45 protein-coding genes, 1 pseudogene and 1 riboswitch (1 of these 47 only partly in view) are annotated in these 57,671 nt (G+C 28.8%); of the genes and pseudogenes, 4 read left to right on the forward strand and 42 right to left on the reverse strand.

The features are described from left to right. The 13 genes and pseudogenes from csn2 to HMPREF9709_RS07930 form a co-directional block, all read right to left on the reverse strand. Positions 1 to 508 (reverse strand): type II-A CRISPR-associated protein Csn2 (csn2, locus tag HMPREF9709_RS07875; protein ID WP_005399081.1); only part of this gene is annotated, 508 nt, incomplete at its 3' end. Then, on the reverse strand, positions 505 to 825 hold the full coding sequence (gene cas2 / locus HMPREF9709_RS07880) for a CRISPR-associated endonuclease Cas2 (protein ID WP_245527505.1): 321 nt from the start codon (positions 823 to 825) through the stop codon (positions 505 to 507). The genes cas2 and csn2, both read right to left, overlap by 4 nt. Continuing rightward, positions 815 to 1,687, reverse strand: coding sequence for a type II CRISPR-associated endonuclease Cas1 (cas1, locus tag HMPREF9709_RS07885; RefSeq protein ID WP_005399083.1), 873 nt, complete (start codon positions 1,685 to 1,687; stop codon positions 815 to 817). Before cas1 ends, cas2 begins: the two co-directional genes overlap by 11 nt. After that, positions 1,687 to 5,703 (reverse strand): type II CRISPR RNA-guided endonuclease Cas9, encoded by a 4,017-nt coding sequence (gene cas9, locus HMPREF9709_RS07890; protein ID WP_005399084.1) that lies wholly within the window; start codon positions 5,701 to 5,703, stop codon positions 1,687 to 1,689. The genes cas1 and cas9 overlap by 1 nt, the downstream gene beginning before the upstream one ends. Positions 5,704 to 5,884: 181 nt before the next feature. After that, positions 5,885 to 6,079 (reverse strand): hypothetical protein, encoded by a 195-nt coding sequence (locus HMPREF9709_RS07895; protein ID WP_005399085.1) that lies wholly within the window; start codon positions 6,077 to 6,079, stop codon positions 5,885 to 5,887. Between the two features lie 380 nt (positions 6,080 to 6,459). Further along, complete coding sequence (locus HMPREF9709_RS10255) at positions 6,460 to 6,888, reverse strand: FMN-binding protein (protein WP_245527514.1); 429 nt, start codon at positions 6,886 to 6,888, stop codon at positions 6,460 to 6,462. A gap of 36 nt (positions 6,889 to 6,924) precedes the next feature. Next, a pseudogene (locus tag HMPREF9709_RS10260) lies at positions 6,925 to 8,313 on the reverse strand (FAD-dependent oxidoreductase); the annotation flags it as partial. A 262-nt stretch (positions 8,314 to 8,575) separates the two neighbouring features. After that, complete coding sequence (locus HMPREF9709_RS07905) at positions 8,576 to 11,158, reverse strand: glycoside hydrolase family 38 N-terminal domain-containing protein (protein ID WP_005399088.1); 2,583 nt, start codon at positions 11,156 to 11,158, stop codon at positions 8,576 to 8,578. Beyond that, the gene (locus tag HMPREF9709_RS07910) at positions 11,159 to 12,187 is read right to left on the reverse strand and encodes a PTS fructose transporter subunit IIC (RefSeq protein WP_005399089.1); all 1,029 of its coding nucleotides are present in this window, start codon (positions 12,185 to 12,187) and stop codon (positions 11,159 to 11,161) included. It lies immediately after the preceding gene. A gap of 8 nt (positions 12,188 to 12,195) precedes the next feature. Further along, positions 12,196 to 12,513 carry a PTS fructose transporter subunit IIB gene (locus tag HMPREF9709_RS07915; RefSeq protein ID WP_005399090.1) on the reverse strand — a complete coding sequence of 106 codons (318 nt, stop codon included), beginning with the start codon at positions 12,511 to 12,513 and terminating at the stop codon, positions 12,196 to 12,198. Positions 12,514 to 12,522: 9 nt separating this feature from the next. After that, entirely contained in the window at positions 12,523 to 12,966 is a 444-nt protein-coding gene (locus HMPREF9709_RS07920) for a PTS sugar transporter subunit IIA (RefSeq protein ID WP_005399091.1), read from the reverse strand. 1 nt (position 12,967) lies between these two features. After that, on the reverse strand, positions 12,968 to 13,858 hold the full coding sequence (locus HMPREF9709_RS07925) for an ROK family protein (protein WP_005399092.1): 891 nt from the start codon (positions 13,856 to 13,858) through the stop codon (positions 12,968 to 12,970). A 4-nt stretch (positions 13,859 to 13,862) separates the two neighbouring features. After that, positions 13,863 to 15,551, reverse strand: a complete 1,689-nt coding sequence (locus HMPREF9709_RS07930; protein WP_005399093.1) for a class I mannose-6-phosphate isomerase — start codon at positions 15,549 to 15,551, stop codon at positions 13,863 to 13,865. A gap of 182 nt (positions 15,552 to 15,733) precedes the next feature. Here HMPREF9709_RS07930 and HMPREF9709_RS07935 point away from each other — a divergent pair, with 182 nt between their 5' ends. After that, positions 15,734 to 16,456, forward strand: a complete 723-nt coding sequence (locus tag HMPREF9709_RS07935; RefSeq protein ID WP_005399094.1) for a GntR family transcriptional regulator — start codon at positions 15,734 to 15,736, stop codon at positions 16,454 to 16,456. 115 nt (positions 16,457 to 16,571) lie between these two features. After that, the gene (gene manA / locus HMPREF9709_RS07940; protein ID WP_005399095.1) at positions 16,572 to 17,528 is read left to right on the forward strand and encodes a mannose-6-phosphate isomerase, class I; all 957 of its coding nucleotides are present in this window, start codon (positions 16,572 to 16,574) and stop codon (positions 17,526 to 17,528) included. Positions 17,529 to 17,596: 68 nt separating this feature from the next. On the opposite strand, the gene HMPREF9709_RS07945 is transcribed toward manA, so the two are convergent. From HMPREF9709_RS07945 to HMPREF9709_RS07965, 5 genes are read right to left on the reverse strand one after another with little or no spacing between them, the layout of a single operon-like run. After that, positions 17,597 to 18,403, reverse strand: coding sequence for a ChbG/HpnK family deacetylase (locus tag HMPREF9709_RS07945; RefSeq protein ID WP_005399096.1), 807 nt, complete (start codon positions 18,401 to 18,403; stop codon positions 17,597 to 17,599). Positions 18,404 to 18,415: 12 nt separating this feature from the next. Then, complete coding sequence (locus HMPREF9709_RS07950; protein ID WP_005399097.1) at positions 18,416 to 19,240, reverse strand: PTS system mannose/fructose/sorbose family transporter subunit IID; 825 nt, start codon at positions 19,238 to 19,240, stop codon at positions 18,416 to 18,418. Continuing rightward, positions 19,233 to 20,051 (reverse strand): PTS mannose/fructose/sorbose/N-acetylgalactosamine transporter subunit IIC, encoded by an 819-nt coding sequence (locus tag HMPREF9709_RS07955; protein ID WP_005399098.1) that lies wholly within the window; start codon positions 20,049 to 20,051, stop codon positions 19,233 to 19,235. Before HMPREF9709_RS07955 ends, HMPREF9709_RS07950 begins: the two co-directional genes overlap by 8 nt. Further along, the gene (locus HMPREF9709_RS07960; protein WP_005399099.1) at positions 20,044 to 20,553 is read right to left on the reverse strand and encodes a PTS sugar transporter subunit IIB; all 510 of its coding nucleotides are present in this window, start codon (positions 20,551 to 20,553) and stop codon (positions 20,044 to 20,046) included. Before HMPREF9709_RS07960 ends, HMPREF9709_RS07955 begins: the two co-directional genes overlap by 8 nt. Positions 20,554 to 20,565: 12 nt before the next feature. Beyond that, on the reverse strand, positions 20,566 to 20,976 hold the full coding sequence (locus tag HMPREF9709_RS07965; RefSeq protein ID WP_005399100.1) for a PTS sugar transporter subunit IIA: 411 nt from the start codon (positions 20,974 to 20,976) through the stop codon (positions 20,566 to 20,568). A gap of 115 nt (positions 20,977 to 21,091) precedes the next feature. Here HMPREF9709_RS07965 and HMPREF9709_RS07970 point away from each other — a divergent pair, with 115 nt between their 5' ends. After that, a complete protein-coding gene (locus HMPREF9709_RS07970; RefSeq protein WP_005399101.1) occupies positions 21,092 to 22,975 on the forward strand; it encodes an HTH domain-containing protein in 1,884 nt (627 codons plus the stop codon). Positions 22,976 to 23,029: 54 nt separating this feature from the next. Here the strand turns inward: HMPREF9709_RS07970 and HMPREF9709_RS07975 are convergent, their stop codons facing one another. The 3 genes from HMPREF9709_RS07975 to HMPREF9709_RS07985 all read right to left on the reverse strand — a co-directional run bounded on the left by HMPREF9709_RS07975 (position 23,030) and on the right by HMPREF9709_RS07985 (position 26,274). Next, the gene (locus HMPREF9709_RS07975) at positions 23,030 to 24,490 is read right to left on the reverse strand and encodes a polyphosphate--AMP phosphotransferase (RefSeq protein ID WP_005399102.1); all 1,461 of its coding nucleotides are present in this window, start codon (positions 24,488 to 24,490) and stop codon (positions 23,030 to 23,032) included. An 89-nt stretch (positions 24,491 to 24,579) separates the two neighbouring features. Beyond that, complete coding sequence (locus HMPREF9709_RS07980) at positions 24,580 to 25,620, reverse strand: DUF4238 domain-containing protein (RefSeq protein WP_005399103.1); 1,041 nt, start codon at positions 25,618 to 25,620, stop codon at positions 24,580 to 24,582. Positions 25,621 to 25,665: 45 nt separating this feature from the next. Then, the gene (locus tag HMPREF9709_RS07985) at positions 25,666 to 26,274 is read right to left on the reverse strand and encodes an HAD family hydrolase (RefSeq protein ID WP_005399104.1); all 609 of its coding nucleotides are present in this window, start codon (positions 26,272 to 26,274) and stop codon (positions 25,666 to 25,668) included. Between the two features lie 210 nt (positions 26,275 to 26,484). Continuing rightward, a riboswitch (SAM riboswitch) is annotated at positions 26,485 to 26,582 on the forward strand. Positions 26,583 to 26,646: 64 nt separating this feature from the next. On the opposite strand from HMPREF9709_RS07985, the gene HMPREF9709_RS07990 reads away from it, so the two are divergent. Then, positions 26,647 to 27,021 carry a hypothetical protein gene (locus HMPREF9709_RS07990; RefSeq protein ID WP_005399105.1) on the forward strand — a complete coding sequence of 125 codons (375 nt, stop codon included), beginning with the start codon at positions 26,647 to 26,649 and terminating at the stop codon, positions 27,019 to 27,021. Between the two features lie 110 nt (positions 27,022 to 27,131). Here the strand turns inward: HMPREF9709_RS07990 and HMPREF9709_RS07995 are convergent, their stop codons facing one another. From HMPREF9709_RS07995 to HMPREF9709_RS08095, 21 genes are all read right to left on the reverse strand, one after another. Next, positions 27,132 to 28,088: a rhoptry family protein gene (locus HMPREF9709_RS07995; RefSeq protein WP_211204500.1), complete on the reverse strand. Its 957-nt coding sequence runs from the start codon at positions 28,086 to 28,088 to the stop codon at positions 27,132 to 27,134. Between the two features lie 388 nt (positions 28,089 to 28,476). Further along, entirely contained in the window at positions 28,477 to 29,679 is a 1,203-nt protein-coding gene (locus HMPREF9709_RS08000) for an ATP-binding protein (protein ID WP_005399107.1), read from the reverse strand. A gap of 128 nt (positions 29,680 to 29,807) precedes the next feature. After that, entirely contained in the window at positions 29,808 to 30,647 is an 840-nt protein-coding gene (locus HMPREF9709_RS08005; protein ID WP_005399108.1) for an ADP-ribosylglycohydrolase family protein, read from the reverse strand. 55 nt (positions 30,648 to 30,702) lie between these two features. Continuing rightward, the gene (locus tag HMPREF9709_RS08010; RefSeq protein ID WP_005399109.1) at positions 30,703 to 31,551 is read right to left on the reverse strand and encodes a nucleotidyl transferase AbiEii/AbiGii toxin family protein; all 849 of its coding nucleotides are present in this window, start codon (positions 31,549 to 31,551) and stop codon (positions 30,703 to 30,705) included. After that, positions 31,548 to 32,147, reverse strand: coding sequence for a type IV toxin-antitoxin system AbiEi family antitoxin domain-containing protein (locus HMPREF9709_RS08015; protein WP_005399110.1), 600 nt, complete (start codon positions 32,145 to 32,147; stop codon positions 31,548 to 31,550). Before HMPREF9709_RS08015 ends, HMPREF9709_RS08010 begins: the two co-directional genes overlap by 4 nt. 218 nt (positions 32,148 to 32,365) lie before the next feature. Continuing rightward, positions 32,366 to 32,650: a GNAT family N-acetyltransferase gene (locus HMPREF9709_RS08020; protein ID WP_005399111.1), complete on the reverse strand. Its 285-nt coding sequence runs from the start codon at positions 32,648 to 32,650 to the stop codon at positions 32,366 to 32,368. Further along, positions 32,643 to 32,873: a (4Fe-4S)-binding protein gene (locus tag HMPREF9709_RS08025; RefSeq protein WP_005399112.1), complete on the reverse strand. Its 231-nt coding sequence runs from the start codon at positions 32,871 to 32,873 to the stop codon at positions 32,643 to 32,645. Before HMPREF9709_RS08025 ends, HMPREF9709_RS08020 begins: the two co-directional genes overlap by 8 nt. A 760-nt stretch (positions 32,874 to 33,633) precedes the next feature. Then, positions 33,634 to 34,551 carry an RES family NAD+ phosphorylase gene (locus HMPREF9709_RS08030; protein ID WP_005399113.1) on the reverse strand — a complete coding sequence of 306 codons (918 nt, stop codon included), beginning with the start codon at positions 34,549 to 34,551 and terminating at the stop codon, positions 33,634 to 33,636. Positions 34,552 to 35,137: 586 nt separating this feature from the next. Continuing rightward, on the reverse strand, positions 35,138 to 36,766 hold the full coding sequence (locus HMPREF9709_RS08035; protein WP_005399114.1) for an ATP-dependent nuclease: 1,629 nt from the start codon (positions 36,764 to 36,766) through the stop codon (positions 35,138 to 35,140). Between the two features lie 623 nt (positions 36,767 to 37,389). Further along, the gene (locus HMPREF9709_RS08040; RefSeq protein WP_005399115.1) at positions 37,390 to 39,837 is read right to left on the reverse strand and encodes a DEAD/DEAH box helicase; all 2,448 of its coding nucleotides are present in this window, start codon (positions 39,835 to 39,837) and stop codon (positions 37,390 to 37,392) included. Between the two features lie 10 nt (positions 39,838 to 39,847). Then, positions 39,848 to 40,615 carry a Hachiman antiphage defense system protein HamA gene (locus HMPREF9709_RS08045; RefSeq protein ID WP_005399116.1) on the reverse strand — a complete coding sequence of 256 codons (768 nt, stop codon included), beginning with the start codon at positions 40,613 to 40,615 and terminating at the stop codon, positions 39,848 to 39,850. Positions 40,616 to 40,639: 24 nt separating this feature from the next. Continuing rightward, entirely contained in the window at positions 40,640 to 42,622 is a 1,983-nt protein-coding gene (locus HMPREF9709_RS08050) for an AlwI family type II restriction endonuclease (RefSeq protein WP_005399117.1), read from the reverse strand. Further along, positions 42,622 to 44,790, reverse strand: coding sequence for a Dam family site-specific DNA-(adenine-N6)-methyltransferase (locus HMPREF9709_RS08055; protein WP_005399118.1), 2,169 nt, complete (start codon positions 44,788 to 44,790; stop codon positions 42,622 to 42,624). Before HMPREF9709_RS08055 ends, HMPREF9709_RS08050 begins: the two co-directional genes overlap by 1 nt. Before the next feature lie 946 nt (positions 44,791 to 45,736). After that, entirely contained in the window at positions 45,737 to 46,720 is a 984-nt protein-coding gene (gene guaA / locus HMPREF9709_RS08060) for a glutamine-hydrolyzing GMP synthase (RefSeq protein ID WP_005399119.1), read from the reverse strand. Between the two features lie 10 nt (positions 46,721 to 46,730). Beyond that, positions 46,731 to 48,179, reverse strand: coding sequence for an IMP dehydrogenase (gene guaB, locus HMPREF9709_RS08065; RefSeq protein WP_005399120.1), 1,449 nt, complete (start codon positions 48,177 to 48,179; stop codon positions 46,731 to 46,733). A gap of 151 nt (positions 48,180 to 48,330) precedes the next feature. Continuing rightward, positions 48,331 to 51,618 (reverse strand): endo-beta-N-acetylglucosaminidase, encoded by a 3,288-nt coding sequence (locus tag HMPREF9709_RS08070; RefSeq protein WP_005399121.1) that lies wholly within the window; start codon positions 51,616 to 51,618, stop codon positions 48,331 to 48,333. A gap of 884 nt (positions 51,619 to 52,502) precedes the next feature. Beyond that, a complete protein-coding gene (locus HMPREF9709_RS08075) occupies positions 52,503 to 53,879 on the reverse strand; it encodes a serpin family protein (RefSeq protein WP_005399122.1) in 1,377 nt (458 codons plus the stop codon). A gap of 51 nt (positions 53,880 to 53,930) precedes the next feature. After that, positions 53,931 to 54,998, reverse strand: coding sequence for a DUF2871 family protein (locus tag HMPREF9709_RS08080; RefSeq protein WP_005399123.1), 1,068 nt, complete (start codon positions 54,996 to 54,998; stop codon positions 53,931 to 53,933). Continuing rightward, entirely contained in the window at positions 54,982 to 55,563 is a 582-nt protein-coding gene (locus HMPREF9709_RS08085) for a TetR/AcrR family transcriptional regulator (RefSeq protein ID WP_005399124.1), read from the reverse strand. The genes HMPREF9709_RS08080 and HMPREF9709_RS08085 overlap by 17 nt, the downstream gene beginning before the upstream one ends. 148 nt (positions 55,564 to 55,711) lie before the next feature. After that, positions 55,712 to 56,437, reverse strand: coding sequence for an amino acid ABC transporter ATP-binding protein (locus HMPREF9709_RS08090; RefSeq protein WP_040464207.1), 726 nt, complete (start codon positions 56,435 to 56,437; stop codon positions 55,712 to 55,714). Continuing rightward, positions 56,430 to 57,671, reverse strand: the 3' portion of a protein-coding gene (locus HMPREF9709_RS08095; RefSeq protein ID WP_005399126.1) for an ABC transporter substrate-binding protein/permease. Its footprint extends 189 nt past the window's final position; the window shows 1,242 of its 1,431 coding nt (coding positions 190-1,431); its start codon lies beyond the right edge, outside the window; the stop codon is at positions 56,430 to 56,432. Before HMPREF9709_RS08095 ends, HMPREF9709_RS08090 begins: the two co-directional genes overlap by 8 nt.

The raw sequence follows: 57,671 nt of genomic DNA on the forward strand, positions 1-57,671 counted from the left end.
CCAATATTTGTGTAATATTAAATGTAATAAAAATATCTGAATTTAATATCATCAAATAAAGATCAAGATATGAAATCAATTGTTCTATAAAACTATCATAATCTTCAATAATTTCTAATTTCAAACATTTAGCTAAATAATTAAAGTCAAATTCTTCGCTAATTTTTAAAGGATAGTCGGATTCAAAAATCAAATCATTCATATATTGTTGAATATTTTGATTAATAGACATTGTCTTAGCATAATTAAATTCATCTTTAGACATACTTGTAAGATCTTTAATAATTTTTGAAAGTAGTTTACTCTTATTTATTTCAGGATTTAAAGTATTTTTTATTATTTCAAAATTAGTAATTAATTTATCATCTTTTATTATTGTAAGATAATCATAATTTTCTAATCTATCAACAACTTGTCTATATTCATTAATGTTTTCGATTGTAATATTGTAAACCTCTCCGTATTCTAATAAGTACGGCTCATTTAATAAATCATACACTAAATTCATAAGAATAACACTTCCTTATCCGAATCTATAAGATCCGTTTTTTTACTACCACAAATAAATTCCATAGATTGATATTGTTTTTCTGTAATAACAATTAATTGTACCAATCCCGATTCTGGCTTATTCTTGACTATCTTATCTCTAATAGTTGATGCATTTGTTTGATTTAATGTTAATTTGCAATATACTGACTCTTGCATCATCATAAAACCTTCTTTCAATAGAAATTTCCTAAATCTTCTATACTCTTTTTTATCTTGTAATGTTTCTGTAGGTAAATCAAAAAATACTAATACTCTCATATATCTATAACTCATAATTTATCAACTTAATTAAATTTATGTTTCCTTTCTCTAAAGCCTCAAATATACTTCTACAATATACGCTAACCGCATTTAATAAAGTATACTTTCGTCCATCAACTTCATATTCTTTTTCAAATAATTTAAATAAATGATTTTTTTCCTCTCTACCAAATTCTGTTGGATTTATCTCTATTACAACATTATCAATCATTGGTCTTAAAGGTTCCATTAAATCACTTGCTAGATTAAAATAGTTAAACTGATTATCATGAAATATCCCAATTTGTGTAATATATCCTGACGAAGTTATTTCTCTAGTAAATATTGAAAGAAGAATTGAATAACCAAAATTAAGCATAGCATTTATTGGGTCATCAGCTCCTCTCGAGAAACTTTTACCAAATAAACTATAAAAATAAACCTTAGCAGCATGCCCTTCTCGATTAGTAGAATCTCCAAGTTTAATATCTTCCATGTATTGATTTAACATTTCTGAAGAATCAACACCAAGATAATATAGGATTTCAGATTGTCTTCTAATTTTTTCTTTTATGATTTCCGACCAAACTTTTTGTTTATTTATTTCTGTCCAATTTATTTGTTTTCTCACCATTTTAGCAGAGTTATGTTTATTATAGTAATTCACAACTTCACCCACTGGATTATGATCAGAACCACAAAAAATTATCTTTATTTTTTCTTCAATTAATTTTTCTATAAGAGCAGTTGTTATTGAAATATTTACCGAATCAATTATTAATATCGAAATCTCAGAAATATGTACTTTTGAAATCTCATCTTTTCTAATAACAAGATTATTTAATTTCAGATCGAGCTTTGCTCGACCTGAAATTATAACAGTTCTCCATCCCATCAGATTATCCTTCTCCTACTTTCATATATACCTGTTATTGATTTAGAAATAAATATTACTTCATTTAAATTACTTATTTTTTTCGGAATAAGTACTTTTCCCGCATACTTACTACCTGAAATAACTGTTAAATCTACTGGAGATACATATTTTGTAGTTAACGGAATTAAATTTACTAATAATTGTAATAATTTTTCAGTTTCATAATCTGCAAAATTTATTTCTATATTCGGTAAATTCCTTCTTTTTATAAATGGTTTTAATTTAAATTTTTCCAATATAATTTGAATATATTTAATTATATTTTCTCTCTCAGATTCAATATCACCGTTATATTTTTCTAACTCAATTTTTTCATTTATATTTAGAATTTTCTTAATATCCGTAGTTTGGGTATGATTCCAATACAAATATTCATTTGTCTCAAGACTTAATCTATTTTCTGTCTTTCCACTTATCAAATACTTGAATCCATCAACAATTATCTCACTCTTATAATTTAATTTTTTAACTATTATTTTCGGATCAACTAATTTCATTTCGTTAGTACAAAAATCCAATAGTCCATTTTCTTCCACATAAGATTTCATATATATTGGTAAACTTTCTATAGTTTTCACTCTCTTATTTTTCTCCGTATGTTCAACTATGAAGAAATAAGCCCCAGATATACCTCTATAACCTCCATATTTAGAAATATCTTGTAATCTTTCATCTCCTTTAATTGGAACGTATGAAGTTTTTTCTTTATAGTCTTGCTTACCAATTATATTTTGATCAAAAAGTTGTCCCGTTTGTTCAAAATTCTCTACACTAAATAATACTGAAGGTTTATTAAGTGTTTTTATTATTCTTTTCTTTCCTTCAGCACAATTCCAAATTTCGTTCCCTCTTAAATCTTTTTGATTTTTAGTAAAAATGTTATTCAATGTATATTTTTCTCTATTCTTCTTAACAAAATTATAGGGATTAGATGTAAATTTTTTACTCCAAACATCACCTACAATAATATTTAAAAAAGCATCATGAGCATGATTAAGATCGTTTATTTCTCTACATTTTAATACCTCAAAATCTCTTCTTAATTCACTTACTAATCCAGCCTTTACCGTAACAATTTTAGAATCTGTATAATAGTTTTCAAATAAATCTTTTACAACTTTTGTTGTTTGTCTCGTTTCAACAAGTTGTCTTTCAATAAATTCAGAAAGTTCTTTATCGCTCAGTGGATTAATTCTCGTTAACCTATTATATTTTTCTTCCGTAATTAATCCTTTTTTCTTTAATGCATACCATAAATGTCTTACATTTTCTCTAGATTTTATTACTTCTGGTACAGGATAATTATCCTTCTTTTCATATTGATTAGAATTTCTTGTAACAAGCACTAAATTTTTATGAATTGAATCATCTTTTTTCATTTTTCTCGGAATTATATGATCCAAATCATACAATTCTTTGTCATACAATCTTTCAATATCAATAATTTCACCAGTATACATACATCTTCCCATTTGTGTATAATAAAGGTATAATGCTCTATTTCTAAAATCAGCTTCTGTTTTATCTTCAATTCTATTTAGCCACTCTTTACCTTCTTTACCAAGATTTTTATAGAGTTCAATTAATTTATTCTTTCTAGAATCTTTTACTTCAGGTTTTTCTTCCTTACCCCTTGCCATTTCAATAAAAATTTTCTTTGGTTGTTTTCCTAAAACTTTTATTAATTCGTCATTTATATTTAATACTTGCCAGATCATTTTCTTAACGGCAGGGGATACATATAAATCATCAACTATTTGCTTACTCAATTTATTAGGAATGTATTTCTTCTTTATTTCAGATATTTCTTCAGAAAAAGTATATCTATTACTCATTAGTTCCATAAAGTTTTCGTTAGTTTCTCTCAAGAATCCAATAATAGTATTAATCTCTCCAGTTTCTTTTTCAGTACCTTCAATACCTACTAAAAGTTTTCTAGAAAATCTTGCCCAATCCTTAAATTTTAGATTTACTATTTTATTTATCTGTTTCTTTTCTAAATTAGGATATTTATTTGATATTTTTTCAGTCAGTAATTTAACATTACCCACATGAATTGTAATTTGCTCAATTAAATCTTCGACCATATTATTATCAAAATTATCATCTAATATTTCGGCAAAATCTATATAAGATGACATATTTGCCTTAATTCCATCAGATAATCCAGAAAATTCAACTTTAGAATCAACATAATTATTTATTATTAGGAAATTTCTAATCTTCTTTAATGTAACTTTTCTCTCTTTTTTATATATATTTTCAACTATCTCTTTCTTTATTTTTGGATTTAATTTATCTCCATTAACTCTTAAATTATTAAGCTCATTTAGTACCATATATTCTGAGTAAAGTAGAGATGATTTTGGTAAAACTTTTTCTCCAGGAATATATGAACATTCATTTATCATTCTTTTAATAAATTCTTCTTCGCAAGCATGTTCATCAACTATTTTAGAAAAATTCCATGGTCTAATATTTTCATTTTCAAAACCTTCATTTTTTACAATCCAAGTATTAGAATTTACTTTATCTTTATGATAATCATTTAATGGTCCAACATAATAAGGGATTCTAAAATTAAAAATCATTTTAATTTTATCTATCTTACTTACACCATCAGAAATTTCTTTGAAACTTGGATAATTTTTTTCAAGATTTTCTAATATTTTATCTAATTCTAATTCATGAACTTGATGAGGAATAACTGAATTAGTGGAAACAATTTGTTTTAATAAAAATCCTCCTTTTTCAATTTTATCGATTAATTCAATATATAGAGGATCCTCTTTATCACAAATTTTATCTAAAGTTGATTTTATATTTTTAGAAAATGTATCATAATCACATTTTTTTACCGGTACATTTTTTTTATTTTTTTTATAATACCCTAAATACGCTACATATCCTTTTTTGAAATTCTCATCTCTAAATATTTGATAATATATTTTTCCATTTTTATCATATTTTTTTATAAGTTGTTTTAATTTTCTCAGATCCTCTTTATGATTCTTATATCTTTCAACTTGAGCATAAGATAAGTATTTTTTTCCCTTTAAAACTTCCTGTAAAATTATATAGTCATAAATAGATTTTAAGCTAGAGATTAGCTCAAATCTATAATCCAATAATTGACTAAAATATTCTAAATTTTCTTCATATTTTTCACTTGTTAAATAGAAATCTTCTTTATTATCTTCTTTAATTTTTTCTAAAATTTCTTCATCATCAAAAATACCATTGACTTTTGATTTGCCGGAAATGAGAAGATTAAATATATTTATTATCTTTTTACTATCTTCTATAGAATCAGTTTCTTTTACTAAATCTTTAATTAAATTTTTCTTTTCAGTCTTTTTTAAGCTATAATCTGAAACAATTTTTATTGCTTTATCATAAAATTCTGTTTCAATTTCTGTATCTAGTTCTTCATTAATTAGATTTTGTATACATTCCTTAAAAGGAGTTATATCTTCAACATTAGATAGTTTTCCATCTATTAAAAAATGTCCTCTTCTTTTCATCATTTGGTTAATAGCTAAGAAATATAATCTAATATCTTCCTTGTCATCACTTTCTATTAAAGCTTTTCTTAAGTGAAAAATTGTAGGAAATTTTTCATAGTAATCTTTATCTGTAAAATTTTCATCATTAAATAACGAATATTTTCCTTCTATTTTTTTATCTTCTAACCAATATTTACTTTCATCTAGCCTCAAAAAAAAGTCCTTATCGATAGCATTTATTTCTTCTTCAAATAATTCCCTTAATAATTGTTTTCTTAAACTTTTTCTTATAGTCCTTCTTCTACTAGATCTATGACCACGCCTTTCAGTAGCAGGTTGAGCTTCCTTAAAAAGTCTTACTCCCCATAAATCTTTTCCTTTTTTTCTTAGTAAATTGTAGTTTTCATCCGTAACAGCCCATCCTACTGAATTAGTTCCTATATCTAATCCTAAATAATAGTCTTGCATAATGCCTCCAAAAAAAAATAATAATTTGACAATTTTATAAATTTGTGTAACAATATAAGTAATCTCAATTAATACCTATATGAGATTACATCATGAGTTCAAATAAAAATTTATTCAAATTGCCCTAAAGGGTTCACATTGGTGATAAAAAACAAATCTTCGGATTTGTTTTTTTTATTCCCTAATAATTTCTATCCAATTCACTCTCGTCATAAAATTCAGCATAGCCTTTATCTATAGGCTTAACTAAATACTCATCTATCTTTCTATCATATTCTTGTATCATGCCAACTTGTCCACGCCATCTAATCATTACCATTTCGCCAACATCAAATTTTGGCTTACCATCAATTTTTTCATAACTAAAAATTCCCATATTTACTTCCTTTCATTTTTGATTTACAAATCATTATAATATCTTTCAGTTATGAAAACGAAATTATAATGAGTCATTAATATATTTTTTATTATTATACAACAAATTTAGTATATTGTCTATATTACTATCGTTTAAACATATTTAAATTTGTAAAATCACTGTGATAATACATAGTCATAATTTATGAAATCAGTAACATTTTATATTCTTAAAAAAGTCTAAATAATATTTTTTTATTTTACATTAATGCTTGTAAGTATTTAATAACATAATAATAATAAAAAACTGTTACAAAATAACTTAAAAGTTAAATTGCAACAGTCCTTTTAATTTTTTTATTATACTAAATAAATAGTTAAATAAATTACGTCTAATATTTATTTTGCTTTTTCTAACGCTTCTTTTACGGCGGAAATTATTCCATTAGATGTAACAGTAGCACCTCCAATTGAATCTACTTCAGCACTATTAGATTCAACAATTATTTCAGGTATCTCCTTTATTGCTGGATTAGAAATACCTTCAGTTTCAGAATGATTAAGAATTTTTACATCATTTATTTTTCCTTCTTTTATAACAACCTCAACTTCAATGTCTCCTCCATGACCCTTAGAAGTTGTTTTATATTTACCATCCTTATATTTCTGATCAGAAACTTTAATATTTCTAGTATTTGATATTTCTAATAAATCGTTTCTTTGTTCTGTAAATATATTAGTTTCTACCTTAGATGCTAAATTATCTGCACTGTGATATCCCGCAATATTTCCATAAACAAAAGCTTGTAATAGTCCATTTCCAGCCATATATGCATTACTTCCATTGCTTGAGAAACCTTCAGTTACTCCTCCAGCAGCATATAAGTTTTCTATTACTTTTCCTCCTTTATCCAAAACTTGAGAGGTTTCCGGATTAATAACTAAGCCACCTTGTGTGTGTCTATAATCACCAGTAACTTTTACTGCATAAAATGGTGCTTCAAAAGACTTTGGAAGTTTAGTACGATTTAAATAATCTTCGCCTTTTTTAATACCTTCTAAATAATTTTCATACTCTTTCTTAAGATTGTTTACATCAACACTTAATTTATTCGCTAATTCTTCAATTGTATTCGCTTCTATAAGTTCACCTTCTTCCAAAGCTTTTAATGTTTTGATATTTAAATTTTGAATATTTTCATCCCATATCATAAACGCTGATGAATCCGTTTGATTAACAATTGCAGTTGCTAAAGGTGAGTAACCTGTATATTCTCCAATAAATCTATTACCTTCTTTATTAATCAAAATACCACCATTATCTAAAAAAGCAGATCCTAATGATTTGTGTGTTTTATAGCTAATAGGTGCATATCCTTGATATGCATTCATAGCTGCTGTATCTGCACCTAATTCTATTCCCCATAATATACCATCGCCTGTTGCACCTGGTGCAACATTTGGCACACCTTTTTCAATTGATGGTGTATATTTTTTTATCATTTCTTTATTAGCACCAAATCCTGATGTAGCAAGTATAATCTTATCAGCTTTAAAATTAATTGTTTTACCATCTTTCTCTACAAATACTCCAGTAACTTTACCATTTTCTTTTAATAATCCTGAAACATTCATATTCTTTAAAGCTATAATATTTTCATTGTTATTTATTTTCTTTTCTAATATATTCACTAATCCAGAACCAGACCCTTCAGCTACATGTATACGGTTTTCTGATTGTCCGTAATAGATGGATTCTGTTTCTAATTTTCACTTAATACCTTGTTCTTCTAGCCATTCTTTAACATTTGTTGCATTTTCACATGCCACTCTTAAAAGTTCTTGATTTTGAGTGTATTCTCCCGCTCTATTTATGTCTCTCATCATGGCTTCAACACTGTCATCAACGTTTGCTTCTTTCTGTTCTTTTGTCCCAACCGCTGGTATTTTTCCACTTGACATTGAAGTAGCCCCGCCAAATGCAGCCTGTTTCTCAAGCACAATTACTTTTGCATTCTTTTCGGCCGCACTTAAAGCAGAAACCAATCCAGCTCCGCCGCCACCGACTACAATAACATCTGATATGTACTCTGAATCATCACTTTCTTCTTTTTGTGATTCTTTTTTTGTTGACTTATTTTTAGTTTCAACATTTGATACTTTTATTGTTTCTTTATTATTTGAACAAGAAACTAAACTGAAAATCATCATTAAAGCTAAAAATATACTAAATATTTTTTTTGTTTTTTTCATTATTTTGCCCCTTTCAAAATATTCACAATTAACATATAATATTGTTAATAAAAAAACATATGTATTGTTCTATTATAATATCACATTTTGATAAGATATAAAAAGTTAATAAAACGTATATAAACCTTTACTAAAAAATATAAGCCATCTATCTACACTACTATATTTTGTAATGATTAATATAGCATAGGTTATAATAAATGGCTTATTCATTATTAATATATTTTGTTGTCATTTGTAGAAAATAATTTATATAACCCCTTTAGTTTTCATATACCTTTATAGATACAAAATCATAAGGTTTAATCGTCTCTTGGTCTTCCACAACTTCTTCTACAGCATTCACAAACTCATATTTATTGTTAAGTTTTAAATTTTTTAATGGTATTTCTTTTGAGGTTGGATTATTTAATCTTATAATAACAGCATCGTCATAATAAGAATTATATATTGCATTAACGTAAAATCCTTCTAAATTTAGTAATGAATTTTCTCTTTCATTAATGCTATCCACTCCTTTTATATGAAGTCTATTATCTAATCTATTTATGAAATAATTTATATCTTGTAATTGATAAAAAATAGATCTGCTGTAAATTTTTTTAGCTAAATTATAGACGTTATTTTCATTAAAACTATCAACAAACAATATATTAAATTCAAAATTATGATTACCTAATTCTTCAGCTTTAGGTGTACTTAACATTACATGACCTTTCACTGTAGTATTTCCAGATGCTCTCCCTAGTCTCCATTCTAGGTCAGGTTTTCCAAGTTCACTTGTTGTACTTAAACATGTTAAATATATATATTCATCGCTATTTTCATACTCATACATACTATCTGAAAATATAGTAATTGCACAATTTTTATCTTCTTTAGAAACTGATTTATGAAAATTAAATATATTCACCGGTTTTTCTTGGTATTTTTTCTCCCAATTTGTATCAATTTCAACATTTTCATTTTTATAAAATCCATTTTGTATTTGAGCTATAGATAAATTATTTAATATATCCGAATTTATTCTTATCCTTAGTCTATGAGATTTTATTGTATTATTTACTTTTAGTTTACATTTTATTAAATTACTATCTTTTTCAATACTAACTTTCATTTCGTATGAAAATTTTCTAGCCTCCGAAGTAATTTCCTTTCTATCGCTTAGTTCGTAAGGTAGTAAAGTTTCACCCTTAATTACTAAAGCCTCTTCAAATTTAGATGTCAGTTTGTAATGAGCGTTGAATGGTAATTCTATTTCGGAATCATTAGTAACTGGAGAATAATCATAAGTATCACCATCATTTCCAGAATCGACTAAACTAATAAAATTATCTATCTTTTTATCATCTTTCATATATATAAGTTTATTGTTTTCAAATATGATCTTAAAGTCATTATTTTCAATCGAATTACCAGCTATTTCCTTCAAACTTGGCATCTCCGTTTCCGATTCAATAACTTTAAGAATTTTATATCCAAAAGATGGTATTTTAACTTTAACCTTAAGTGTCAAAATGTAGTATGGATCGTCAGTAAAATATATCTTTTCAAATTCATTATAAGTATTTTCCTTAGGAGGAATATATTCTTCTTCTATTATAAAACTTTCTTCCACATTTAGAATTTCAATATTTTTTGACCTAGTTAATATTTCTATTTCTTTGTAACCATAAAAATCTGACAATTCTGTATTCATTAATAAAATTTTATCTTTACCTAGACTTAAACTTAAAGCAATTTTTCTTAATATAGTATTTGTTATTCCATCTGCAATTTCTAATGATTCTTTATATCTATGGATTATATCCTCAGCCGCATCGTCAGATACGCATCCGCCTATAGCATCGTGTGCTTGTGACTCTAATACTTTTTTCCATGCTTTTATTACTAATTTATCGCTTAATAAAATACCTAACTTTTTTGCCATCACCATAAGAGGTTCTGTTTCATAAATTAATTTATCCTCTATTACTTTATTTAAGTATTTTATAGTTTGTCTTACAGAACCAATAGTTCTGTGAACTCTTGCATATTTTGGAACACGAAAATCTCCATAATATTCTTTAAATACACCATCGTTTATTATTGTATTTGAAAAAGACTCGTAATCATCAAGATTAAATTTATATTCCGGAACTTTTTCATTTAAAATCTCAATTGTTTCTAAGATTTTAGAGTTAATTCCATGCTGATCATTGCCTGACGGTATTAGGATATTATTTAATTCATTGTTATAGTTAACTGATTCAATTATCTTAAGTAACTTATCATTAATATATTCATCAGAACTATTTAATCCAAAACCTGCAGCATAACTGCTAGTAATATTAATCGTCAGAATTTTCTTGTCACCAAGTCCCTTCCAATAAAAATATGGAGTTCCAGTTTTTTCTAAATCTATACCTCTCCAAAAAATAATCTTATCTAAACCCATATGCTTTATTATAGTTGGCATTTGGGCATTAAACCCAAAAGTATCTGGTAAATATGCTATTTTCATTTTTTTCCCATATTTTGAAGTTTCTATATCTCCTATCATCGCATTTCTAAACATTGATTCTTCATGAGGAATAATAGCATCAAATTGAGTAAACCAAGGTCCCAAAAATAATTGATTATTAGAAACTAACTCTCTAATTAAATCCATCTTTTCCGGATATAACTCTATATAGTCATCAACAATTGAAATTTGTCCATCTAAAACAAATTTTAAATCAGGATTATTTTTTAATTCTTCCAAAATTTCAGAAAATATCAAATCGCTTAATACTAATGAATCTTGTGTCGAAAAAAACCACTCCCTATCCCAATGAGTATGATGTACTATACTAATATTAATCATTTAGTCTTCCTTTCTTTTTCTCCTCATCTTTATAAAATTCACCATTATTGCTGTTACTATTGAACCAACAATGATTGCCACTATATATAAAATAGGACTATTAGTAAATGGAATTGCTAACATCGTTGATAATGAAGTTTTATGAACAACCCCAAATACCGCAGTTAACGCACATGTTGTTATTGTGCCTGTTATAATTGAAGGAATGACAGAAATTGGATCAGCTACAGCAAACGGAATTGCCCCCTCTGAAATTCCTGCTATACCCATAACTAAAGCTGTTCTTCCATTTTGTATCTCTTCATCGCTATATAATTTTTTTGCAAAAATAGTTGCTAATGCCATACCTAAAGGAGGTATTGAAATTGCAGCAAGCATATATGTGCTTATTGTATATATTCCTTCAGCAAAACAAGCCAATCCAAACGTTGCCGCTATTTTATTTATTGGCCCACCCATATCAATAGCCATCATGGCACCTAGGATAGCTGCTAAAATAATAGCATTACTATCTTGCATTCCATATAAGAAATCTGTTAAATACTTTTGCATGGATGCAATAGGCGTACCAATTAAATATATTAGACATAATCCTATGATTAATGTTGCAAAAACAGGAATTATGATAACAGTCTTTAAAGCTTGAAGGTTTAGCGGTAATTTAACTTTAACTTTTAAAAATTGTACAAAATAACCTGTTAATACCCCCATTAACATACCACCTAGAAAACCTGTCCCCATTTGATGAGCAACTGTTCCTACAATAAAAGCAGGAATAAGCCCCGGCTTATCAGCAATTGAATAACTTATATATGCTGCTATAACAGCTGTAATTAAAGACAGCCCTGAAGAACCAAGCATAGTAATCGCACCTGCAATAGTAGAAGAACCTTGCTCCCAAGCTTCTTGTCCACCTATAATTACTCCTATTGATGTTAATAATCCCGCAGCTGTAACTAGTGGCATCATGTAAGATACACCAGTCATAAAATGTCTTGCCAATGTTCTTGTGTTTTCCTTAAATTTCATAATATCACCTACTTTTTAACTAAATTAATCGCATCTTTTATTACTTTATCAGCGTTGGATACTACTTCAGAAGTTCCTACTACTAGCTTAGGTTTATTTTCAAATCTATCTTCACCTTCAATTTTAGTATCAATCGCCAAAATCACCACATCTGCTTCCTCTATTTCATTATCGGTCAATTTATTTTCAGTCCCCATGCTACTTTGTGTTTCTACTTTTATTGAATAACCTATTTTTTCTGCAGATTTTTTCAAATTTGCTGCGCTCATAAATGTATGAGCTATTCCTGTTATACATGCAGTAACTGCAACAATTTTTTTATTCATTGCTTCCTCCTATAATATTTTTAATATTTCTTCACTTGTATTTGATTTTAGTAAATCCGAGATAAATTCATCATCTACAAGTCTTTCTGCAATTTTTGACAACATTCTTAAATGATTTTGATTCGCATTTTTTTCAGGCACAGAAATCAAAAATATAATATTAACATCTCCGCTGTCGATTGACTCCCACTTAATAGCTTTATCAAGCTTTAAAATCGTTAAATTTGTTTCATTAACTACATTAGATTTTGCATGAGGTATTGCTACCCCTTTACCAAAACCTGTCGGACCAACCTCTTCCCTTCTATAAACTTCTTTAATAAATTCATCTATATCCGTAATTACTTTATTTGTATATAAATGATTCGCTAAAAAATATAGAGCATCCTTTTTATCAGTTATTTCATCTGAAAATATAATATCCTTTTTGTCTACCAATTCTTTAATACTCACTTTACCCCCTCTCTTTCATTCTATATAAACCATACATAATAGCCTTTGAGGTGTCGTTATTTATTTTTAATTTTTTCTTATATTTATCCATTAAAAGTAAATTCATTCCTTTTTCAAAGTACTTATAGCTTTTAACAATTTGTCCAGCCAAAACTATTTCATCAGGATTATAATCTTCTAAATATTTATTTAAAATCTCAGATAAAATTTTTCCAAATTCAAAAAAAGTTTTCAAAGCATTTTCATCATTCATTTCAGCAAGATTATACAATTCTTTTGAAGACCTTACACTTAAACCATTTTTTTTAGATAAATCTACTATACCTCTATTAGAAATTAAATCGTCAATAATTTTCCCTCGAAACACTTCATCATACAACATTCCATTTTTTGGTATATTATATTTTCCTTTAAATATTTCGCCTTTGGATATGAAAGTTGAACCAAAACCTGTTCCAATTGTAAAATAAGCACCTTTCTCTACTTTATTTTTAAAATAATTCCCATACGCAAATGCTACAGCATCATTTATTAGTTTTATTTTTGTATTAGTATATTTATATTTATTTTTTTCGGCTAGGGCACTTCTTAATATCTCTATAAAATTTAATCCATACAAAGACGCATATTTGTTAAGCCCTCTTATTTTACAAATTCCCTTTTTATAATCAAAAGGACCTGGGAAAGCCATAAGAATATAGTCAACTTTATTTATAGATTCATCTTCTGTTAAGCTTTCTATTATATTTCTAAAGTTATCTATAATAACACTTTTCGATTCTTCAGATTTTGATTCATATTCTTTGTAATTATCAAAATCAACACGATTATCTTTAATTAATTTTCCTTTTATATAGGTTCCACCTACATCTAAATATACTGATACATCCATATTCTCACCTTATAAATGCCTTTATTACTTTTACTTGTTCATTATTTTCTGCTTTTAATATATATTTTTTTATCTTTTCAGGAATAATAAAAGTTTCTCCATAAAATATTCTAAAATCATCAAAACTTTTATCTAGAGATTTAATAACAATTGAAGAACCTTCTACTAAATTAAGCATATTTACACTATCATGTGTGCTTTGAATTATTTCATTAGAAAAAGTTAGCCTTCTAGTTTCTATATCTTCTGAAGAATATAATCCTGTTTTTTCTTCAACATATTCATCATTTTTTTCTATAATCTCTATATTGTTAAAAAATTCTTTCTTTACAAAATCTTTATCATAATTAATGTTTATCACATTCTTACCATGATGAAGTGATATAGGCCTTGGCTTTCCGTTTAAGTCTAACCTATCCCAATCCCACAGCTTAAATGTAAATCTGTTAGGAGTAGAGCTTATTTCTAAAACAACTGTATCTTTTCCACTTGAGTGTATTGTCCCAGCTGGTATAGAAATATGATCATGTGTTTTAACTGGGAAATTATTTATAAATTTTGCATCATCAAATTTATTTGTTTTTTGAGATTCTTTCAGTTTATTTACTAATTCGCTCTTCTGAACTCCATTTTTTACACCTAAATACACACTTGAATTTTTATCTGCATGAAAAATATAATAACTTTCATTTTGAGTGTATTTTGCTCCAAATTTTCTATATGCATAGTCAATATCTGGATGAACTTGTAAACTTAAATTTTGTCCATTCATAGTGTCCAAGAAATCAAACCTTATTGGAAAATCACTGCCATATTTGCCAAAGACTTTAATTCCTAATAGTTCCTTTGGAAACATAAAAACTAAATTTTGAGCTGGTATTTCAATTTCAGCATTATTTAATTTCGCTATGATGCTATTTTCTTCTGGCACACCATCAAATCCCCATGCTAAATTAACTTCATGATAGTCCAAGTTAAATTGTTTTTTAATCCAATCTCCTCCCCAAACTCCAGGTGCAAAAAATGGAACTAATCTAAATGGAGATTTTGTAAATTCTAATAATATTTTTTTATAATCACTAATATCTACCATATTTGGTGTAAATTCGTCTGATGAATCAATATAGTAATCAAATTTTTCCAGCTTGTTCTTTTTAATATAATCTGCTGCTGGCCACTCAAAATAATACGATCTTTTTATTTTTTCATCAAAAGATAAATTTTTAGAACTTTTCCAATTGTTCATATCTTTCTTATATCTTTTCTGAATTTCCCATCTAGTGACATCAATATAAAAGTTTAATTCGCAATCTACAATTTCACTTGCTAGTATCCCTATAAATATTGTCTTATCATTAAATAAAGTATTACTTAGGTTTTCTCTATCTAACAATTCTTCAAATTCAATATGAGAAAATCTTCCGAAGACTTTATCATCTGTTAAATCTGGTTTAATTTTATTTTCTATAACTTCAGTTGAATAAAAAAATTCATCAGTATCTACTATTGTCCAGTCATTAAATTTTCTAGATAGTTCCCTTATCCATGTAGACTTCATTACTCCAGGATAAATTTCGAATGATATATATTTAATTGAATTACTCATATCATATATATATCTTATTACGTTTTCATATCCAGTAATTATTTTTATACTATCTTTTATTTTTAAATATGGTCTTTCTCTATACATATCAACTCCTTGTTATATTGTTATATTAATATTATAATATTAATAACCATTTTTCAATCAAGATATTGTATATATCAACACTTGTATTTCCAATACTTTGAAGCGATTGTATTATCATCTTTTATTGAATCAAATATGAAAATATAATACAATATTGTATTATTAATATGAAAGGAAAAAATATGTTTAATAATAAAGAACCATTATACATTCAAGTTGCTAACGATATCCGTATGAATATTATTACCCAAAAATGGCCAGCAGGATTCAAATTACCTACTGAAAAAACATTGTGTGAAATCTATCATGTAAGTAGAATTACGGTTCGAAGATCAATCGACGAATTAATAAGAGAAAATTTAATTGAAAGGAAAAAATCTAAAGGGGCTTATGTAAAAACATTTACTGAACCAAAATATGAATTTTACACATTAGTAAAAAGTTTTAACAGAGAGATGATTGAAATTGGAGAAAAACCAATCACTAAAGTTCTTGATTTAGATGTAGTTACAGCAGATCATGAAATTGCAAATTATTTAAAAATCAAACCTGGAGAGAAGGTAATTAGATTAAATAGATTAAGAGGGAAAAAAGATAAATATTTTGCTTACTTTGAAACTTATCTAAGTTATAATGCTAAATTATTTGAAAGTCTAATTAACTATGAAGATTCTTTATATGAAAAATTAAAAGAACATAATATAAATTTAGTAAACAATAGAGAAATAGTAGAAGCTTTACTTCCAGTAAAATCTCTCTGCACACTATTAAACATTAATAAATCAACACCAATACTTAAGAGAACAAGATTTTGTGAAGATCCAGTAAAAGACTTTAATGAGTATACTAAATGTTACTATATAGGCACTGAGTATAAGTACTATGTTGATTTTTATAAAAAATGATATTTAGATTTTTTTTATTCTTAAATCTAATTTAACAATTATTTTTTATAAAAAAGTTTCTAGATTAATTTTACAATCCAAGATATAATAATATTAACTACATATAGGAGGCGAAATGGAAATATTAAAATTAAAACCAGCTACTAAAGATTATCTTTGGGGCGGTACAAGATTAAAAGAAAAATATAACAAAACCAGTGATGAAGACATATTAGCCGAAACATGGGAACTTTCTGCACATAAAGATGGGGAATCTTTAATCACAAATGGAGAATTTGAGGGCAAAAAGTTCGGAGAATATTATAGAGAAAAAGGCAATTCAATTGTTGGAAAAAACTATGACAAAGATAGATTTCCAATTTTGATTAAATTTATTGACGCTTTGAAACCACTTTCTATTCAAGTGCATCCATCTGATGAATATGGTCTTAAGAATGAAAATGACTATGGGAAAACTGAAATGTGGTACGTGCTTGAAGCTGACGAAGGCGCTTCACTATATTATGGATTTAATAAGGAAGTTACTAAAGAAGAATATAAGCAAGCCATCGAAGACGGTACGCTTGAAGACATTTTGAATAAAGTGTTTGTTAAACCAGGAGATGTTTTATTTATTGAATCTGGTACTGTTCACGCGATTGGCGCAGGAATAGTTATCTGTGAAATCCAACAAAACAGCAATGTTACTTACAGAGTTTATGATTATAAGAGAAAAGACAAAGATGGAAACGAAAGAGATTTACACATTGATAAAGCGCTTGAAGTTTCAAATTTAGTTCCTAATAAAGAATATTCTTTCGAAAATGAGAATGACATAAATGCAAACTTAAAGAGACTTGCAAAATCTGAATATTTTGATGTCTTCTCTGGAGAATTAAACGGTAGCGAAGAACTAAAAATCACAGAAGAAAGTTTCCAATCAATAATCATTGTCGAAGGTGAAGGAAACATTCAAACCGACGAAGAAACAATAGAATTCAAAAAAGGCGACTCATTATTTTTACCTGCTCAAAACGGCAGCTATAAATTAAATGGTGAAGCAAGATTTGTACTTTCAACATTACCATTATAATATGCAAAATATTTAAAAAGACCTAAAATCTCAGTTGAGTTTTAGGTCTTTTTTACTATTTTGTTATTTTAATTTAAATCTCTATAAGTTATTAATTCTACGTTATTTTCATTTAACAAATTAATTAACTTTTCTGAGGTGGCCATCTCTAAATCTTTTGCTCTAATCAATGAATATGTAGATAATTTTAGCAACTTATCATCAATGTATCCACAATGACATATTAATACTGCTAAATCATTTGTTAACATATCTGGAACTTCTTTTATTACATTTTCTTCTACATCCGTAACTAATTGATCTTCTACTTTAAACAAAGGTTTAATATTCCAATCTCCAGGTACATGATAAAAATTATTTTTCTCCAAAATATCCATACTAAATTTTAAATCATATTCTTTTGCTATTTTTCTGAAAGATCTGATTGTTACTGGTGTAACTAATGAATGAGGATGAATATATTCAGGCTTTCTACCTACGAGTTTGATAAATTTCTCTACTTGATTTTTCATTTCAGTATATACTTCCTCAAACTTATAAGGTTCTTCTTCGAAATCTATTTGAGTTTTTTCATTATTACTATCTTTTATTATTCCCTTTTTAAATCTTTCTACTGAAGAAATAAATTTACCATTTTTATCAACCAAACTAGGAATATTCTTTGGATCACTAACTGGATATCCAGCTACTAAATTTATATCTAATCCAAAACAACATTCTGGATAATTTTTTATTTGTGAGGCCGCAAATTCTGAAGCTTCTGTATTTACGAATAATCCCGTGTTCCTCACCAAACCATTTCTTATAGCTTTCAAAATACCTAAAGTAACACCTTCTGTTATACCAAAATCATCTGACTGAAATAATAATTTCAAAATTACCTCCTATTAGAATAATCCTAATGCCGCTAACAATAATGAAAGAACAATAATACCTATTACTAAATATGTTGGTCGTATTCCTTTATAAATTAATTTTACTAATATATACATCAACACAACACTTAGTAAACCAGGAAATATTTGATCTAAAACTTCATTAACAGATACACTCGCTTCACCAACAGTCAAAGTCCAGTCTAATGGCACATTAACCATTTGAGCAGTCATTGCTCCAACCATAATAATAGCCAAAATTGAAGAAGCTTTTGTCAATGGTTTTATTAATCCAGATTCATAAATTTGTTCAATAAAGTTTCCACCTAGCTTATAACCAGCAAAAACTAAATATCTTTTTGCAACAGATTGCAATACACCATATAAAAGGATAAAAATCAATACTCCAATCCAATTTCCTTGAGAAGCCAACCCTATACCTATACCAGCAGCGACTATTCTAATCAAATTAAAGAATATTGAATCAAACATTCCCGCTGTCGGCCCCATCAACGCAGTTTTAACAGATTCTATTGTTTTTCCATCAATTTTCCCCGTTTCTGCCTTTTGTTTCTCCATTGCTGCAGATATACCAGCAATAAATGAAAATGGTACAGCATGTGTATTAAAGAAGTTTTGATGTCTCTTATATGCTTTTATTCTTTCTTCTGGATTATCTTTATATACTTTTTCAATAACCGGAGACATAGTTAGTGTAAAACCATTTGCTTCCATTTTCACCATATTAAATGAAACAAACACTAAATGAGATCTCCAAAACAATTTATTAAGCATTTGCCTTTCTTCCATAGTTAATTCTTTTACTTTATCAGTCATTGAAAAAATCCTCCTCATCATTTGCTAAAATACTATTAGTATTCATAGATTGTACATTTTGCTTCAATAAAGAATTTTTTAAATCTATTAATTTTTTATCTTGAATAAATATAGTTATTGCCACAACTATTCCAAACATTGCAATAGCTAATATATGTAATTCTAAATATTTAGCAAGTACATAACCAAAAATGAAAAAATATCCTATTTCTTTTTCCCAAATCATTGAAGTTAATATCGCAAAACCTACTCCAATAAGCATACTAGCGCTTGCATTTAATCCTTTCATTACCCACTCTGGCAATGTAGAAAGAAAATTATTAAGTCCTTGAACTCCAAATGCTACTGAAATAAAAATAATTATGGATGGTATTAACCCCATCAAAGCACTTACAATAATGTTCTCGATCATAAATCTTTTAGGATTACTTGCTGTTTTTTCCCAATGTGGAACCAATGATGCCCAAACTGGAGTAAATAACGCATTAAACGCGGCAATTGCTGTACCTATAGGTAAAGACAATGCAACACCTGCTTCAGTTGTAGAACCTGTAAGAATCGTATAAGCAACCGCAATAATTGATGCAGTAGTAGCATCTGCTGGTATCTGTCCACCAATCGCTGAAATTCCCATAAAAATGGATTCTAACGAAGCTCCCATGATTATTCCCAACTTAAAATCTCCTAAAACTGCCCCAACAATTGAAGAGATAACAATTGGTCTATTTAATGCCTGCCAAGAAAGTATACTTGGATCTAATATATATACAATAAGGTATACTACACTTAAAAGCACAGCTTCTTTAATCATTTTTTTCTCCAATCTTTAATAATTCTGACAATTTAACTGATGGATCATCAGGAATAGTTTGATAAAATACAGGAACATTTGTCTCAACAACCTCTTTTAACATAGCTTTTTCAGAATCATACAAATATAAATTTCTAGCATATGACTTTCTCTGTAAATCTGATTGTTTTTCAGCTATTCGTCCATAATTCCCTATATTTATTTTCTGTATTCCTTTAACTTCCCTTGTTATTCTTAACAAATCATTAATTTCACTCACAATAACTAATACATCTACACTATCAATCCTAGAATCATTAAGTAGTTTTATGGAAGATTCAATATCTTTTATCGCTACTTTAACATTTGGTGGAGAAGCCATAAGTAAAGATTTTTGAATTACAATATCTTTACTAGCTTCAGTATTTACTACAACTATCCTATTAATGCCCAACTGTCTAGACCACTTAATAGCAACTTGTCCATGAATCAATCTTTCATCTAGTCTAACAAGTTTAATCATATATTCTCCTTATCAAAAAAATTCTTCATCGATAATATCTATTTCATCTAAGTCAACTAATTTTATGGTTTCTCTAGATTCTCTAACGATATTCATCAATGTCTCCTTAGTAATATCTTTATCGTTCATTAATAAAATAGATATTACTAATGGTAAATTTATTCCAGCTATCAAAAAAATATCTCTATTATCTATATATTTTGAAATGAATTGATTTACACTACCTCCATAAATGTCTGTTAAAAAAATCGTCTTAACTTTCTTATCTCTTGAAGATAAATATTTTTCGACTTTATCTTCCAAATTAGTATCGTCAATAAAAGCATCATAAATGCTTATATTGTTTTTTTCTCCTAGTAAAATATTAATCGAGCTCTTTATTCCGCTAGCTAACTTCCCATGACTTGCTATAAAAATATTCATCCAACCTCCTCCTATGATATCTATTGCCTTAATTATATTAATAAAAGTATTCTTACTCAAACTTATAATTTCACTTATATTAGTGAAATGTTATAATACTTATATGGAGGATGACATGTACAGTAATACAAGACTTTATCAAATATTTAATATATTATCAAATTCAAATAGTTATATAACTTCTACAGAAATAGCAAATCGTTTGAATGTATCCGATAGAACAATAAAAACCGACATGAAATCTTTTGCGAATTATTTTTATAAACATGGTGCAAAACTATTATCAGTTAGAAGTAAAGGCTATAAAATAGAAATTTTTGACGAGTTAAAATATAATTCTTACAAGTTTTACAATGAAGTTAGCACATTTTTTTTATATAATAGTTCAAAATATTTATCCTCAAAACTTACACTATCTCTTTTACAATATTTGATAATTCAAGGTAATAAATACACAAATATATTAGAACTTTCCGAATTATTCTATGTTTCTGAATCTGTTATCAAATCTGAATTATCAACTGCGAGAGATTTTTTTGAAATCTTTGACATTTATAAACACACTTATAATAAAACTGGATCTAAATTTATCGGAGATGAAGTAAACATAAGGATATGTATGCTTAGACTATACGGATTATTTTATGATAAATTGTCTTATAATAGTGACATTTCGGAATTTTCAAAATATTTCCAAACAAATTTAAAAATCGTTAACAAGATAAGAAAAATCATAATAAAAAATATAAAAAAAAATAATTTGGTAATTTGGGATATAAATGTACAATATATAAGTAGATATATTGCTTTGGCGATAGAAAGAAATATAGATAATAAAATGGTATTATATAATTCTTTAAGAAACAAAAATTTAAATAATTTTCCTATTACTTTTAAAACTTCTACTAAAATAGCAAAAGACATATCTTATATACATGATTTTTCATCTAATGAAATTGAAATAATTCAAATACTATTAATACTTTTTTGCGAAAACAACTCTTCAGATTTCTTAAGTAAAGAGTTTAAAAATTATTATATAGAAGCCGAAGTAATAACAAATAGATTTACCCAATTGATATATAATCAATACGTACATGATAGTAATATTATAACTTTAATCAAACCTTCGATTATAAAAATGGTATTAATGTTATTATTAAAAAAACTATTTCTTTTTAAATTTTTAGAAACAGAGATGAATCTATTTCAAGTTCAAAATAAAAATATATCTCTTAATTTATATCCTATTTCTTATTTATTATGTGAAGACTTTATAAAAGTATTCACAGAAATTACACAAACAACTTTTAATCCCCAAGAAAAAAAATTTATTGTAAATAAATTTAGTAAATATATTTCAAATATAAATTTTGAATTTAATAAATTAGATATCGCTATTAGTTCATCAGATCTTACACAATCCAAAAATATTGAATCAAGAATATTAAAGATAATAAATTCTAATATTATTAACAGTATAGATACTATGCCTCTTTACGAAGGAAGAAATAAAGAAAATAAGGAATATGATATTTATATTATAGATAAAAATCTAGAAGTAGCATATAGATATAAATGGGAAATGATTGCAGCAGATATTTATTTTGATAAAGACTATAATCAGCAAATAATTAATAAATTAATAGAACTTTCTTATGATACCGACAAAAAAATACTAAAATATTGTCTTAAATTTAAAATTAATATATTAAACTATCTTCCCCAAGATAATGAAGACTATAATAAAATAAGTGATGATACATATATTAAATTAATTAACTCTTCAAATGATACTATCAATGTTTTTTCAACAAATAATCAATATTACATTGAAATATATACAAATATTAAAATATTAGAAGATATAAAAATAGTTAATATTGTCTTTTCATATATTATAAATAAAAAAATTAAAACCAAGAATCTAAATAACAAAAATAATTTTTTCAATGATATTATCAATTTTTATAATTCATTTTACTCAAATAAAAATTAAATACCTAAATAAGGAGCTATTGCTTAATCTTTTTCGCAACAACTCCTTTTCTTTTTACTCATCCTTCAAAAACTTCTCAACTCTTTCAATAAAATCCTTTAAAACTTCTATTCGTGCGAATTTTTTGTCCTCGCTGGAGATGACTTTCCATGGAGATTTTGTCGTTGAAGTGTAATGAATCATGTCATCCATTGCGATGATATATTCATCCCATTTGTCTCTATTTCTCCAATCCTCGTCGGTTATTTTGTATGGCTTTTCATCCTCTCTATCTTTAAATCTTCTTTCTTGCTCATCCTTTGAAATCACTAAATGATATTTTAGTAAAAACACTCCTTGGTCAATAAGCATCTCTTCCATTGTGTTTATCTCATCATATGCTCTGGACCAAGTCTTTTCATTCGCAAACTTTTCAACTCTTTCAACCAAAACTCTCCCATACCAAGAGCGATCAAATATGGCGATATGTCCTTTCTTTGGCATGTTATTGAAAAATCTCCACAAATAGTGATGATCTAGTTCAGCATCAGATGGAGCAGAAATCGGGTTAATGTTGTATACTCTTGGATCAATTTCGTTGACTAATCTCTCGATTGTGCCACCTTTACCCGCAGCATCTATTCCCTCAAAGAGAATAATCGTAGGGATTTCTCTTTTGTATAATTCGTACGTCAATTCACCCACTTTGTCTTGCAAATCACTTTTTATATTATCGTATTCCTTCTTAGAAATCTTTTGTTTAGTATCAATGGATTCGATTATTTTCTTATCATTTTTAGAATTAAACTTAAACTCTTCATCTTTTTTCTTATTCTCTTTGATAGCCTTCATTTGAGATTTAATCTCTTCAATGATTATTGAAAGCACCATTGTCGCCGCCATCTTCTTATCCTCAGCCGGAATGATATTCCATTTGGCAAAGTCAAAATCTGACATTTCAAGTATTTTTGAAATGTGTTTCTTATACTTATCAAAATGCTTTTGCTGATCTTTATCAGGCTTTGAAACCAAAAACTCCTTAAATCTGTCTTCCTCTAAATCTTTAATATTTTTCTTCTGAGTTTTCTCATCAATATCCATAAAGAACTTCAAAACTATGTGATTATCATCCGCAAGAAATCTCTCATGCTGTTCTAATTGTTGAATCTTATCTTTCAGATCATTATCGTCTATCTTCAAATCATTAAACAAATCAAAATACATAGATCTATAAAACACAGAAATATCCCCATACGCTGGAATAGCTCTCCAAAAGTTCACAGTATAGTTGTAATCCTTATTCTCGTCTTTGAATTTATCGAAAACATTCACCTTATAATGCTTAGTGTCAAGATTCTTCACAATCTCATTGATTATATATCCTCTATTCGATGACTCAAAACCGTCCACCATAATCAACACAGGTATATTCTCATTTATAATATCTCTTTGCAGTTTTGCTAAATCATCCCTCAATTTCTTCCTATCCAAATCCTTATAAGGCTCCAACACCTTATCTTTAACATAATCTAACATACTCTCCTCTTTTCATATAATAAATGTTACTGGTTATATACCCATATTAGAATGAAAAGTGATTTTATAATTAAATAATATACATTTTTCTAGACTAACATCTTATTAATTATTTCTTTATTCATTTCATTAAATCGTTGCTTCTTCTCCTCTTCATGTATAAATACCTCTCTATCAACTAATCTTTTCCTTTTCTTTGTTATATCTATATTTTTATCTTCGCAATAAATTTCTCTATCAGCATTATCACAAATTATTTTAAATATCGTATTCTGAAAAAAAGCCAAGTTTGCAGATTTATCTAAATTTAAATCGCTACCTTGTTTAGTTATTAAAATAGTCTTAGGTGATAGAGGCATCATTATGATAGAATTTTCTAAGCCCCAACCTCTAGTGAAATTTATCTCATTTATATTTTTCCTAAATGTTATTACAGGATTATCTGAAGTTGGAAATGAGAATCCAGGCAAAGCATTTATTAAATACCATTTTTGATTTTTTAAATTATTCTCATATACATAATTAATTAAAAAATTAATGCCGTTTAATGCACTTTCTCTAACAACTACCGAAGAAATTTCTATTGTGTTATCCTTAGAATTTAACTTTACTCTAGTTGGATTAAATGAACTTACAAATTCTATTTTTTCTAGGTCTTTTCTTATTTTCAGTTTACCTTTAATTTTATATTTTTCTTTTGCTTTATTAATAGATTTTTGGATAAGATTATCAACTTCATGTTCACTAAATTTTTTCATTGTTCTTTCAAAAAAATCAATAAGTAATTTTATGCCTCTTGGTGTTCTATATAATTGTATAGTTAAATATTTTACTAATTTTTCTAAATGATGCTTATTAACTTTATTAGTAATCAATATATCATCTATTATATTTTTTACATCTGATTCTATACCTCCAAAGGTTTTTTCAAAATAGTCACTTTCTTCTAATCCATCATAGAAGGTATATAAATCTCTCATAGTCGCTGTCTTTTTTATGGATTGAAGATTCCAAATTGGTACTCTTTTATCTGGAACAATAGTCTTATATACAAATATATTTTTATTATCTTTGCTCCAATTTTTCAAGTAAAATTGTGGTACATAATGATTATTTCTTGAAATAGTCATCTTAATCCTCTTTACCCTAATATTAATATTTAATTTTAACAAAAATTATTTTCCACCAAATATATATTCTTCCAACTCCTCAACATTCCCATTAAATAGAAACGTTGAAATGCCTAACTTTGCCGCTCCATCAAGGTTTCTTTGCATGTCATCAATAAATAATGTCTTTTCTGGAACTAAATTGTATTCATTAATTATATATTTAAAAATCTTTTCATCCGGTTTCATTAGTTTTAAGTTGGCAGAAACTACAATTCCATCAAAAAGTTCATTTCCCGGAACTCTATCCCAATATTTCGATTGTGCTCTGGATGCATTGGACAATAAATAAATTTTATATCCGCTATTTTTACATTTTTTCAGCAGATCATACATTCCCTCCATAGGAAGAATGGGATCATGCCATTTATGAATTAATCTTTTCGCCACTTCATGCAGATGTTTTGGTAATTTCTCTAAAGCAACCACTTCTAAATCCTCTTCATCCCATTCACCACTATCCAGTTTTATCCAATTTGGTGATCTGAAAATATTATTTAATAGAAGTTCTCTGTCTTCCGGATTTTCAATCTTTTCTCTTTCAATGAATGTTTCTGGCTCGTACCTTAACAGCACATTCCCCATGTCAAAAATCAAATTTTCAAAATCTTTCATTTTAGCATTTCTCCTTTTTACTTCACTATTTATGTAAATAGGCTATATCTACAAGTTACACATCATCTAAATTTGTTCGTCATTTGCTTTATCTATCTTTATTATATCAAAGATGAGTTTATTAAAGTTAGAATAAAACTTTAATATCTAGCATTACAATCTTTGAAATAAATGTAAATCTATGTTATTATCAAATTACAAATAAAACACAACTTATTAAGAGTATACTGAGGGAATTGGCCCAATGAAGTATCAGCAACCGACATTTTGAACGGTGCTAAATCCAACTCATATGAGAAAAATAAGTCTAACCATTCTGGCGCGACTTATTGTTGTGCTTTTTTATTTGAATAAAATAAAAGGAGTGGTAAAGTGGAAAATAAAAATAATTGGACAAAAAATTACAAGATCACAGAAAACAAGTATAACTTTGATAAATGGAGTATTGAGGAAAGAGTTGACTTTGTAGACATAGTATTGCATAAAAGAGCATATACTTTAATACCAAGGTTCCAGCCAGAAATTGTAGGATGCGTATTTAGAATGTTTTACAATATGAGAAAATTTGATGATATACTTGAAGAATTAGAAAATATCAAATCAACAAAATATTCTGAAGAAGAGAAAGAGAAAAGATTGAGTAAAATCGAAATGAATATTTTTGGTGAAATTGAAAATTTATTTACAACTCAAGCTTATCTTCGTGATCAAGAATTCTGGAAATATAGTGAAGAAGATGAAGATTAAATTAAGGCTGTTGCGAATTTGCGACAGCCTTTTATTAAATCAAAAAGACTGCTGAAAAATAACTTTTACGTCATTTTGCAACAGTCCCTTAATAAACTTTTTTATTCTATTTACATTCTTTCTTCGTTATTTGCTAATGCAAATTGTGAACCTTTAGCTCCTGTGAAGATTGTAAGTACCATTGCTACTGCCAATCCTATAAATGTCCATATAGAAGTTTTAGCAATAGTGTCGGATACTTCACCCGCTGTCTTTCTTGCATCTTCTACAGCTTGTTGAATGTCTTGTTTAGATTCTTCTACTTGATCTGCCGCTGCATTTAATTGTTTATTTGCTTCTTTTGAAGCTTCTTGCAATCCATTATAAATATTATCTACAGCTTTTTTAGATTCTGCTTCTGATAATTCAGTATTCTTTGATACCGCTTTAGAGATTGCATCCTTGTCGGCAGAATTTGCTATAGTTTCCGCTCTCTTCTTCAATGAATCAGTTAAATTGGTAATTATCTTATCTGCGTCTTCTGGTTTTAATAAAATGTCTTTACCAGCTTTTGTTATTTCATCTTGAGCTTCTTTTGTTTGATTTTGAATGTATTCTGGTTGTAATTCCTTAACGTCTGTATCTCTTAAAACATCATTGATATTCGCTTCTAATTCTTTTGTATCAATGTCTTTTAGATTTTCTCCAGCGGGATTGATACCATCACCTACTAAGTCTCCAAGACCAGAGCCTACTGTTGAAGCTCCATCTCCTAATAGTGAAAAGCTGTTACCAATTAAGCTAGAAACTCCTGAAACTGCTGACATTAGTCCACTTGTAAGCATAATGATAACTAAAACTAAACTTGTCGCCCATGTTAGGAATCCATGTAATACTCCTACTCTACGAGCTGCTAAACCTGCAACAAAACCTGCTGCTGCAAATGCTAAAATCATTTGAATAAGTGTCCAAATTATTACACCTGTACCAACCCCTTCAAATGGAGTGGATGATGTAGGATCTAATATACCAAATCCAATCGCATTACCAATTAAAGATAAAAGTGCCAATGTCGCGAAAAATGTCACTACACCCGCTATCACAGAAGACCAAGAAATATTATATCCCGCCTCTGCTGTTAAGTTACGTCTTAACCACGTTGTTCTTGTATTTCTATGTCATTTTTCATATTTCCCCCTAAAATTTAAATGAGAATTAATTTTCTCATATTAGTTTGATACCTGGCATCTTATATCTTTTTAAATACCCGGCATGAAAAATTATAAACAAATATACAAGATATTTTTGAAAAATTAATAAAAATTAAACGTAGCATTTTTGAAAAAAGCAAGTGAACCATTGCATTTATAATGGTTATTTAAAAATTATTAAACGAATAAAATTTAATATATTAATAAATATTAAAACTCAATGCAATACGAAGAACTATTTATGCATTATGTTACTACTCACTAATTATCTTTCCAATAAGAAATCTATGATATTTTTATGAATGATTCCATTCTGACTAAAGTCATTTTCATCCATTGATAAAACATATTTTGGATAGTTATCTGTAATATTTTTATATACACCAAATTCTCTATCACGAGTTTTCTCAGTTTCTAAAAGATAAGATATTTGAAAATATTTTACTTCCTTATCTTTTTCAGCAATAAAGTCAATTTCACATTCACCTATTCGCCCTACTTTAACCTTATAGTTTCTACTTATTAACTCATTATAGATAATATTTTCAAGCGTACGTTCTATATTTTTTGTATTAGAAAATCCTATAGCTTCTCTAAAACCATGATCATTAATAAAATATTTTTCTTCAATTTTCAAAACTTTTTTACCAATATAATCATAGCGAGAAACTTTATCTATTATAAATGCATCTCTACACATTTCTAAATAATTTAATACAGTATCTATAGAAACTCTTAACCCCTTATTTTTAAGATAATTTCTAATACTTGTTGCAGAAAAAGTCTGAGCAATATTTTCAATAGTATAATTTAGGATTCTGTTAAATAAATCTACATCTCTAATATTATTATAAGTTAACACATCTTTTACAATTACCGTATTATAAACATCTCTTAAATATTTGAAGCTAGGTTCTTTTTCAAAATTAAAATATTTTAATAATGGCATTCCACCTAATTCAATATATTTTCTGAATAAATCCGTATTGTTTAATCCACTATGACTATACAATTCCTTAAACTCAATAAACGTAAAGGGTTTTATCTGAAATTCAACAAATCGCCCAGCTAATAGAGAACTTAAATCTCCGGATAAAAGTGAAGAATTAGAACCAGTAATATAAATATCACAATTAAAATCTACTCTGAATGAATTAATTGCACGTTGCCAATTTTCTACTAATTGGATTTCATCAAAAAATAAATAAAATCTTTCTTTACTATTTTCAATCTTCTCATATATATATTCGTAAAGATTTTTCTCATTCTTAATATCCGAAAACTTAAAAGATTCAAAATTCATGTAAATCTTATTCTTCTCTTTAACTTTACTTAAAAGGTTATCTTTTATTTGCTCCATTAAAGTGGATTTACCAACTCTTCGCATTCCTACAAGAATTTTAATAACGGGAATATCAATAAATTTTTTTATTCTATCAAGATAAATTTCTCTTTCTATCGTTTTCATGGTAGCTCCTTTATTTCGATTATAATCGAAATAAATATAGTTTTCAAGACATATTTCGAGTATAATCGAAATTAATCTCACTTTTTGCAATTTTATCGACTATAGTCGAAATATTTAAATAAAAATTTTTATTTCTTTTCCATTACAAATTCTATAAATTTATCCAATTCTAATTTTACCTCTTTAGAAAGCTGGGCTACCCACCTCGTTGGAATGCTGTTAAATCCTAATCTCGCGCCAACCATTCCTCCTGCAATCGCTGCAATAGTATCAGCATCACCACCATGGTTGACCGCACCAGTTATGCATTCCTCAATTGACGGCTTATTAGCCCAATACAAGACGTTATTGTATGTATTATAAATGTATCCGGTCGGCTTCTTTAATTTCGTTTGTTTCAACTCAACTTCTTCGTTATTAAGGTATTTTCTAATAATAGTAGTGTACTCTTCAATGATTTCCCTACAGGCATCATTAAAATGAGTAATTTCACCCTGAATAACATTCATCTTCGCGTATTTATCCTCATCCATCAATGCACAAGGTAAAGCTCGCATAAGTGAACCATTCCCAAGAGCAGTGCCATCTTCGTAAATGTATTTGCCAGAATCAATATAATGAGAAATTGCTTTTCTGCACTGATTACCAATGTGGGGCGGATTGGTCTTGTACCATTTCGAAAACTCATTGGCAGTGTTTTTCTTGAAAATTTCGTCATCTTCCATCATTAGAGCATTCATCACGCAAATGCTCATTTCCGTATCATCAGTCACTTCTCCCTGATTTAATGAAAGCCAACCGCCACCGATTATGTCAGTGATGGTGCCATACGCGGCTTTTATTTCTTCTGAAGTCATAAACTCAGCAGCTACTCCCATGGCATCGCCTATAGCGAATGCATAAAGCGCACCTTTGATTTTGTCTAGAAGTATTGGGTTTGAAGGTTTGGTGTTTGTGTTGATTGTCATTGATTGCTCCTTTCTTTGGGGATGAGGGGATGGCTTAGTTGGATTCTAAATATATCTAACTACTTTCTTTTTTAATTTTATCAAAAATATCTTTTAAAACATCTAATGTATCTGTCAATTCGATATTCTTTACATATGAATTAGCTTTAAGATAATTTTTCCAATTCTGTTTAATATAGTTGTCTGTTTTTATATCTTTCAAAATTTCTTTATAGTTTTCTATAATTTTTATGGAGCCTCTTTTATTAGAGGTATTTTCTATTGCTTTCATTAAAGTATTAAAATTAATTCTACCTACATAAATTTTATATAGAATATATACATCATAGAAGTCTCTCATTCTTGTAGAAGTAATATTTCTTCTAATAATTGTTTCTATTTTTTCCGCAAGAATTGTCTCTAAAGGATAGGACATTACTTCTATATGACCATTGTCAAAAATCATAGGATACTTGTAAATAACTTCTCTTAGAGTAATTATATCTCCTGTTGTTATATCCATTTTCATAGAATTATTAATCCTACCATAACGTACCGAAAATCTAATTCTATAATTTTCATATTTATCACTTTCTCGTATTTCCTTTATCCCTTCAAAAATGAACTTAATACCATCTTTAACATCAATGGATAAAATTTCCTTAACTATCCTAGTGATATTTTCTTCCGTTAGAGCAATTCCTTTTACAGTCACATCCATATCCATTGTTGTACGATTATTAATTCCAATAAGAGATGAAATTAAAAGACCACCCTTAATAATAAATAAATGCTGATAAGATGATTTTTCTAATCTTTCTAATATCCTCTCAAAAAAATACATTTGAAAAACTTCTTGTGGTTTTAAATCTTTTTCCTTAGCTAAGTGTTTTACTTTGCCTTTTATTTTTTTACTAGATCTCATAACAACACATCCAAATAGTTACGAATCTCTTTTTCAATTTTTAGTTCTTGTGCATACTTAATTAATTTTCTATAATTTATGTTTTTATTTGAGAAATATCTTTTAATTGCTCCTATAAAAGCTTGAGGATCTATTTTTTCACGGCTTTTTACTATATCACACACAGTTCGCTCCACATCATAAATAATAATTTCTCCTCCTAAAGGGCTTTTGCGTTTTTCTATACCTAATTTAAAAGTGTCTTTGTTAACATAATGAATGTCCAAATTATCATGTCTTTGTTTTAATCTTGAAGCATTATATCCTTGTGGCACTGAAATATGAATATGAGAAGGTACTCTATCAGATAAATCATGAAAATATAAAGCGGTATCGTATGAAAAAATTATTCTTTTACTATTACTTTGAATCAATACATATTCATCAACTATTTCATCTTTTAACGAATAAACTCCATGTTTCAGCCTATCTATTTTATTTTCTTTTGCAAGATAAGAAAGTCTAAAACGGTCAATTCCATTCGCCTCAGCTTCTTTCACATAAATTAATCCATTGTCATTTGCTATTTCTTCTAGTAAATACTTTTCGTCCTTCATAAAACTTCTCTTTTCTACTTTCGTACTTTAATTATAATATTTTAACGTACATTTGTAAAGAGAGTCATATTTAAATGTAACTATATAGTTACATTTAAACCTAAAAAAATTGAGGCAGCATTCCACCACCTCAACTCTAATTTATTATTTTATCTTTTTTCTGACCAATAACCATTCCCACTAAATTAGAAAATTAATAATTGTATCGTTTAATTTTCTTATTGTTTATTGGATAAAACATCGCTATATTCAGATCTTTTATCAAATTCTGATTTAGCGAATGGACAAAGCGGCAAGATTTTTACATTTTTACTTCTTGCTTGTTCTACTAATTCAGCTACAAGCTTAGTACCTATCCCTTGTCCGCCGTATTCTGGATTTGTTTCAGTATGGTCGATAATCCAAAGATTTTCGGACTCTGAATAATTGCAAAATCCTATTTCCTTACCATCATCATAAGCGGCAGATCTATGTTTATCTGGTTCATATTTAATATTAATCATTGATTTTCTCCTTCCTTTTGTAAGACAACTCTCCTGAAGGGCATGTATCAATAACTGCCATGATTTTTTCCGCACTTGCATTGTTCAAATTAATCCAAGGTCTTTTTTTCACATCAAAAACTTCAGGCGCCCCTTTTACGCAATTACCAGAATGCTGACAAATCTTAGCATTCCAGTAAACTATCAGTTCATCAGTTTCATATACTCTAACATCATCATCCATTTCAATCTACCTCTTTGCCGTTTTCTCAATGATTATCAGTCTCATAAATTTATTATACCCAATAATCTGAGAAATATATTTTGGAGGGAATGGGTGCTAGATGTAGAATAAAGGAAAGATAGAATATCGTAGTTTTTCATTATAATCTTTAATAGATTGTAATGTGAGAACTGTTTTTATAATCTCCTTAAGTTATCGATGCAAAATGAAACGATAAATGCAACGATAGAATAATCGTTGCAAAACAAAAATTTATCCTAATTATCTCTTTAATACTAGTATTTTATATAAATTACTTTTTTTACCACAAATCCGCAATATATTTAGGGCTGATTTACCACAAATCCGCAATATAAATCATTTAATAATTCTAATTAGAAATATCTATAGAATAAATCTACCTAATTTGATTATTTGTTAAATATGTAAATGAATATAGAATATTAGTGCTTTTTATAACATTTTTCCTTTCACTTTCAATTATAAAAATTATAAGAGTAATAAAATATTAAGAAGAATAAATTTTATAAACAATTAGAACAGACAAAACTTTTATTTCAAAAAAATCATGAAAAATTTATTAAAAATGATAAACAATACTACATTTTAATAATATCAAAAATTCTGAAACGCACTGACTGCAATATGTTTCGGAGCTTTTTTTATTTCGAAGTGTCAAACACGAAATTATATATAAGTTATTTGAAAATAATAACAAATAAATTTTTTTATAAGTAATATCATCATTTATTGATATTTTTTACTCTAACATTATTTTATTTCTCAAATTTTTTTTCATAATATCTGAACTTTTTTTATCATATGATGCTCCTACTATAGTTTTTGCATGTATTACTTTATCATCATTAAAATCCAAAAAAGTTCTTCTTTCACTTTGTAATAACATAATTTTACTATCAATAAATTCTATTATATCTCGACTAGAATTAAATATTGTATAGTTAGATCCATTATATGAATAAAAACTTTTATATATTATTCCGTCTATTCTTGACTTTCTAATGTAATCCGTAATAAACTGAGTGTATTTATATTCATTTAGATGATTTATAGGCACATAATATGATGTCATAATTCTAGTAAATAAATAACTTAAATCTATTTTATCTGATTCATCTGTAACGCCATAAACGAATTCATTTTGAAGATTTGACAAATCAATTACTTTAATATCTTTAAGAAGTCTAAAACGAGCAACAGAAATTAACTGTCTAGCAAATGGTTTAACTTCTGAACATGCTGTTTCAACATTATTAGCTAAATATAAGTATGACATACCCTTTATATTATTTCTACCTTCATTACCTATTCCTAAAGGAGCCTCTCTTGAGTTAGACTCGTCATACCCCATCAACTTTTCATCATTAATACTTAAATAATGTTTATTAATATGGTTATGCTCTATAATTCTCGCCCTATACATTATAGTTCCTTTATCTATAATTTTAATAAATTCAGAATTATCTTTTAAAATATACTTATCAATTATTTTTAAAAGAGAATCTGTGCCATCATTTTTAACTTCATTATTTTCTAATCTCTTTGAAAAGTCTTCTAGCATAAAATCAGTATTTATTCTTTTGACATAGTTATTAAACTGTTCAATTAAAGTTTTATATTCCTCTGAATTAGTCTCTTCTCTATTATTTTTATACATAAATTATCTCCTGTTAATAAAATATAATTATGTGAATATAGATTTACATAATCTATTAATATCCATATAATGGTGCAAAATTATAAAAGTAAAAATGAGACATTGAATTTACCTTATATAATGCAAGTTAAATAACTAACAAAAAGAGTTAAATTATGACTCAATATTATTTTACACTATTAATAGGTAAAATAATAGAAATTTAATCATAAAACAACAATTTATACAATTTAAAATAACAATGGAGATAGATTTTACTCTAACTCCATTAAAATGTTATTCTAATTCTTTAGCAACACTATTTGACAAAAAAAAACATTATTTCTGTTTAGTTTTATTAGTAAGTATTATCTATATTATCAATACTATACTTAATTTTACTACCATTCAATGAATGTATCTTATCATATGCAATTTTGTGTGGCTTTTTGTTATATATCCTATCTTTATCGTCACTATTATCACTTATATTTCTATTTACAGGAAATTATAGGGTCAAAATGAGGTCAGTACTTTTTATCATGCAAACTAGGATTTATATCTTCCTATTTTATTCTTTTCAGAAAAAATTCTTTTATTAGTATTTTTAATCCAATGATTCAAGAGGTTTATAATCAACAATTACTTGTACAAATTTGCGTGCTTCTGCAAGCTTTGATTCAGTTGCTAAATCGTAGCTTTCTAGCACATAATAAACCCAATCCTTCTTTTCTTTATTAACCGTTTTGTCAAAACATTCCATTTCACCAACTGGAACAACAAATAGACCTGCAGATTTACATGATGCTTCAACTTTTTCATATGCTGCCGGTTCGTTGCCGGTAAAGCCCGCCTTACCTACTTTCTTTATCTGATCCCAAGCATTATTTACATCATTACTTTTGGCATTCATACTGTCGTATATAGTTTTCATATTCTTATATAGCGTAACTTCCCAATCTATTGCAAACGATGCTGTGATTGCTTTAAAATTACGGCTATCGTCTAGAAGATCAAAATCACAAATTGCAACTACCGGAACATTCACGGCCTTTAATGCTTTGACAACATCCTTAATTCGTGATTTTCCTCCACAATGAGTAAACAATATATCCGGAGCGATTTCATTTTTATGTTCATAAATCGAATCTATAATCGCCTGATAAAATAAACAGTCATAATCACTTTCGCAAACAACCACTTTTTCGTGAAACAATCCACTCAACATATTAGAATATCGCAAAATAGGATTACCCCATAGTTCCTTTATTTTATCATTTTGAAGCACACTCATCCTATTAATGTTACTATATCGATTAATTCTGATAACTGTGACATTCTCATTATCAGCATCTAGTAAACCTTGTAAAAAATCTTCACTGTGTGTAGATATTAGTAGCTGTCGACTATCTGGATTATTGCTTCCAAGCATCTTTCCTAATAATCTTGCTTGCGGTGGATGCAAAAAAGCTTCTGGCTCGTCAATTAAGGTGATAGAATACTCAGATGTAAATGTGTCAAGTAAGATGGTAGCAAAACTACGCATACCATCACCCTGCTCTTGGAGTATAGGCAATTTTGCAACTTGAATGTAATACTCATCTTGATTTGCAATTGTAAATGCTGTTTTGTCAGGAGCTTGTCCAATATGTAACGGAATTGTTTCCATTTCATTCCGGTTTAAAATTAAATCAACCCCAAAAGCTTGTCGAAAATAGTCCGATAATTTCTGTGAAAGTGATTCATTATAATTCAGTTTGTAAATTGGATTCCTTTCTGATTGGGAATTTCTTTGTAATGCATTTGAAGAAGTTAGTCTTCCCTCCGTAGTAAGTCTCTTTATGAATAACAAATGAAAACCGTTATAAAATGTACGATCTTGCCACCAAGTTTGTAATGATATTTTATCAAAAACATTTCCAGACTCTATTAGCTCGTATTGTCCATACTTATTAATTTTAAATCGTTCTTTAATAAATGTTTCTTCATCTATTGTCCCTAAAAAATCATATTCAAAATCTTTTATTACAATAGTTGGGAGTTGATGTGATTTGTCTAAGCTCGTCTCAACATCTCTCAAAGTTTGGCTCTTTCCACAATTATTAGCTCCAGTAAATACAATTACACTATTATTATTTAGTGGTAATTGTGTACCATCATTAAATTTAAGGCTTTTTAGAAATACTTGTGGCTTTTGTGTGTCTGTTATTCCACTGTGTTCGAGATTTTTGCTCATAGCATCCTCCTTGTACTGCTTAATATTTTCTATAATTGTTATAGCACGCAATCGATAAATTCTCGTTTGTATTAATTATATCAAAATATAATATGATTCTGTTAATTTCTATTAAAAGTAAATCTCCAAAAATATTTAACTTTTTTCGGGGCAAAATGGGTCAAAGTATAAATATAATACTATGAATACTTTTATTTAGTTTTATTAGTAAATAAAACTTTTCAAGTTTCGAGCGTCTAAGCAAAATCGAATTTTCGAGGGCTTGACCAAAAAATTATATTTGTATTCTTCAGTAAGTAAAAATAAAATTTACGCGTTACGAGGACTGCGCAGAAAAAGGATATCTTTCGATATCCTTTTTTGAGCCACGCAATAGAGTAATATACATTTTTCAATTTAATCAGCTGTAAAGATTTTCTAAATTTTGAGAGTCTCGCAGGAGCTTGCTCTGAGGACTAGCGAACAAATTTAGAAAATTCTATTCCCACTCGATATATCTATTGATTTAGTTTTGTATAAATAGCATAAAATCATGGGTTTTGTAATTGGATTTAGCCTTATTATCCAATTTATTTCTGTTTATCTGATTTTTTGCAAGCATATTGCAAGCATGAAACTACAACTTATTCTTTAGCATTCATTTTTACCTCTGAAATCAAAATACCATTTTCATTATTTTTTAGCATTTCAGAAACCAAATTTTCAGAAAAAATTACGGTACCATTATCTATATCAGCCTCAAACATATCAGCATATTTTTCTTGCAACAATTTTGATAGAATACTGCTAATACCACAATTCAATAACGCAATTTTAGCTTTATCATCTGTTCCGTATTTTATTTTTAAATAAAGAGATTCTTCAATAAGTTCTAAAGAATATAGAATTTCTATATATTTTACTAGTTCATTATCTATAAAATCATATTCTTCTTTCAATCTTACGATAGCTAAATTAACCTTTTCATATTCATCTTTTTCTGTAATGTCAGTCCAATACTCTTTATGTCCACCTCTGGTTTTATCCCCCCATTTACCAACATAAACAATTCTTGATTGCTCTTCTCTAAGCGTATTCCAATATCCAACCACCTCATCTATCATTACTTTCATGGTAAATCCCATTATTCTCCAGTTAATTAGCATTTTATAAAAACTTTGTGCTTCATGTTCTCTCAAACGCTTTAAATTATTGTATTCTCCTTTACTATCATTTATTTTAGAAAAAAATAAATAGTCTATTATATTGAAAACTGTGTCTATACTTTGAGCTATATTTACGTTTTCTAGCTCATTATCTATCTGCTTCTCTATTTCAAATATATCGAATATATTAATATTATTTTCAAAACATAACTGCCCAACTTTTGTTTTTGCCTTATTTGAGTTATTGTTTGTTATAACATCGCAATGAGAAATATTTTCTAAAATATCTTCTGCCTCTTTCTTTTTAGTTTCATTAGAATCAGAATTAACTAACAGTGGATTTTTTACATCATCAGTGATTTTATCATAATCTTCAACTAATATTTTTCGTCCTTTAACAAAATTTTCTACTTTAAAATCTTTTCTACAATATCTTCCTTTAACAATATGAATTTCTGGTAATAAGTATTTTAACTCTCCAGTACTACTATTAAAAATTTCTCCAAATCTGCATACCCTTCCAACTAAATTTTTAAAGGCCGATGGTGATAAATAGCCATTCCCCCTGTAAGGATCTAATATAAACATCCTCGTTGCAGGAATATTCACACCTTCAAGTAATGTAGAATTAGCAATAAGCATTTTTATTTCTGGTATATTAGCATACAAGTCCTCTATAAAGTATCTTATTGGCTCTGGTATTGAACCATGATGATAAATAACCCCTTTTTCAATATAATTAGCTAATTTATAATCTTCATGTACATATTCTCGCAAATCACTGGCAGCTTTATTAAGTCTAAGTATTTGCCTTTCTGGGAGTTTAGAGAATAGTTTATATGCAAAGTTTTCAAGTTTCTTCGGGCTGTTTAAATATATTATATTTTTTTCATCACAATTATCAATAACAACATCTGCATCGTCTCCTAATTCACCGACCTGAAATTCAATAAGCTTGTCTTTCATAGTAGAATATTGATCTAACAAAACTTTCTTATTGTTTTCTATGTCGTAAAAATAAAACATTTCTGACTTGACATTTTCTACAACACTATACCATTCAGCAACATTAGAAATATGTTTAATTTTTAAACTTTCTTTAGATTTTAAAAATGGGGTCAAATATTTACACACAAGATTATCATTTCTTTTTTTACAAATAATAATAACTGAAGCTAAAATCACACTACGTGTTCTCTCATTTGAAAATTCATCTAATATATTATGAGCTTCATCAACAACTAATAAATCAAATATTAAATCTGGATTACTCTGTAGTAGCCTTAATAATCTTTCTTGAGTTAAAACAGCAATTATTTCATCGTCTTTATTAGTATACATTTCCGGATATGTTATTATTTTCCTATATCCAAATTGATTTATAATTCTTTTCTTTGTTTGTGCCAAAAGAGATTTAGTAGGTGAAATAATACATATTTTTTTAAATTTAGTGTGATCAATAAATGATAATATCAATTCTGTTTTCCCATACGATGTTGGAGCCACAATAATCTGAGATTGCAATTTTGATTCTCCTGCTTTCCTAAATAACTCGAACTGTCCTATTGTTTTATCTGAATTGTTCCATCTAAATTCATCGTTCTCTATACTATTTATTTCAGTATAGAGATTTCCATACTTCTCTGAATAATTTAAGTTATTTTCTATAAATTGGGATATTGGGATAAGCCCTTTATTCAAGCTTAATTCATATAACGGTTTGTAATCGTCCGTTATTTTACTATATAATAAAAATAATCTGTATCCTAATCTTTGTAAATTTTTATTGTTCAATCTAGCCAAAAAAATCCCTATAGATAATATTTTTTCTAGTTCTATATCAGATAACTCTACACCTATCTGTAACTTTTTATATAGTTCTGGAAATTCAGTGTTATAAAGCTTTCTCAATGTTAATTTATCCACTTCAAACCTCCTATACTAATGTTACTAAAAAATCTATTATCGCTTGATATGTTTGTTTTTGTATTGCAATTAATTTCAATTTTGAAAATTTATTAGAGCTTAATATTGAATTGTACAGTTTTCTTAGTTCTATTGAATCTATTGTAGAATCAAATATGCAAAACACAGTACCACCTAAAATAACATTTTTGTCGTTGCTTAAACATGAGTTGCTTTTTTTATTAAGTATATTAACTATAGTATTTTTTTCACTAGTATCATCCAATGCACTCCTAACGCTATTCACTGCATTTAACCATAATTGTGAATTGTGTATATTCAGGCGTGTATATAAATCTCTTTTAGCAGTATTGATTCTTTCGCATACCTTTTCAGTAGAAGTTTTTAGTTTACCTAATTCTCCCGCTTTTGATTCTATAATCCATAAATCTTTATTAGGATCAACAGCAATAATATCAAAACCCTTTTTTACATTTCTTTCTTCTAAATTAAAAAATGGCGAAACTATTTTAATATCAGTAAATTCTCTAATCAACACATTTAGCAATAACTCACCTATCACTCCTACTTTTCTATTTATATCACTTGGAATTCTATGATTTACCAATTCTTTTACAGTTTCATCAAATGAATGATAATTGAATCCTGAAACAAGAGCATATTCTCCATGACAGATTTCAACCAATTGTTCTTTTATTTTATCCTTTAATTCATCACTTAGACTATGAATTTCTAATATAATACTTTCTCCAATTTTTCTTTCAACTACATCATTCATTATATTTTTCCTTTATTATTATAATTAAGCCTTATATTCCCCAGTAGCCTCATTTATCATTCCATCATGCCAATCTAAAGTCTCTAATGGCATTTCATGGTATTTGTCAAATATTTCATACAGGTACTTGTACTTGACCTTATTCTCAATTATCTTCTTGAGTGAACCTGTATCCATTGAAATAATTTTCATTCCTGTGATAGACACTTCATCTCTAGTATATGGAATTATCTTTCTATATCTAAAATCTGAGATTACATTTTTATCCAAGTATGTGCTTACAAATAAGCTATAATCAAACGGATTATTAAATCTAATCCTATAATCGCCTAAATGTCTTGAAACAGGCTCCATTTCCATTCTTCTTTGATTATTTCCATCTGCAAGGGTTGCTTCAAGCAATAATGAATGTTTCGGATAAGAGGTGCACGCTTCATATTCATATATAATGTCTGCGTAACCTCCAGCTGCGTGGGTCTTCGGCAATAAATTGGCTTCTAATGATAACTTCATGAAATCCAAAATATTTCCTTGCCTTTCGCTCACTTTGTACCATATAATTCCCAAAACATATTCAAAAATAGTTGGTATTGCAGCTTCATCTGTAACAATTTCTTCTATTCGCTTATCATCTCGTATTTCAAAACAATTTAGTAACTCTATAAGCACAGAATCGTTAAATTTCTTATCGATCAAAGTGTTAAATCTTCTGTATCGTTCATCATTTACATAAGTTGCAGCTTGTTCCGGACTCTTAATTGTAATTCCTAAATCTTTACTTAAAGCTGCGTATACTTTGCTAATATCTAACTTGAATGCTTCTGATATAGTTTCAAGTGGAACATCAGCTCTGAGATTATTATCTCTACTAAAAGTTTCTGTATACAGAACATCAATAATTTCTTTAAAATAATACTTTGGAATCATATCCAACTTAATCATACGATCCTCAAAAATTAGAGCATCTGTAATGTTAAAATACCTTCTATTTAAATCAAAATAATCAGATAAAGTCGCCATTGCTTTAAAAACATGTAAATATTTGAAAAACACTTCTTTTAGTTCTGTTTCATTTTTACAGTTTATAAATGGACATTGTTTGTGAATTGAAGACTTCCCATTTTTTCTTACAACACCAATATTGGTTGTTTTAAAGAGTAAACTTCTCCACAATGTTCCAGGTTTTTGATTTATATTCTTTGCAGAATTTAATAGTGATTCATAAATGTCTTCGCCATCAAGAAATATCTTCTTTAAATTTTCGTATAATTTATAGTACGGCTTGTCATAGCTTCTACTTTTACGATTCATTCCCACTAAACATAATAGATTTTCATCAACATCAGAGGATATGAATTTTTCTTGTGCAAGTTTGTAGTTTTCCATTTGCATAAGCCTCTTATAAATTATTTCTTCCGGCAAAATTTTACCTTCTCGATATAATTTAATATCCGATATGATTTGTTTTGCACTTTCGTCATCTCTAATTAGCGGAACAAAATAAGTAAACTCGTCATAACTTAAAAACTCAAGTTCCGTCAGGCACCTTATGACCGCAATAAATGGTCTAACGATACTGCCACTTACATCTATACTTGTTTTAAGAAGCTGTTTTAGATAGATAAAGCTGTCTCTGCTAACATTAAACACATTATTCGTTTCAAAATCCCCACTGCTAGTTATTTCAAGCAATTTTCTTCCGGCTCCTGTAATCAATCTATCTTCTGTAATTAAACCAATATCAACTAAACCTGATGTTTTTTCTCTCGCATCTTTATCTTTTCTTTTCGCGTTACCTGTTAAAAAGGCTTTTTTCTTCATAAAGTCATAATATTTTTCTTGTAATTCTTTATTCCAATTCCAGTTAGATTTCTTTATGACTTCATTATGAAATTCGTCAAGAAGCAACAACTGTTCCTCAATTTTCAAATTTAGTTTTGCAGTTCTAAAACTTGTAGTTCCTATAACCCAACAAAAACTTTGATATGGAATACTTTTATTTATCATCACTCATTCCTCCACTCAACTGGATAATTAGTAATCAAAACTTCTTCAGATATACTATTTTTATTTTTTCTGTGATAACTACTATTTGAATAGCTTTTATTCAGTCGATTGCAGTAATACCCCTTACTTTCAATCCAATTATATAAAATATCATTTTTTTTATCTTTGCTTTCCAAAATGTTAGACAAAGCAAAACTAAAGCCCTTTTTATCGGCTTCATCTAAAAATTCTAGTAAAGCTTTTTCTTCTATTTCAGTCCACATACCATTTTCATTATATGTTGCATTTGTAATCAAATATGGAGGATCACAATAAATAAAAGTCTCACGAGAAAACTCATCTAATGAAATATCTCTGAAATCTCTTTTCATTAGATGGATATCCTTGCTTTTTAATTCTTCAGAAAATAACATAAGCTTACTTCTCATTTTAGAATTGAAATCCCTCTTTCCCACAGGAGTATTAAACAAACCTTTTCTATTGAAACGAATTTGATTATTAAATGAGAAAACAATTAATACATATAACATCGAGTAATCTGTTTCTCCAACAAGGATTTTTGTGTTAAAATCATTTCTTAACTTGAAAAATCTTTCTTTATTATATTCAGCCAAACCTCTACTACTGTCACAATCATAATAAGAATATCCATATAAAGATGTATTGGATAAACCATATTCATCAATGATATTGTCTATTTGTTTTAATAAAAGATTAGTATCGGTATCTTTGATAAATTTAATTAGATCTATTAATTTTTCATTTGAGTCATTAAAAATAACCTTTGAAGAAATTGAATTTATTCCAACATTTCCTCCTCCGGCAAATAAATCTAAAAACACTTCTTTTTCAGCAAATAATGGTTGAAGTTGTTCCAATAATTTAAATTTTCCACCTATATAATTAAACGGAGAAGATATATTCATTTTCCTCCTTTCTTCGGCAAATACTTCGCATAAAAATAGTCTTTCTTTATTATCTTTTATATTTGATTTTCCAGTCGAAAAACTCTTATAATCTGATTCAAATATAGTAACTTTTCCCTTCTTACTAAGAATTCTCATAATATCTTCATCTGATATTTTTGCATTAGACCTCTCATTCCCTTTGTCAGACATATTGTTGTATGAAAGCAATATATACTTTGCTTCAGCATTTTCAATTAGTTCTTCAAACGCATTTGTAGCTGAAATCATGCAATAATCACTTTTAAGTGAAGTCCGATCCATCTTTCTTGCAACTCCATAAACTTCAGGTTTTTCCCATCTTGCAACATTTTCAAGTAAATGATACGCATCGCAATATTGCCTTGAATTATATGGTGGATCCAAGTACAAAAGATCCCCCTTAATATTATTAATAAGTTCATTAGCATCTGAGTTATAACAGATATTATTTGAATTAATTGTTTCTTCAGGTAATAATACATTCAATACTAATTTTTTCTCAAAATCAACATTTTTTCTATATGCATCATAATGTCCAACTGTGTTTGCAATCTTATCCATTGCATATAGAAGCGATGTAATTAATATTGCATATTCCTTAAAATTTATTTCTTCGTTTTTGTACTTTGTTTCTATATCTTCTCTTATATATCCTATCTTACTACAATCATCAGCAGAAAAGAAAGTATCGGCGAAATTTTCTCGCATATAATTATTTTCTTTTGTTTTAACTTTATTATAGTCGTATATAATCTCAATTATTTTTTTTCTTGAATACTTCTCATATCCAAACCAAGCGTAATTAGAAATGTAATTACTATATAGCAAATCATTTGTAATAAGCATTTTATCTTTAAAAGTATTCGCAACTGCACCAGTTCCACTAAATATGTCAATAACAATATTTACACCTTTACAATTTTCGTCAACTGTTTTTCTTATAAAATCAGAAAGAGAATATTTATTTCCTAAATATCGTCTATTATTTATGAATGACTGCTTTAATCCTAATTTAGATATTAATAAATCTGTGTTATCCTTATATTGTAAATTATCTTTATGTAAAAATCCTTTAATAATATTTACTGCATTTTCATTCCAAAAGTATCTACCTGTATCACTTTTTGGAATTAAAATATTTTCTCTATCTATTAATTTATATAAATATGACTTAGAAATGTCTAACTCTCTTATTATATCATCAATACTATGATATGCCATCTTTATTCCTCCTTGCCACATTTTAACCTATTTAGTAGACATTATAGCATAATTCATGTATTTTTTCTATAAATTAAGCGAAAATTCAGATGCTAACCGCATCATAAAAAGAAGTATTTTCTTAATAATCTTAATATATCAATATAATACCGTATCGTTGTTAATACTCTAATTTTTGTCAATCGTTTTGTCCTTACCTGTTAATACTCTTAAATTCTCCAGTAAATCGATTAATAATATTCAAATAATAGTATATTTTAAATTAGTATTTTCTATACAGTTCCGCTAATTTAATATATAATAGTGTAATCACAACACTTAATTTAACATGTGGTATTAGTAGAATAATATCTTGTAAATCCTAAACCTCAACACATTCTTTCCATTTTAAAATTTTATGTTGTCTTAAAAAAAAGGAGACAACACATCCAGCCCTTTTCTAAGATAAGTGTTGTCTCAAAAGATTGTTATTCATCGCATTATATTAATTTTTCAAAAGTGTGTTGTCGATTTTGTGACTAATAATCAACTTATTCAACACATTTGGCTATTTCTACCTATATATGTTGAACTTTCAATTTTTAATTCAACACATTTCTAAATTTTTTCCAAGTATGTTGTCTCTCAAAAATTTTTTCAACACATTCTAGAATTATTCTCAAAATATGCTGTATTTAAATGTACTTTAATAAAATATACTCTATTTTTTCCAAAGGATTCAATGTATCCACACCATCTCGAGTAAAAATTTCTTCATTTTCGAGCGTCTCCGCAGGACGTAGTCCAAGGACCTAGCGAGAAAATGTTCCTTTTATAATTAACATACCTCTAGAAGTAAACTATTTTGAAGTAAAAGTAAAATTATGCGCAGTGAGGAATACGCAGAAAAAGCTATAGCCTCTCGCTATAGCTTTTTCGAGTCACGCAACAAGCATAATTTTATCTTTTACTCCCATTCAATAGTCCCTGTAGGTTTCGGAGTAAAGTCATACAATACTCTGTTTACGCCTGGGACTTCTGTTACTATACGTGCAACGATTGTTTGCATTAGTTCGAATGGTATGTTTTCGACTGTGGCTGTCATGGCGTCGGTTGTGTTGACTGCACGGATGATGACTGGCCAGTCGAATGTTCTTTTGCCGTCTTTGATGCCTGTGGATCTGAAGTCTGGAATGACTGTAAAGTATTGCCATACTTTGCCTTCTAGGCCATTGTTGGCAAATTCTTCGCGTAGAATAGCATCGGATTGTCTTACGGCTTCTAGTCTGTCTCTTGTGATAGCGCCTAGACATCTAACTCCAAGGCCTGGTCCTGGGAATGGTTGTCTGTCAACCATTGAAGTTGGTAGGCCAAGTCTTTTACCGATGATGCGGACTTCATCTTTGAATAGGATTCTTACTGGTTCGACTAGTTCAAAGTTTAGATCTTCTGGTAGGCCACCAGAGTTGTGGTGGGCTTTGATACCTTCTTCACTTTCTAGGATGTCAGGCCAGATTGTACCTTGACCTAAGAATTCTACACCGTCAAGTTTACGAGCTTCTTCAACGAAGACTTCGATAAATTCGTGTCCGATGATTTTTCTTTTTTCTTCTGGATCTGTGATGTCTTTTAGTTTGTCAAGGAAGCGATCAACCGCATCTACATAGATTAGGTTGGCATCCATTTGGTTTTTGAAAACTTCGATTACTTGTTCTGGTTCACCCATTCTTAGTAGTCCATGATTTACATGTACGCAATAAAGTTGTTTGCCGATAGCTTTTATTAATAATGCTGCAACGACAGATGAGTCTACCCCACCTGAAAGTGCTAAAAGCACTTTTTTATCGCCTACTTGTTGTCTGATTAAATCAATTTGTTCAGCAATAAATGCATCAGCTAATTGATCATTTGTAATACGTTCCATATTTTGAGGTCTTCTTGCGTCTGTCATGTGTTGTCTCCTATTTAGAATAATTTGGTGATTCTTTAGTAATGTTGATGTCGTGTGGGTGTGATTCTATTAGTGATGCGGAGGTCATTGTTACATATTTACTATCTTCTTGTAATTGTTTGATAGTTGGGCAACCAACGTATCCCATTCCCGCTCTTAATCCTCCTAAAAGTTGGAAGATTACATCTGAAACTGAACCTTTGTATGGCACTCTACCTTCTACACCTTCTGGTACAAGTTTTCTATTTTCTGATTGGAAATATCTGTCTGAAGAGCCGGCTTTCATTGCTGGAATGGAACCCATTCCTCTGTAGACTTTGTATCTTCTACCGTCAAATATTTCTTCTTCACCTGGGGATTCTGTACAGCCTGCAAACATGGAGCCCATCATTGCTGTGCTACCGCCTGCTGCTAAAGCTTTTACAATATCTCCAGAATATTTGATACCACCGTCAGCTATAACAGGTACATCATATTTTTTAGCCACTTCATAAACATCCATTATGGCTGTGATTTGAGGTACTCCGATACCTGCAACAACTCTAGTTGTACAAATTGATCCTGGTCCAATACCAACTTTCACCGCGTCTGCACCAGCTTTGATTAATTCTTCTGCAGCTTCCGCAGTTGCGATATTACCCGCGATTACTTGTAGATCTGGATAAAGTTCTTTTACTTTTCTTACTGTATCGATAACATTTTTGCTGTGACCGTGAGCTGTATCGATAACGATAACGTCAACTTTCGCTTCTACTAACGCATCAATTCTATCCATCATATCTGCAGTAACCCCAACAGCTGCACCACAAAGTAGTCTACCATTTTCGTCTTTTGCAGAATTTGGATATGAAATTCTCTTTTCAATATCTTTAATTGTGATTAAACCTTTTAATTTAAAGTTAGAATCAACAATTGGTAATTTTTCAATTTTATTTTGTCTTAATATTTCACGCGCGTCGTCAAACTTCACGCCTTCTTTAGCTGTGATTAGATTTTCTTTTGTCATTGATTCATCAATTTTCTTTGAAAAATCTGTTTCAAATCTGATGTCTCTGTTTGTAATGATACCGATTAAAACACCTTCATCATCAACAATTGGCACACCTGAGATTTTGTAATGAGCCATTAACTCATCTGCATCTTTTAATGTGTCTTCTTTTGAAAGATAGAAAGGATCTGTAATAATACCATGCTCTGATCTTTTAACTCTATCTACTAACTTAGCTTGAGCTTCAATACTCATGTTTTTATGTATTATCCCTATTCCACCTTCTCTCGCCATGGCTATCGCCATATCTGACTCAGTAACGGTGTCCATTCCTGCTGAAACAAGCGGAATGTTAAGATTAATTTTCTTTGTCAATCTTGTTTTCAAGTCTACATTATTTGGTGTAACTTCTGAATATGCTGGCACTAGCAAAATGTCATCAAAAGTTAAGCTATCTTTATAAAATTTCATACAATTCCCTCCCTATTTTTTGTTAATTAAATTATAACAATCATTTTAATATAGTCAACTTAAATATATGAAAAATACAAAACTAGCTCTACAAATTTACTTGTAAAGCTAGTTTTTTTTAATTTTATTTTTTTAATTTAGTAGGAATGGTTTATCTTTTGCCTATCAATTTACCATTCCAAGTAAAATTGTACCATCTTCCATCAATCCATTGTCTGCCGGAAACTCTTGTACCTGTTGATGTTCTTAGATATGTCCAAACGCCGTCAATCCATTGCCATCCGTACGCTTGAGTGCCTGTGCCTGGTCTAAAGTACATCCAACCTAATGGAAGTTTTTGCCATCCTGTAGCCAATGTACCGGATCTTCTGAAGAATCTCCAATTTCCATCAATCCATTGTCTACCCTTAACCATAGTGCCTGAAGATAATCTAAAGAAGTATCTATATCCATTTTCTGGATTAGTCCACCAACCTTTTTGATATCTTGTTTTTGGTCCTTCTAAGGATAGCCAAATCATGCCATTTTCATGGTAAGTTTGTGTCATGGATTCACCTTTTGAATTGAAGAATTTCCATGTTTTATCAATCCATTTCCATTCAGACTTAGCTTGTTTTCCGTGATCATAGTAGGTCCATTTATTTCCAACTTTTTCCCAACCGTGTTTTTCTGGTTGTTCTGGTTCTTCAGGTTCTTCTGGAATTTCTGGTTCATATGCAGGGAAATCTTCAATTGGTTTTTCAAAACCAAACACCTTAAATTCGTAGATTCTCGCTACGCTACCGCCTTGTTCCCCTCTGATTATATCTAATTTTACAAATTTCGCTCTTTCAATCACTGCGTGAAGAGTTTCATCTGCTTTGTTATCTTCCACTTTAACTATAGGTGTCCAATTTTTACCATCTTCACTAATGGAAATGTTGTAAATTCTAGTATTGAATGCTGCATCTTCGCCACCTTTTGCTGCATGTAAGATTTCGAAACTTGTTATTGTAGATTCATTTTCTAATTCATACATAATCCAAGGCTTATCATTTGCATTGTCACACCATTTTGTAGATGGATTATTATCTTTTGCTTGTTCACCTGTTTCTGAGAACATATTACAGTTTGCGGAAGTTGTTACCTTAACGCCATCTCTTAGAGCTAAGTTTTCAATATCATAACCATCTTCGTATACTGTGATTATATTTTTCTTAACTTCTACATCTTGTCCTGAAGAGTTCTTAGCTGTTAATGAAACAGTGTATCTACCAGCTTCTGGGAAGCTTACCTTTACTTCTTCTCCCTTTAGATTTTCTTCATTTGCTCCAGGGATTTTCCATTCAAATGTAGAAGCAGAGATTGAAGATTTTTGTGTTAATGTTAGTTCTTCGCCTACTTTTACAAATCTCTTATTAAAAGTAAAATCAGCTTCTGGAACTGCTAGTTTGCCAAAATCAAATTCAAATTCTTTTGCTTTATCATTAAGTAGTTTACGATCTTGACTTAATGGAATCGCAACAAATTTAACGGTTGAATCTTCATCACTAGGTCTTTTAATATTTTCAACATAATATCTTCCGTTATTAGTTGTACCAACTAATTCTCTACCTTCTGAAGATTCCATGTAAATATTTACTAGAGCATCTTTATTAGTTTCAACTAAGAAATTAACTTTCGCAGAAACACCAGCATCTACTTCTTGTGATTCTGCCTTGAAGCTCTTGATATTTACATCTTTATCGATTTGACCAATTGTTATATTTCCTAAATGTACCTTATTTGTTTCAGGGTTTGTAGTCGCAATGTTAACCCCAAATTTAACAATATTTTGTCCTGCAACAGAAGATAAGTCATATGTCACAGTGTCCCATTCACCCTTAGATTCTGTACCTTTTATAATAAACTCTTTATTTTCAGCATTTACTAATAACATGTCAAATCTAGCATCACCTTTTTTAGTTACAGATGCTTTCATGCCATTTTCAATTTTAATATTTGATCCAAATAGAGTACTCTTAGTGTTTCCACCTTTAGCCATAGCTCCTTCATATTTAATTGAAGAACCACCATAATAAACAGTGTTTACATCTAATTGAGGAACTAGTTTATTTCCATTTTCATTTTCATACATCCATCTATATGTTGGCATAATATCTTGTGTAGATCTATTTATGAATGTACCTTTTTTAGCTAATTTACCTTCTACGAAGAAGTTATCTCCAGCACCTTGGTTAAAACTTGATGTGAATGGTAAACTTGTGATTGGAGTTTTTTCTGGGAAATGAGTTGAAATACCCTTCCAATTAATTTCTGATTCATTTCCAACTTTACCTGTACTGTTTACCCATAAATCTTTTTCATATTTCCAAACAGTATTCCAGAAATCCATTCCTTCTTTGGATGCATTTGTTCTCATAACTGAGTCAGGAACATAAAATCCCAATGAAACTTTTGGTGTTCCATCTTCATTCATAAGCATATCTAAAGTATCACCATATTGTCTATATAGGTAACCATTAAGACTGTTTGAACTTTGCACGTCAAAGCCGAAGAATGCATTCATTGGATCAAATCCGATTTCTTTTGATTTGTTTACTGTAGTGTCAGGAGAATAACCTCCCCATCTAAAGTCTACAAAAACTTCATCAGAAACTTCTTTACCATTGTCTCTTACATAATCATAGTTAAAATCATTGATTGCACCTTGCCATGAAACATATCCTGAATTAACCATGGCATCATACCAAACCATTGTTTTATCAGTCTTTTTATTATATTCAATTAAAAATTCTTTTAAGGCTTTTGCTGTTTCAGGGCTAACATTAGTTTCTTCATTAATAAACCAACCATCAAATCCTAATGTATCAGCAATTTCAATCATTTTATCAAGTAAGACAAAATTTCCTTTTGAATCTTTTTGTACAAATTCATCTACCCATTTTTCTTGTCCACCGTAAGCTTCAGGTGGGAAAAATACAGTACCTACAACTTTTACACCATTCTTATGAGCAGAGTCAACAAAATCTGCAGAAGGCAACACTATAATTCCTTCACCTGCTGATCCACCCCAATATACCAAGGTATCTACATATTGCCAATGTGTAAATGCATAACTATATCTATAGTCATCTCCACCTTGAGCTGGAGCGCCTGATGTAGTCGCATTGGCAATCATAATCGCCATTACTTTACCGTCACTATTTGCTGCCTTAAGACCAGCACCAACAAGTTTTTCTCTCTTTGCCAGTGGAGTCTTTGAAATATTATTTTTTTGATCTGGATACTTTTCTAAACTCCAGTCAATAATATCTTTTGGATGATAATGTCCCGCTGTTGGTTTTTCCAATTTTGCCGCCTGTACACTATTGAAAAATATCGAAATAGCGAACACAAGCACTAACGCAAATGCTACTCTAGCATATGAAAATGTTAGCTTTGATTGATGTTTTTTCATTAAATTTTTCCCCCTTATATACTATAAATTTTTGAATGTCCACCAAATATCAACCTACGTAACTTTCTTGTAATTGACCTCCTTGCACAAAATCCTAAATAATTAAAGCCTTATCTTCCTTTTACTATTATTTTATATACTAATATTTTTATTAGCAAACCTTTTCTTCTTTAGGTTATGTTTTTAATTTAAAGTGCTTTTATAGATAGAAAGTAAAAATATTTTCAGGATTTTACGTTTCAACAATTGTTGTTGTAGGGGCTTGGGAAATATTAATATAGAAATGGTTATTTAGAAGTACAGGGTTTATAAGGAGGATTTTAGTGTAGAAATGTAGATGTCGATGGAATTATTATAGTGGTTACATGTAGTATTACTTGGGAAATTTGAGAAAATGAATTTTACCAAGTAGTAAATTTCGTTGAATTACTTGGGTATTTCTAAAATGTCATTTTTACCAAGTAGTTAATTTTGCTGAATTACTTGGGTATTTCTAAATATCATTTTTACCAAGTAGTTAATTTTATTGAATTACTTGGGTATTTCTAAAATGTCATTTTTACCAAGTAATTTAATTCAGTGATTTACTTGGGTATTTTAATATTTAAAATTTACAAAGTAAAATTTTAGAAAAATTTTGAAAAAATTACTTGGTTATATTTAAAATCAAAAATAACCAAGTAAATGTGCTAAAAATCTTACTTGGTTATTTTAGAATATTGAATTTACCAAGTAAATTGGTAGGGTTTACTACTTGGTTATTTTGAAAATTGAAATTTACCTAGTAAATTAAAATAACTACGCACAAAACAAAAGTCCATTACAATAACCCTCATTACCTTTACTGTAATAATCGTGTTATCATAACGGACTTAATTCATCCTCTATTCACTTATAGGTTCATTTACAATTCCTGAAAATAATGGTACATTGTCTTTGCCTGTGATTACAATTACAAATGGTCTATTGAAGACTAAATCTATCTCTTTTTGTGTCTCTTGTTTTGATTCATCTTTTAGAATTATCGTGTATGCAGCGGCTTCTAGGCCTTCTTCGTTAATTAAAGTACGCGCTTCATGTTTGATGTCTGAGACAAAAGGTTTAGAGTTTGTCAATTCTGAAAAGTCAGCAGTCTTAGGGTTGAAGATATCGGTAACGCCTAATTCTTTCGTCTTTTCGACTAAATTTATTTGTGAATTTATGTCAAATTTTGGAATGGATAAATTTACTAAGATTCCTTCTGATTCTTCTTTAGAATTTATTATTTTAGAAATGTCGTCACTTTCTAATATGTCTTTTGGGGTCTTCCCTTCTTTTGGTAGGAATGCCCAGAATTTTGAATTAGTATTTTTTAACTCCAAAGAGATGCCATCTGAGTTATCGGCTGAAAAGTAGCCATTTTCAAATTGTTTGTTCATAAATTCAAACTCTTTTTCTCCATTTGGAGTATTGAAGATTTTCTTGTCGTTATCTGATTTTTCGAAGACTTCTATCCATTCATCTTTTAGATAAATGGTTGATATTAACGAAAGTACAGTATTTTCATTGGTTTCGAAATTTTTTAAGCTTTTTTCAAATGTATTGTTGGTATTTGAATTTATCCAATCAGCCATCATATTGTCATATTTTTTTGTACCAAATTTCCCAGAAAATGTTGAAGCATAGTATTTCTTTGATATGGTATCTAAGACTTCCTTATTGTATCTTCTACCTTCTAGAAGCCAAATGGAATTGTGCATTTCTAATGAAATATCGTCGCCTGGGATATAATTTGATCTCCATAAGGCACTTACATCTTTTCTTAATTTTTCAATGTCATTTTGGCCCAACAGAGTAAAGAGCTGTTCTCTTGAATTACCTTCTGTTGTTTCTGTTAGCATACTATATGCAATATAGATGTTTAGTGGAGAGTACAGCTGATTTTCTTTTGACTCCAGGTCTAAAAATTTTGATTTTGTCTTATCAAAAAATTTAAAATAAGAATCTTGATAACCAGCGTCTGTTTTCACTAATTTGTCATGTTCACTTTTCCATTTGTCATAGTCATCATAATATTTTTCAGATACTTCACCTTGCTTGTTGGTATATTTCTTCATAGTTGGCAAAGCTGAAATTTCAGGTAACTTGGCTTTTGCGATTGCCTTTCTTTCTACAAGATTGTCACCTAAAAAATGTTTTGCTAGTAAAGTTGAAATTATCAATAAAAATGTTAATATCAGAATTAAAAATACCTGTTTATTTTCCTTAATTTTCTTTATCATAGGCCCTCCAGGTTATTGTTATTTATTACTTCTGATATTATTTTAACATTTTTACTTATCTTTCACAATCCTAAAATCGCTGATTAACAATAGCATGCTCCAAATTAAACCAACTGATAAAGCAATATGTCCTAAGCCTGCAAGACCTGAAAACATTGCATTATTGAATAGTTCTGCACCATTCCCAATGACTTGATAGATACCCCTAATAAACATCATAGTTATTGAGAATAGCATACCGAAAATCCAGTGATTTACAGGAATTTTATACTTAGAAATGTCCTTCTTGCCAAGTGAAGAAATTAGAAGGAAGATTATCATTCCTAAGATAAATCCAAGCACTAAGGTGTGAGTGTGTAAAACAGAAAGCATGCTGTATTCGTTAAATTTAAAGTATTTTGTAAATTCTCTGAAAAACACTCCTGCTGCCAAACCAAAAATTAAGGAAATATATGAAAATTCAAGTATGTCCATTCCTGAAAATTCTGATTTGTATTTCTTGTATCCAAAATATGCTAGAAGGAAGTATGCAACAGTTTTTGGAAGCATAAACATTCCCACTAATGGGTATTTGTCTGCAAATAGCACTACTGGTAGGTAGAATAAAAATGATAAGAAAATCAGTATTGAAAATTTCTTAAACAATTTATTTTCTTTATATGAAAGTACCATTAAAATTACGCCCATTATTGTAAATGGCACGTTTCTGATAATGACCCATGTTAGGTTTGGTTCTGCTGAACCCCAGTTATTTTGTGGAAGCAATGTCAAAATTACTCTTGCTGCAAATAATGCATACATCAAAATGTCCATTCCCTTATTATTTTTATTTGTTTCTCTCTTATAGTAGAAATAATAAAGTAGGTAGAACACTGTCATTGTAATGGATGTGACCATTTTACCCCATGATAGTATGCTCACAAATCTTTCCATTCCATTTTCTGTCATATGAGCCATAATTCTTGGTACAAGGTGAAATGAATCACCAACCCCAAGTAATACAGCCATTAACCCAAATGTCTTCGCTCCCTTTTCTTTTATAAATAGCATTTTGATACCTAGTGAAATAACTAAAACTAGATACATAACGTCAAAAATTGATTCAAATAGTCCTGCCATAATTTACTCCTTTTATTATCCATTCGCAATATAGATTGTATTTTTCTAAAAATTCTTCTTTCGTCCAATTCTCGCTAAATAGCCTGCACACTAAATCATGCACTACCGCTTTGATAAACATCATATCTTCTCTTTCACTTAATAAAGCGGAAGATTTTTTTTCATCACCATAATTTTCCACTAAATATTTTGTGTGTTTTTCTTCCAAATCCTGTGTCCAATTCAGATACTTAAATTTATATAAATTGTAAACTTCATCTTGTAGCATCTCTTCAAATAGCACATTTCCGTATATCTCTAGCGCTTTTTTGTACTCAAAATTATTCTCTTTTAATAAATTAAAAAATATCTCATGAGTATCTTTTGTAAATAAGTCCAAAATATAAAAATATGCTTCTTCGAGATTTTCAAAATATTGATAGAAGCTTCCTCTTGAAATGCCAGCTTTATCAATAATTGATGCCACACTCGCATCGCTAAAAGGATGAATTAAAAATTCATCTTTAATAGCATCGATAATAGTATTTTTCTTCTCTTCAGATAAATTTAAGAATGTCTTTTTCATGTTTCACCTTCCTTTTATTTGTGAGAATGCAGATTGATATAAGTGAAATTGTATTGTCATATATCACATTCAAAACAAAATGACACCCTGTCATATTTACTTTCATTATAGTGACACGGTGTCATTTTGTCAAATATTTTTTATTAAATTATTCTAAAACTTTTGAAAGAAATTCCTTCGTTCTCGCTTCCTTAGGATTTTCAAAAATTTCTTTAGGAATGCCGACTTCTGTAATCCTGCCATCACTCATAAATACAACTCTATCGGATATTTGCTTTGCAAAATTCATTTCATGCGTTACTAAAACCATTGTCATCCCACTAACTGCAAGATCTTTCATAACGTCCAAAACTTCTTTTACCATTTCTGGATCTAAAGCAGATGTAACCTCGTCAAATAGCATGATTTCAGGTTCCATAGCAAGCGCCCTAGCAATTGCTATTCTTTGTTTTTGCCCTCCTGAAAGTTTATTTGGATAAACATCGATTTTATCTTCCAAACCTAGGATTTTTAATAGTTCTTTCGCCTTTTCTTCCGCGGAATGCTTATCATATTTTCCCGTAAGTGCTGGAGCTAAAGTAATATTTTCTTTTACTGTCATATGAGGAAATAGATTAAATTGTTGAAATACCATTCCAAGCTTTTGTCTAATCATATTTAATTGTTTTTCATTTTTAGTTATCTTCTCGTCTTTAAAATATATGCTCCCCTCATCTGGTATTTCCAACATGTTTATACATCTAAGGAATGTTGACTTACCTGAACCAGAAGGACCAATAATAGAGATAACTTCACCTTTTTCAATTTCAAAATTAATGTCTTTCAAAATCTGTTTATTATTAAAACTCTTTCCCAAATTTTCAATCTTAATTATCATAATTTAACTTTCCTTCCATTAATTTCATTAATCTTGTCAATGTAAATGTTAATACAAAGTAAATAATTGAAACTATCATTAATGGCTTCATAGCCTCAAAGGTCAAACTTTGAATCTTTGTTGTTTGAAACATCAATTCACCAACACCAATTGTAGAAGCGATAGATGTTTCTTTAATTAAGGTTACAAATTCATTTCCTAATGCAGGCAAAATATTCTTAAACGCTTGTGGCAAAATTATCTTCTTCATTGTTTGATTTTCAGATAGCCCCAAACTTCTACCCGCTTCCATTTGTCCTTTTGAAATGGATTCAATACCAGATCTAATAATCTCGGACACATAAGCTGCAGAGTTGATAGACACCGCTATAATTGAAGATGTGAATGCAGAAGTCTTCGCACCTAACACATCCAGTCCAAAATATACAATCAAGATTTGAAGCATCATTGGAGTTCCACGGACAATTTCAACAAAAGCTCCAATAATAAAAGAAATCACCGGAATATGTTTCATCCTAATCAATATAAAGACCATTCCTAACACAAATCCAATAAGTAGTGAAACCAATGAAAGCAAGAGTGTAGTTTCAATCCCTTTAACAAAAAGTCCATAATGATTTGGTTGCTCTGCATCATTCATCAATTTATTTGAATCAATCACCCATTCATCAACTAAATTCTTTTCCTTTATCTCCTTGATTACCTTATTAACTTCTTGTGTCAATTCCTTAGCATCTTCCCTCATCGCCACAGCTGAACCTTGAGAATCATCCTTCACTTCAACATCTTTAACAACTGTCAAATCAGAATTAGACAATACATATGAATCCGCAACTGGCTTTTCCATCAATATCGCATCAATCTTACCTGACTTCAACTCCAGTAGTAAAGTTGTCACAACCGGCAATCCTTTAGTCTTAATATCCTTAATTCCCTTAGCCAATTCCTCCTGAACAGATCCTAATTGAACACCAATAGTCTTTCCTTCAAAATCTTTCAGAGTTTTATACTTCCCTTCATCCCCTTTTCTTATAATAAAACCATGTGTTGAATTGTAGTAAACATCTGAAAAACTCGCCTTTCTCTCAGGTGATGGAGACATCGCCGCAATAACCATGTCAAATGTCCCCGTCTCCAAACCAACAAGTAATGATTCAAACTTTACATCCTGTATCTCTAGCTCTACACCCCACTTTTCAGCAATATATCTTGCCATCTCCATATCAATACC

The organism is Helcococcus kunzii ATCC 51366 (assembly GCF_000245755.1).
In the GTDB taxonomy this organism is placed as follows: Bacteria; Bacillota; Clostridia; order Tissierellales; family Peptoniphilaceae; genus Helcococcus; species Helcococcus kunzii.

What these genes read in the sequence shown, in the direction of transcription:
- HMPREF9709_RS08035 (WP_005399114.1), bottom strand. Translation starts at nt 36,766, where the DNA reads ATGAGCAAAAATCTCGAACACAGTGGAATAACAGACACACAAAAGCCA.
- HMPREF9709_RS08015 (WP_005399110.1), bottom strand. Translation starts at nt 32,147, where the DNA reads ATGAAGGACGAAAAGTATTTACTAGAAGAAATAGCAAATGACAATGGA.
- HMPREF9709_RS07910 (WP_005399089.1), bottom strand. Translation starts at nt 12,187, where the DNA reads ATGAAATTTAAGGAAAACACAAGAACATTGGCAAGACATTTTATGACT.
- HMPREF9709_RS08020 (WP_005399111.1), bottom strand. Translation starts at nt 32,650, where the DNA reads ATGATTAATATTAAATATGAACCAGATAAACATAGATCTGCCGCTTAT.
- HMPREF9709_RS07935 (WP_005399094.1), top strand. Translation starts at nt 15,734, where the DNA reads ATGTTTAATAATAAAGAACCATTATACATTCAAGTTGCTAACGATATC.
- guaA (WP_005399119.1), bottom strand. Translation starts at nt 46,720, where the DNA reads ATGACAGACGCAAGAAGACCTCAAAATATGGAACGTATTACAAATGAT.
- HMPREF9709_RS08055 (WP_005399118.1), bottom strand. Translation starts at nt 44,790, where the DNA reads ATGGCATATCATAGTATTGATGATATAATAAGAGAGTTAGACATTTCT.
- HMPREF9709_RS07975 (WP_005399102.1), bottom strand. Translation starts at nt 24,490, where the DNA reads ATGTTAGATTATGTTAAAGATAAGGTGTTGGAGCCTTATAAGGATTTG.
- cas2 (WP_245527505.1), bottom strand. Translation starts at nt 825, where the DNA reads ATGAGTTATAGATATATGAGAGTATTAGTATTTTTTGATTTACCTACA.
- HMPREF9709_RS07950 (WP_005399097.1), bottom strand. Translation starts at nt 19,240, where the DNA reads ATGACTGATAAAGTAAAAGAATTAACTATGGAAGAAAGGCAAATGCTT.
- HMPREF9709_RS07955 (WP_005399098.1), bottom strand. Translation starts at nt 20,051, where the DNA reads ATGATTAAAGAAGCTGTGCTTTTAAGTGTAGTATACCTTATTGTATAT.
- HMPREF9709_RS08085 (WP_005399124.1), bottom strand. Translation starts at nt 55,563, where the DNA reads ATGAAAAAGACATTCTTAAATTTATCTGAAGAGAAGAAAAATACTATT.
- HMPREF9709_RS07970 (WP_005399101.1), top strand. Translation starts at nt 21,092, where the DNA reads ATGTACAGTAATACAAGACTTTATCAAATATTTAATATATTATCAAAT.
- HMPREF9709_RS08045 (WP_005399116.1), bottom strand. Translation starts at nt 40,615, where the DNA reads ATGAATGATGTAGTTGAAAGAAAAATTGGAGAAAGTATTATATTAGAA.
- HMPREF9709_RS07985 (WP_005399104.1), bottom strand. Translation starts at nt 26,274, where the DNA reads ATGAAAGATTTTGAAAATTTGATTTTTGACATGGGGAATGTGCTGTTA.
- HMPREF9709_RS07930 (WP_005399093.1), bottom strand. Translation starts at nt 15,551, where the DNA reads ATGTATAGAGAAAGACCATATTTAAAAATAAAAGATAGTATAAAAATA.
- HMPREF9709_RS08075 (WP_005399122.1), bottom strand. Translation starts at nt 53,879, where the DNA reads ATGATAAAGAAAATTAAGGAAAATAAACAGGTATTTTTAATTCTGATA.
- HMPREF9709_RS08070 (WP_005399121.1), bottom strand. Translation starts at nt 51,618, where the DNA reads ATGAAAAAACATCAATCAAAGCTAACATTTTCATATGCTAGAGTAGCA.
- cas9 (WP_005399084.1), bottom strand. Translation starts at nt 5,703, where the DNA reads ATGCAAGACTATTATTTAGGATTAGATATAGGAACTAATTCAGTAGGA.
- HMPREF9709_RS08080 (WP_005399123.1), bottom strand. Translation starts at nt 54,998, where the DNA reads ATGGCAGGACTATTTGAATCAATTTTTGACGTTATGTATCTAGTTTTA.
- cas1 (WP_005399083.1), bottom strand. Translation starts at nt 1,687, where the DNA reads ATGGGATGGAGAACTGTTATAATTTCAGGTCGAGCAAAGCTCGATCTG.
- HMPREF9709_RS07960 (WP_005399099.1), bottom strand. Translation starts at nt 20,553, where the DNA reads ATGATTAAACTTGTTAGACTAGATGAAAGATTGATTCATGGACAAGTT.
- HMPREF9709_RS07895 (WP_005399085.1), bottom strand. Translation starts at nt 6,079, where the DNA reads ATGGGAATTTTTAGTTATGAAAAAATTGATGGTAAGCCAAAATTTGAT.
- HMPREF9709_RS07980 (WP_005399103.1), bottom strand. Translation starts at nt 25,620, where the DNA reads ATGACTATTTCAAGAAATAATCATTATGTACCACAATTTTACTTGAAA.
- HMPREF9709_RS08030 (WP_005399113.1), bottom strand. Translation starts at nt 34,551, where the DNA reads ATGTATAAAAATAATAGAGAAGAGACTAATTCAGAGGAATATAAAACT.
- HMPREF9709_RS08050 (WP_005399117.1), bottom strand. Translation starts at nt 42,622, where the DNA reads ATGATAAATAAAAGTATTCCATATCAAAGTTTTTGTTGGGTTATAGGA.
- HMPREF9709_RS07915 (WP_005399090.1), bottom strand. Translation starts at nt 12,513, where the DNA reads ATGAATAAAAAAATTGTTGCAGTTACTGCATGTATAACAGGAATAGCT.
- HMPREF9709_RS08010 (WP_005399109.1), bottom strand. Translation starts at nt 31,551, where the DNA reads ATGAGATCTAGTAAAAAAATAAAAGGCAAAGTAAAACACTTAGCTAAG.
- HMPREF9709_RS08000 (WP_005399107.1), bottom strand. Translation starts at nt 29,679, where the DNA reads ATGAAAACGATAGAAAGAGAAATTTATCTTGATAGAATAAAAAAATTT.
- HMPREF9709_RS10255 (WP_245527514.1), bottom strand. Translation starts at nt 6,888, where the DNA reads ATGGCTGGAAATGGACTATTACAAGCTTTTGTTTATGGAAATATTGCG.
- HMPREF9709_RS08005 (WP_005399108.1), bottom strand. Translation starts at nt 30,647, where the DNA reads ATGACAATCAACACAAACACCAAACCTTCAAACCCAATACTTCTAGAC.
- guaB (WP_005399120.1), bottom strand. Translation starts at nt 48,179, where the DNA reads ATGAAATTTTATAAAGATAGCTTAACTTTTGATGACATTTTGCTAGTG.
- HMPREF9709_RS07965 (WP_005399100.1), bottom strand. Translation starts at nt 20,976, where the DNA reads ATGAATATTTTTATAGCAAGTCATGGGAAGTTAGCTAGCGGAATAAAG.
- HMPREF9709_RS07925 (WP_005399092.1), bottom strand. Translation starts at nt 13,858, where the DNA reads ATGGATGTATCAGTATATTTAGATGTAGGTGGAACCTATATAAAAGGA.
- manA (WP_005399095.1), top strand. Translation starts at nt 16,572, where the DNA reads ATGGAAATATTAAAATTAAAACCAGCTACTAAAGATTATCTTTGGGGC.
- HMPREF9709_RS07905 (WP_005399088.1), bottom strand. Translation starts at nt 11,158, where the DNA reads ATGATTAATATTAGTATAGTACATCATACTCATTGGGATAGGGAGTGG.
- HMPREF9709_RS08025 (WP_005399112.1), bottom strand. Translation starts at nt 32,873, where the DNA reads ATGGATGATGATGTTAGAGTATATGAAACTGATGAACTGATAGTTTAC.